Origin of the sequence: Exiguobacterium sp. LL15, assembly GCF_024436095.1 — a bacterium.
GTDB lineage: Bacteria > Bacillota > Bacilli > Exiguobacteriales > Exiguobacteriaceae > Exiguobacterium_A > Exiguobacterium_A indicum.
Genome location: NZ_JANFNX010000001.1, coordinates 606,763 through 664,433, shown reverse-complemented (window position 1 = coordinate 664,433; position 57,671 = coordinate 606,763). Strand labels below are relative to the sequence as shown.

At 47.1% G+C, this 57,671-nt stretch carries 56 protein-coding genes (2 of these 56 only partly in view); 9 read left to right on the top strand and 47 right to left on the bottom strand.

Annotated elements, in window-relative coordinates:
• The 8 genes from NOM72_RS03220 to NOM72_RS03185 form a co-directional block, all read right to left on the bottom strand.
• Positions 1–280, bottom strand: the 5' portion of a protein-coding gene (locus NOM72_RS03220; protein ID WP_023468982.1) for an XTP/dITP diphosphatase. It extends 314 nt beyond the left edge of the window; the window shows 280 of its 594 coding nt (coding positions 1–280); the start codon lies at positions 278–280; its stop codon lies off the left edge, out of view.
• Entirely contained in the window at positions 277–1,032 is a 756-nt protein-coding gene (gene rph / locus NOM72_RS03215) for a ribonuclease PH (protein ID WP_058713783.1), read from the bottom strand. The genes NOM72_RS03220 and rph overlap by 4 nt, the downstream gene beginning before the upstream one ends.
• Complete coding sequence (gene racE / locus NOM72_RS03210; RefSeq protein WP_023468984.1) at positions 1,033–1,839, bottom strand: glutamate racemase; 807 nt, start codon at positions 1,837–1,839, stop codon at positions 1,033–1,035.
• A gap of 86 nt (positions 1,840–1,925) precedes the next feature.
• Complete coding sequence (locus NOM72_RS03205; RefSeq protein ID WP_012371023.1) at positions 1,926–2,189, bottom strand: phosphocarrier protein HPr; 264 nt, start codon at positions 2,187–2,189, stop codon at positions 1,926–1,928.
• Between the two features lie 65 nt (positions 2,190–2,254).
• The gene (locus tag NOM72_RS03200; RefSeq protein ID WP_023468985.1) at positions 2,255–2,710 is read right to left on the bottom strand and encodes an acyl-CoA thioesterase; all 456 of its coding nucleotides are present in this window, start codon (positions 2,708–2,710) and stop codon (positions 2,255–2,257) included.
• A gap of 56 nt (positions 2,711–2,766) precedes the next feature.
• A complete protein-coding gene (sdhB, locus tag NOM72_RS03195) occupies positions 2,767–3,573 on the bottom strand; it encodes a succinate dehydrogenase iron-sulfur subunit (protein ID WP_023468986.1) in 807 nt (268 codons plus the stop codon).
• Positions 3,573–5,336 carry a succinate dehydrogenase flavoprotein subunit gene (sdhA, locus tag NOM72_RS03190; RefSeq protein WP_255997766.1) on the bottom strand — a complete coding sequence of 588 codons (1,764 nt, stop codon included), beginning with the start codon at positions 5,334–5,336 and terminating at the stop codon, positions 3,573–3,575. Before sdhA ends, sdhB begins: the two co-directional genes overlap by 1 nt.
• A gap of 19 nt (positions 5,337–5,355) precedes the next feature.
• A complete protein-coding gene (locus tag NOM72_RS03185; RefSeq protein ID WP_029342294.1) occupies positions 5,356–5,973 on the bottom strand; it encodes a succinate dehydrogenase cytochrome b558 subunit in 618 nt (205 codons plus the stop codon).
• Positions 5,974–6,186: 213 nt separating this feature from the next.
• Between NOM72_RS03185 and NOM72_RS03180 the strand changes: the two genes are divergently transcribed.
• Together NOM72_RS03180 and NOM72_RS03175 are read left to right on the top strand one after the other, a co-directional pair.
• Positions 6,187–6,606, top strand: coding sequence for a YslB family protein (locus tag NOM72_RS03180; protein WP_023468989.1), 420 nt, complete (start codon positions 6,187–6,189; stop codon positions 6,604–6,606).
• Between the two features lie 117 nt (positions 6,607–6,723).
• Positions 6,724–7,338: a PH domain-containing protein gene (locus NOM72_RS03175; RefSeq protein WP_023468990.1), complete on the top strand. Its 615-nt coding sequence runs from the start codon at positions 6,724–6,726 to the stop codon at positions 7,336–7,338.
• A 39-nt stretch (positions 7,339–7,377) separates the two neighbouring features.
• On the opposite strand, the gene uvrC is transcribed toward NOM72_RS03175, so the two are convergent.
• Positions 7,378–9,162 (bottom strand): excinuclease ABC subunit UvrC, encoded by a 1,785-nt coding sequence (gene uvrC / locus NOM72_RS03170; protein ID WP_255997763.1) that lies wholly within the window; start codon positions 9,160–9,162, stop codon positions 7,378–7,380.
• Positions 9,163–9,244: 82 nt separating this feature from the next.
• On the opposite strand from uvrC, the gene NOM72_RS03165 reads away from it, so the two are divergent.
• Both NOM72_RS03165 and NOM72_RS03160 read left to right on the top strand, forming a co-directional pair.
• Entirely contained in the window at positions 9,245–10,567 is a 1,323-nt protein-coding gene (locus NOM72_RS03165; RefSeq protein ID WP_023468992.1) for a dihydrolipoyl dehydrogenase family protein, read from the top strand.
• A 14-nt stretch (positions 10,568–10,581) separates the two neighbouring features.
• Positions 10,582–10,959 carry a VOC family protein gene (locus tag NOM72_RS03160; protein WP_023468993.1) on the top strand — a complete coding sequence of 126 codons (378 nt, stop codon included), beginning with the start codon at positions 10,582–10,584 and terminating at the stop codon, positions 10,957–10,959.
• Between the two features lie 60 nt (positions 10,960–11,019).
• Here NOM72_RS03160 and trxA read toward each other — a convergent pair whose 3' ends face one another.
• The 11 genes from trxA to zapA form a co-directional block, all read right to left on the bottom strand.
• Positions 11,020–11,331: a thioredoxin gene (gene trxA, locus NOM72_RS03155; RefSeq protein WP_023468994.1), complete on the bottom strand. Its 312-nt coding sequence runs from the start codon at positions 11,329–11,331 to the stop codon at positions 11,020–11,022.
• A 161-nt stretch (positions 11,332–11,492) separates the two neighbouring features.
• Positions 11,493–12,458: an electron transfer flavoprotein subunit alpha/FixB family protein gene (locus NOM72_RS03150; protein WP_035396582.1), complete on the bottom strand. Its 966-nt coding sequence runs from the start codon at positions 12,456–12,458 to the stop codon at positions 11,493–11,495.
• A gap of 13 nt (positions 12,459–12,471) precedes the next feature.
• The gene (locus tag NOM72_RS03145; protein WP_023468996.1) at positions 12,472–13,245 is read right to left on the bottom strand and encodes an electron transfer flavoprotein subunit beta/FixA family protein; all 774 of its coding nucleotides are present in this window, start codon (positions 13,243–13,245) and stop codon (positions 12,472–12,474) included.
• Between the two features lie 74 nt (positions 13,246–13,319).
• Positions 13,320–13,898 (bottom strand): fatty acid metabolism transcriptional regulator FadR, encoded by a 579-nt coding sequence (locus tag NOM72_RS03140; protein WP_023468997.1) that lies wholly within the window; start codon positions 13,896–13,898, stop codon positions 13,320–13,322.
• A 71-nt stretch (positions 13,899–13,969) separates the two neighbouring features.
• Complete coding sequence (locus NOM72_RS03135) at positions 13,970–15,643, bottom strand: AMP-binding protein (RefSeq protein WP_035396576.1); 1,674 nt, start codon at positions 15,641–15,643, stop codon at positions 13,970–13,972.
• Between the two features lie 197 nt (positions 15,644–15,840).
• Positions 15,841–16,734, bottom strand: coding sequence for a YitT family protein (locus NOM72_RS03130; protein ID WP_023469000.1), 894 nt, complete (start codon positions 16,732–16,734; stop codon positions 15,841–15,843).
• 185 nt (positions 16,735–16,919) lie between these two features.
• A complete protein-coding gene (locus NOM72_RS03125; protein ID WP_023469001.1) occupies positions 16,920–17,327 on the bottom strand; it encodes a DUF350 domain-containing protein in 408 nt (135 codons plus the stop codon).
• Between the two features lie 10 nt (positions 17,328–17,337).
• The gene (locus NOM72_RS03120; RefSeq protein WP_055968740.1) at positions 17,338–19,704 is read right to left on the bottom strand and encodes an endonuclease MutS2; all 2,367 of its coding nucleotides are present in this window, start codon (positions 19,702–19,704) and stop codon (positions 17,338–17,340) included.
• Positions 19,705–21,420 carry a DNA polymerase/3'-5' exonuclease PolX gene (gene polX / locus NOM72_RS03115; protein ID WP_255997759.1) on the bottom strand — a complete coding sequence of 572 codons (1,716 nt, stop codon included), beginning with the start codon at positions 21,418–21,420 and terminating at the stop codon, positions 19,705–19,707.
• Between the two features lie 46 nt (positions 21,421–21,466).
• A complete protein-coding gene (locus tag NOM72_RS03110) occupies positions 21,467–22,015 on the bottom strand; it encodes a CvpA family protein (protein WP_023469004.1) in 549 nt (182 codons plus the stop codon).
• A 3-nt stretch (positions 22,016–22,018) separates the two neighbouring features.
• Positions 22,019–22,255 carry a cell division protein ZapA gene (gene zapA / locus NOM72_RS03105; RefSeq protein WP_029342308.1) on the bottom strand — a complete coding sequence of 79 codons (237 nt, stop codon included), beginning with the start codon at positions 22,253–22,255 and terminating at the stop codon, positions 22,019–22,021.
• 120 nt (positions 22,256–22,375) lie between these two features.
• Here zapA and rnhC point away from each other — a divergent pair, with 120 nt between their 5' ends.
• Positions 22,376–23,296 (top strand): ribonuclease HIII, encoded by a 921-nt coding sequence (gene rnhC / locus NOM72_RS03100; RefSeq protein ID WP_023469006.1) that lies wholly within the window; start codon positions 22,376–22,378, stop codon positions 23,294–23,296.
• Positions 23,297–23,318: 22 nt separating this feature from the next.
• Here rnhC and NOM72_RS03095 read toward each other — a convergent pair whose 3' ends face one another.
• Positions 23,319–24,785 carry a UDP-N-acetylmuramoyl-L-alanyl-D-glutamate--2,6-diaminopimelate ligase gene (locus tag NOM72_RS03095; protein ID WP_023469007.1) on the bottom strand — a complete coding sequence of 489 codons (1,467 nt, stop codon included), beginning with the start codon at positions 24,783–24,785 and terminating at the stop codon, positions 23,319–23,321.
• Between the two features lie 257 nt (positions 24,786–25,042).
• On the opposite strand from NOM72_RS03095, the gene NOM72_RS03090 reads away from it, so the two are divergent.
• A complete protein-coding gene (locus tag NOM72_RS03090; protein ID WP_023469008.1) occupies positions 25,043–25,471 on the top strand; it encodes a MarR family winged helix-turn-helix transcriptional regulator in 429 nt (142 codons plus the stop codon).
• Positions 25,468–26,655 carry an MFS transporter gene (locus NOM72_RS03085; protein ID WP_255997758.1) on the top strand — a complete coding sequence of 396 codons (1,188 nt, stop codon included), beginning with the start codon at positions 25,468–25,470 and terminating at the stop codon, positions 26,653–26,655. Before NOM72_RS03090 ends, NOM72_RS03085 begins: the two co-directional genes overlap by 4 nt.
• 64 nt (positions 26,656–26,719) lie before the next feature.
• Here NOM72_RS03085 and pheT read toward each other — a convergent pair whose 3' ends face one another.
• From pheT to infC, 8 genes are all read right to left on the bottom strand, one after another.
• Positions 26,720–29,116 carry a phenylalanine--tRNA ligase subunit beta gene (gene pheT / locus NOM72_RS03080; protein WP_255997757.1) on the bottom strand — a complete coding sequence of 799 codons (2,397 nt, stop codon included), beginning with the start codon at positions 29,114–29,116 and terminating at the stop codon, positions 26,720–26,722.
• Positions 29,117–29,128: 12 nt separating this feature from the next.
• Positions 29,129–30,151 carry a phenylalanine--tRNA ligase subunit alpha gene (gene pheS / locus NOM72_RS03075; RefSeq protein WP_035396564.1) on the bottom strand — a complete coding sequence of 341 codons (1,023 nt, stop codon included), beginning with the start codon at positions 30,149–30,151 and terminating at the stop codon, positions 29,129–29,131.
• Between the two features lie 308 nt (positions 30,152–30,459).
• Entirely contained in the window at positions 30,460–31,245 is a 786-nt protein-coding gene (locus tag NOM72_RS03070) for a TrmH family RNA methyltransferase (protein WP_369792088.1), read from the bottom strand.
• Positions 31,220–32,302: a M42 family metallopeptidase gene (locus NOM72_RS03065; RefSeq protein WP_023469013.1), complete on the bottom strand. Its 1,083-nt coding sequence runs from the start codon at positions 32,300–32,302 to the stop codon at positions 31,220–31,222. Before NOM72_RS03065 ends, NOM72_RS03070 begins: the two co-directional genes overlap by 26 nt.
• 12 nt (positions 32,303–32,314) lie before the next feature.
• Positions 32,315–32,797: a dUTP diphosphatase gene (locus NOM72_RS03060; RefSeq protein WP_023469014.1), complete on the bottom strand. Its 483-nt coding sequence runs from the start codon at positions 32,795–32,797 to the stop codon at positions 32,315–32,317.
• A gap of 118 nt (positions 32,798–32,915) precedes the next feature.
• The gene (gene rplT, locus NOM72_RS03055; protein WP_012371057.1) at positions 32,916–33,275 is read right to left on the bottom strand and encodes a 50S ribosomal protein L20; all 360 of its coding nucleotides are present in this window, start codon (positions 33,273–33,275) and stop codon (positions 32,916–32,918) included.
• A 37-nt stretch (positions 33,276–33,312) separates the two neighbouring features.
• Entirely contained in the window at positions 33,313–33,507 is a 195-nt protein-coding gene (gene rpmI, locus NOM72_RS03050; RefSeq protein WP_023469015.1) for a 50S ribosomal protein L35, read from the bottom strand.
• 27 nt (positions 33,508–33,534) lie between these two features.
• Positions 33,535–34,065 carry a translation initiation factor IF-3 gene (gene infC / locus NOM72_RS03045; RefSeq protein WP_029342318.1) on the bottom strand — a complete coding sequence of 177 codons (531 nt, stop codon included), beginning with the start codon at positions 34,063–34,065 and terminating at the stop codon, positions 33,535–33,537.
• A 434-nt stretch (positions 34,066–34,499) separates the two neighbouring features.
• Between infC and NOM72_RS03040 the strand changes: the two genes are divergently transcribed.
• Entirely contained in the window at positions 34,500–35,969 is a 1,470-nt protein-coding gene (locus NOM72_RS03040; RefSeq protein ID WP_023469017.1) for a catalase, read from the top strand.
• A 47-nt stretch (positions 35,970–36,016) separates the two neighbouring features.
• On the opposite strand, the gene NOM72_RS03035 is transcribed toward NOM72_RS03040, so the two are convergent.
• From NOM72_RS03035 to NOM72_RS02975, 13 genes are all read right to left on the bottom strand, one after another.
• A complete protein-coding gene (locus NOM72_RS03035; protein ID WP_023469018.1) occupies positions 36,017–37,228 on the bottom strand; it encodes a glycoside hydrolase family protein in 1,212 nt (403 codons plus the stop codon).
• Between the two features lie 192 nt (positions 37,229–37,420).
• A complete protein-coding gene (gene thrS / locus NOM72_RS03030) occupies positions 37,421–39,361 on the bottom strand; it encodes a threonine--tRNA ligase (RefSeq protein ID WP_058264728.1) in 1,941 nt (646 codons plus the stop codon).
• A 311-nt stretch (positions 39,362–39,672) separates the two neighbouring features.
• Positions 39,673–40,590, bottom strand: a complete 918-nt coding sequence (gene dnaI / locus NOM72_RS03025) for a primosomal protein DnaI (protein WP_023469020.1) — start codon at positions 40,588–40,590, stop codon at positions 39,673–39,675.
• A gap of 12 nt (positions 40,591–40,602) precedes the next feature.
• The gene (locus NOM72_RS03020) at positions 40,603–41,964 is read right to left on the bottom strand and encodes a replication initiation and membrane attachment family protein (protein ID WP_023469021.1); all 1,362 of its coding nucleotides are present in this window, start codon (positions 41,962–41,964) and stop codon (positions 40,603–40,605) included.
• 72 nt (positions 41,965–42,036) lie between these two features.
• Positions 42,037–42,513, bottom strand: a complete 477-nt coding sequence (gene nrdR / locus NOM72_RS03015) for a transcriptional regulator NrdR (RefSeq protein WP_023469022.1) — start codon at positions 42,511–42,513, stop codon at positions 42,037–42,039.
• A gap of 13 nt (positions 42,514–42,526) precedes the next feature.
• Positions 42,527–42,895: a hypothetical protein gene (locus NOM72_RS03010; RefSeq protein WP_023469023.1), complete on the bottom strand. Its 369-nt coding sequence runs from the start codon at positions 42,893–42,895 to the stop codon at positions 42,527–42,529.
• Between the two features lie 107 nt (positions 42,896–43,002).
• Positions 43,003–43,389, bottom strand: a complete 387-nt coding sequence (gene speD, locus NOM72_RS03005; RefSeq protein ID WP_023469024.1) for an adenosylmethionine decarboxylase — start codon at positions 43,387–43,389, stop codon at positions 43,003–43,005.
• Between the two features lie 258 nt (positions 43,390–43,647).
• The gene (locus NOM72_RS03000) at positions 43,648–44,691 is read right to left on the bottom strand and encodes a glyceraldehyde-3-phosphate dehydrogenase (RefSeq protein WP_023469025.1); all 1,044 of its coding nucleotides are present in this window, start codon (positions 44,689–44,691) and stop codon (positions 43,648–43,650) included.
• 132 nt (positions 44,692–44,823) lie between these two features.
• Complete coding sequence (gene coaE / locus NOM72_RS02995) at positions 44,824–45,447, bottom strand: dephospho-CoA kinase (RefSeq protein ID WP_255997751.1); 624 nt, start codon at positions 45,445–45,447, stop codon at positions 44,824–44,826.
• Positions 45,426–46,256 carry a DNA-formamidopyrimidine glycosylase gene (mutM, locus tag NOM72_RS02990; protein ID WP_035396555.1) on the bottom strand — a complete coding sequence of 277 codons (831 nt, stop codon included), beginning with the start codon at positions 46,254–46,256 and terminating at the stop codon, positions 45,426–45,428. The genes coaE and mutM overlap by 22 nt, the downstream gene beginning before the upstream one ends.
• A gap of 16 nt (positions 46,257–46,272) precedes the next feature.
• A complete protein-coding gene (polA, locus tag NOM72_RS02985) occupies positions 46,273–48,870 on the bottom strand; it encodes a DNA polymerase I (RefSeq protein ID WP_035396554.1) in 2,598 nt (865 codons plus the stop codon).
• A gap of 212 nt (positions 48,871–49,082) precedes the next feature.
• Complete coding sequence (gene pnpS, locus NOM72_RS02980) at positions 49,083–50,816, bottom strand: two-component system histidine kinase PnpS (RefSeq protein WP_023469029.1); 1,734 nt, start codon at positions 50,814–50,816, stop codon at positions 49,083–49,085.
• A complete protein-coding gene (locus NOM72_RS02975) occupies positions 50,813–51,532 on the bottom strand; it encodes a response regulator (protein ID WP_370448377.1) in 720 nt (239 codons plus the stop codon). Before NOM72_RS02975 ends, pnpS begins: the two co-directional genes overlap by 4 nt.
• A 212-nt stretch (positions 51,533–51,744) precedes the next feature.
• On the opposite strand from NOM72_RS02975, the gene NOM72_RS02970 reads away from it, so the two are divergent.
• Positions 51,745–52,170 carry a divergent PAP2 family protein gene (locus NOM72_RS02970; RefSeq protein ID WP_023469031.1) on the top strand — a complete coding sequence of 142 codons (426 nt, stop codon included), beginning with the start codon at positions 51,745–51,747 and terminating at the stop codon, positions 52,168–52,170.
• 59 nt (positions 52,171–52,229) lie between these two features.
• On the opposite strand, the gene NOM72_RS02965 is transcribed toward NOM72_RS02970, so the two are convergent.
• The 5 genes from NOM72_RS02965 to NOM72_RS02945 form a co-directional block, all read right to left on the bottom strand.
• Positions 52,230–53,369: a zinc-dependent alcohol dehydrogenase gene (locus tag NOM72_RS02965; RefSeq protein WP_255997748.1), complete on the bottom strand. Its 1,140-nt coding sequence runs from the start codon at positions 53,367–53,369 to the stop codon at positions 52,230–52,232.
• A 455-nt stretch (positions 53,370–53,824) separates the two neighbouring features.
• Positions 53,825–54,763, bottom strand: a complete 939-nt coding sequence (gene mdh / locus NOM72_RS02960; RefSeq protein WP_058713773.1) for a malate dehydrogenase — start codon at positions 54,761–54,763, stop codon at positions 53,825–53,827.
• Positions 54,764–54,785: 22 nt separating this feature from the next.
• The gene (gene icd, locus NOM72_RS02955) at positions 54,786–56,060 is read right to left on the bottom strand and encodes an NADP-dependent isocitrate dehydrogenase (protein WP_050677651.1); all 1,275 of its coding nucleotides are present in this window, start codon (positions 56,058–56,060) and stop codon (positions 54,786–54,788) included.
• A gap of 71 nt (positions 56,061–56,131) precedes the next feature.
• On the bottom strand, positions 56,132–57,244 hold the full coding sequence (citZ, locus tag NOM72_RS02950) for a citrate synthase (RefSeq protein ID WP_255997745.1): 1,113 nt from the start codon (positions 57,242–57,244) through the stop codon (positions 56,132–56,134).
• A gap of 218 nt (positions 57,245–57,462) precedes the next feature.
• Positions 57,463–57,671: the end of a DUF441 domain-containing protein gene (locus tag NOM72_RS02945; RefSeq protein ID WP_023469036.1), read on the bottom strand. It continues 262 nt past the right edge of the window; only the last 209 of its 471 coding nucleotides appear in the window; its start codon lies beyond the right edge, outside the window — the gene reads right to left on this strand; it ends in the stop codon at positions 57,463–57,465.

Genomic DNA, 57,671 nt, shown 5'->3' with positions numbered 1-57,671 from the left:
ACTTTTCAAGTCCCGCGAAGCGTGCTGAGTAGACGCCGGGAGCGCCATCTAAAGCATCGACTTCAAGACCTGAATCATCAGCAAGTACCGCGTGGCCAAAGTAGGCTGCTGCCTCTGTTGCTTTTAAAAGTGCATTCTCCTCGAATGTCTCACCTGTTTCATCCGTTTCCGGAGCATCGGCGTGATCGAGTAACGACTCGACCGTATAACCGAGACGACCCAGCATGCTTTCAAGTTCCTTCACTTTACCTGCATTGTGTGTTGCGACGATGACCTTCATCTATGTTCCCCCACTTCTTCTCCTACATACCACCAAGAGACACCGAGTGCCTCACGGCCAGCCTCAATCAGTTCCTTAATACCTTTTTCCCCAAGTTCGAGCATTTCGAGCATCTCTTGACGGGAAAATGTCGACTCTTCTCCTGTTGCTTGCATCTCGACGATTTTACCCGATGAGGTCATGACGAGATTGAAGTCGACTTCCGCCGCAGCGTCCTCTTCATAGCATAGATCGAGCAAGACATTCGACTCGACGATTCCAACCGAGATGGCTGCGATGCCCTCTTTGATCGGTGTATCTGTCAGTTTTCCCGCTTGAATCAATTGATCGACTGCTCGGACGAGTGCCAAAAAACCACCAGTGATCGATGCCGTTCGTGTACCGCCATCTGCCTGAATAACGTCACAATCGATCCAAATCGTTCGTTCCCCGAGCTTCTCTAAATCAACGACGGCCCGAAGCGAGCGGCTGATCAGACGTTGGATTTCCATCGTCCGTCCCGTCTGTTTGCCGCGGACGGCTTCTCGTGCGGTCCGCTGAGCCGTCGCACGCGGCAACATCGAATATTCCGCATTGATCCAGCCCTGGCGTTTACCGCGAAGGAACGGTGGCACCTTCTCCTCGACGGTCGCCGTACAGAGGACTTTCGTATCTCCCAGTTCAATCAAGACAGAACCTTCTGCGTGTTTATTGACATCAATCGATAATTGAATAGGACGGAGATGATCCGCCGTTCGTTGGTCTATCCGCATTTAATCTTCCTCCGTTCCAAGCACGATGCGCTCCGCATGGATGGTCTGATCGAGCCAGTCCGTCGCAATCTGATCAAATGAGCGGATATCGCCTGTCGCGTAATAACGATGTTCCGGAATTTGTGTCACATCTGCTGAAATCGTATTGTAATCAAGTAGTGCTGCCACCTCGAGCGCTGTCTCGTCTCCTGAAGAGATTAGCTGGACGCCTGGTCCGATGACCCGTCCAATCACATCTGCTAGAAGCGGGTAATGGGTGCACCCGAGGATCAATGTATCCATATCGTAATTCATCAATGGTCGTAATGTATTGGCAACGACACGTTCGACGTACGCACCATCTGTCTGCATCGACTCGACGAGCGGAACGAATGGCGGGCACGCTAACGATTCGACGACGACTTGCCCTTCGACGTGGCGTAACGCCTTCTCGTAGGAATTACTTGTAATCGTCATCTTCGTTCCAATGACACCGATTCGTTTCGTACGCGTCACCTTAACTGCCGCGCGGGCTCCCGGATCAATGACACCGATGACAGGTATATTTAAACGTTCTCGCGCTTCTTTTAAGACGACAGCCGTGGCTGTGTTACAGGCGATCACGATCAATTTCACATCTTGTTGCACGAGATAATCAATCATCTCCCACGTAAACTCACGAATCTCTTCTTCTGGACGAGGACCATACGGACACCGCAATGTATCCCCGACATAGATGATTCGCTCATGGGGCAACTGTCGCATCAATTCACGTGCGACCGTCAACCCACCGACTCCGGAATCCAGTACTCCAATCGCTCGATTCACTCTTCTCCACCTCTTTCTCTCTTTCCTATGGTAACAAAAAAGGACGACGGTGCAAGACCGGCGTCCGAGAATGTACGATTACAGGATTACTGAGCAAGACCTTCGCTAGTCAGCATATCTGAAAGAGTCGTGATTGCTTCAGAAGCATCGTCACCGTTTGCAACGATTTTGATATCTGAATCTTTCGCGATTCCGAGTGAAAGAACACCCATGATTGACTTCAAGTTGACAGTCTTCCCGTTGTATTCCAAGTTGATGTCTGATTGGAATTTAGAAGCTGTGTTGACGAGCTGAGTAGCCGGACGAGCGTGAATGCCTGAATCCGCGATGACTTTGAATGTTTTTTCCATGATTAAGAAATCTCCCTTCACTAATAACGTACTAGTGAGTCGTTTTCGAATATGTGAACTCATTATCAAATGATAACGGATTCGAATCGATTCTGCAAGGAATTTTTATACGCTTCACTCCATGGGAATGCTTTCCCCGAACGATCGATTTGTACCATAGATGTCCGTCCCGTGAACATCAATTCACCTTGCTCATCAAATGCCGCATAGTGGACGTCACACGATGCACTACCGACATGTACCGGATACGCATAGACAGCGAGACGCGCCCGTGGATAGACTTGGCGAATATAGTTACACTGAGCATCGGCGACGACGATAATGCCGTCTTCTGCAAGCGAATATCCTGTTTCCTCTAACATCAATGTCCGAACGTCTTCAAAATAGACGAACGGTACTCGGTTATTCATATGACCATAGGCATCCGTCTCCGCAAAACGAACAGCGACGTCGAGTCGTGTGCCATGTTTCATCTGTTCAAGCCATGACTCAAGTTCTGGAATATAAGCTGGTACGCGCACAATGAGTTCCTCCTGTCTGAATGAAAAAAGAAGGAGCAAGCTCCTTCTTTGATAAATCATGAACTAACGGCTTCACCTGTTCGTCCTTCGTCACTACCGAAGAACTTTTTGAATGAATGAAGTGTCGTCTGACGGTTCATCGCCGCGATTGAAGTCGTCAGCGGAATCCCTTTCGGACAAACCTCAACACAGTTTTGAGCGTTACCGCACTGCATGATCCCGCCATCTTCCATTAACGCTTCAAGGCGTTCTTCCTTGTGGAAGGCACCTGTCGGATGCGAGTTGAATAGACGAACTTGTGAGATCGATGCTGGTCCGATGAATGTCGAACGATCGTTGACGTTCGGACATGCCTCGAGACACACACCACACGTCATACATTTCGATAACTCATATGCCCATTGACGTTTGTTCTCTGGCATCCGTGGTCCTGGACCTAAGTCGTACGTTCCATCGATCGGGACCCATGCTTTGACTTTCTTCAGCGCATCGAACATGCGTTGACGGTCGACTTGAAGGTCACGAACGATCGGGAACGTCTGCATAGGTTGAAGGCGGATCGGTTGTTCGAGTTTATCAACGAGTGCCGTACACGACTGACGTGGTGTACCGTTGATGACCATCGAACAAGCGCCACAGACTTCTTCTAGACAACCCATGTCCCAGTTGATCGGTGTCGTTTTTTCACCGGCTGCATTCACAGGGTTCCGGCGAATCTCCATTAAAGCAGAGATGACGTTCATGTTCGGACGGTACGGAATTTCAAACGCTTCATCATACGGTTTACCATCAGGTCCATCTTGACGTTGAACGATGAATTGAACCGATTTTTGCGTAGTAGATGATTCGAGTGGTGTCGCCATTATGCTTTCACCTCTTTCTTCGACTTCTTGCTGTAATCGCGTTTCCGTGGTGGAATCAACGACGTGTCGACGTCTTCATAGAAGATTTCCGGATGACCGTTCGTGTAACGTGCCATCGTCGTCTTCAAGAACTGTTCATCATTACGTTCCGGGAAGTCCGGTTTATAGTGCGCTCCGCGACTCTCGTCACGTTTTAAAGCACCGAGCGTGATTGCTTCAGCTAGGTCGAGCATGTGATCGAGCTGACGGATGAACGATGCCCCTTGGTTACTCCAACGTGCTGTATCCGTTGCCGAGATGCGTGTGAAGCGATCGCGGAGTTCCTTGATTTTTGTCAGTGTCTCTTCGAGCTTATCGTTGTACCGGACGACCGTGACGTTATCCGTCATGATTTCTCCAAGCTCACGGTGTATTTGATACGCGTTTTCCGTACCTTCCATTGATAGGATATCGTTGAAGCGGTTGATTTCTTCGATTTTATGCGCTTCGACCACGTCCTCACTCATCTCATGAACCGATGTCTCGAGTTCATTCATATAAGCAATGGCTGATGGTCCAGCGACCATTCCGCCGTATACCGCAGAGAGAAGTGAGTTCGCTCCGAGACGGTTACCACCATGCATCGAATAATCACATTCACCAGCTGCGAACAATCCAGGGATGTTCGTCATTTGATCGTAGTCGACCCATAGTCCACCCATTGAGTAGTGAACAGCAGGGAATATCTTCATTGGTAATTTTCGTGGATCGTCACCGACGAACTTCTCGTAGATTTCAAGGATCCCACCGAGTTTGACGTCAAGTTCTTTTGCGTCTTTATGCGATAGATCCAGATAGACCATGTTCTCCCCGTTGACGCCGAGTTTTTGATTGACACAGACGTCGAAAATCTCACGTGTCGCGATATCCCGTGGAACAAGGTTTCCGTATGCCGGATATTTCTCTTCGAGGAAATACCAAGGCTTACCGTCTTTATACGTCCAGACGCGACCACCCTCACCTCGTGCTGATTCACTCATGAGACGTAACTTATCGTCTCCAGGAATCGCTGTCGGGTGAATTTGGATGAATTCACCGTTCGCATAGATCGCACCTTGACGATAGACAGCAGCTGCAGCTTGTCCTGTGTTGATGACCGAGTTCGTCGATTTTCCGAAGATGACCCCAGGACCACCCGTCGCGAGGATGACAGAATCCGCGGCAAATGCCTCGATTTCCATCGTCCGGAGGTTTTGACAAACTGCTCCACGACAGATGCCATTGTCATCGATGATGGCACGAAGGAATTCCCATCCTTCATATTTTTCTACCAAACCTTGCGCTTCGAACTTACGAACCTGTTCATCTAATGCGTACAACAGTTGTTGTCCTGTCGTCGCTCCAGCGTATGCCGTCCGGTGATGCAACGTTCCGCCGAAACGTCGGAAGTCGAGTAAGCCTTCCGGTGTCCGGTTGAACATGACGCCCATCCGGTCGAACATATGAATGATTTTCGGCGCTGCTTCCGCCATTTTTTGAACAGGTGGTTGATTTGCGAGGAAGTCCCCACCGTATACCGTGTCATCGAAATGCTGGTATGGTGAATCGCCTTCCCCTTTTGTATTGACCGCTCCGTTGATGCCACCTTGTGCACAAACAGAGTGTGAGCGTTTGACGGGTACGAGTGAGAATAACTTAACTGGTACGCCTTGCTCCGCTGCTTTTATCGTAGCCATCAGACCGGCAAGCCCTCCGCCGATGATGACAAGATTCTTGTTCGCCATGTTGTCAGTTCCCCTTTCCTTACAACACGCCTGCAAACGTTAAGATCGAGCGTACGCCTACAAACGATAAACCGATGAATACGAGTGCTGCCACGTAAGACATCGCCCGTTGAGATGCTGGTGACTGCGTGATTCCCCATGTGATGCAGAACGTCCAAAGTCCGTTCGCAAGGTGGAATGTCGTCGCCAAGATCCCGACGATATAGAACGCGAGCATGAATCCGTTATCGACGATGTTCTGCATCATGCTTGCATCGACTGGTGTTCCCATCGCAGCGGCAATCCGTGTTTCCCAAACGTGCCACGTGATGAACACGACAAGGAATACACCGCTGAACCGTTGCAGTACATACATCCAGTTCCGGAAGTATGTATAACGCCCTGTGTTCGCAGATCCGGTGAATGCGATGTACACACCGTAGACGCCATGCAAGATGATTGGAATGAAGATGACAAAGATCTCTAAGAACAATCGATACGGAACGTTCCCCACGAATTCCGCGGCCTTATTGAAGTCTTCCTCACCACGTACGATGAAGTAGTTCGTCGTTAAGTGCGAAAGTAAAAATAACCCGATTGGAATGACGCCGAGCAGTGAGTGTATTTTACGACTCACGAAATCACGATGATTCGCCATCCAAATCCCCCCTTTTGTTTGCCAATCAACCGTTGGCGCATTTTGGTAGAAAAGCGCTTTCATAAGGAAATTCGTCTTTTCATCACTTATTCTACTCCTGTCCTTTTTAGAAGACAACCCGAGCCGTTGCATTTAACTGCAAATTTTTTTAGGAAAACAATGACCGACAAGAATCATCTCGGTATAATGGTTCACAGATAGGAGTGAATCATGATGGATGCTACACCAAAACAAACACCACTTTTCGGTATCGAATTGATCCGAGATTATGTGCTGACCGATCTTCTCGGATCGGATTATCGGCAAGTCATCTACTGGGCAGGTAAACGTCTAGCGCGTCAATTCCCTGTCGTAGATGAATCTGAATTAGCCTCATTTTTTGAACAAGCAGGTTGGGGAACGCTCGAAATCAAGAAACGTAAAGGCACGGTCGTCTTGTTCGTGCTGTCTCCTCCTGATACGACGAGAGATGAACGACCACATGGATACTTCCAACTCGAAGCCGGTTTCCTCGCTGAACAGTTCTCCCGTTTTAACGGATGTGTCGCGGAAGGATATGCCGAGTTAACTAAAGAGCTCGTTCAAATCACGGTCCAAATCGATCCTAAAGATCCACTTGAACCGCTCAAGTGAAATTTACATAAAACGTGACAGGAATCTTGATTTTCAACATCGAAGTAGATTCATGAAACTTTTTGCAGTAAGTGCTCGTAAAGTCATTCGTACACAAATCGCGAGGAGGAACTTCACATGTTCAAAAAACTAGCAGCAGATTTAACGGGATTCAGTGATATCGGACAAGTCATTCATCCTGATGATTTCGACAAAGCAGCCGCTGACGATTATGTCTTACATGAAGACGGCGAGAAAATCTACTTCTTGATCAAATCTAAATCTGACGAGTATTGCTTTACGAATCTGGCTTTGATTCACCTCGATGGAGAAAGTGCCGTCAGTTCAAAACGTGTACTCTACCGCTATCCGTATGCACATTATCCGATTCGCCACGTCATGTTCGAAACGGCGGGAACGGTCGATCTTGATGTCGAGATCAAATTCGAGATCGGTGGCAAACATTATTCGATCGACGTCGATAAAAAACAACTCGAACATGTGAAAGATCTTTACAAAACACTTCTTGCCATCGCTGAAAAACAGTATGAAGGACAAAAGATGCTCGAGTTCGCGAACAGCTCATTGAATCATTCGGTCACGATTCTCGGCGGACTTCGTCAAGGTGATATGAACGTACCGCAAACATTCAAGGAGTTGTCTGAACAATCCTTCGAGTGGCTACAAGGTCACTACCATCAGTGGAACCAGCGTGACTTTGGTTCATACTACGAAAAGTACATCAACAACTAATCACTAAAAAAGCCGCCCTCTTCAAGAGGACGGCTTTTTTCATTCTTCATTCGCTTGACTTAAATATTCAGCGACGGTTTCCGCTAACTTGACAGGTAATCCTGCTTCCGCCAACTGTTCGATCGTTGCGCGTCGCAAGCTGCGCATCGATCCGAAATGACGAATCAACTGCTGGCGTCGTTTCGGTCCAACTCCTGGAATCTCGTCGAGCAAGGAACGGGTCATCCCTTTCGAGCGGAGCGCGCGGTGGAACGTGATTGCAAACCGGTGGACTTCATCTTGCATGCGTTGGAGCAAATAAAACGCACTCGAACGCGGACTTAGTTCAATTAACTGTGCTCCTTCTCCAAACAACAATTGACTCGTTCGGTGTTTGTCATCCTTTTTTAATGACCCGACTGGAAGGGATAAGCCGAGTTCATCTTGAATGACTTCTAAAGCAGCATTCAACTGTCCAACTCCTCCGTCAATCAGGACGAGGTCCGGAAGGCGCGCTCCTTCAAGTAACAATCGTCGATAACGCCGACGCACGATTTCTCGCATCGATTCATAGTCGTCCGGTCCTTGGACTGTTCGAATCTTGAATTTTCGGTATTCCTTTTTAAGTGGCTTACCGTCTTCAAAGACGACGAGTGCCGAAACGGCGTCTGCTCCTTGAATGTTCGCATTATCGATGATCTCGATCCGGGACAATGGATGAACGTCAATCGCATCGGCGAGTTCTTCAACTGCTTGAACGGTCCGTTTCTCGTCTTTCGCTAACAACTCGAAGCGTTCCGAGATCGCATTTTCAGCATTCTTCGTCGCTAAATCAAGTAATTTCCGTTTTGATCCTCGGACCGGAACGTGAATTTTAATCGATAGCGCCTCTTTGAGTAACAACTGATTGACGAGTGGCGGTACATAGACTTCACTTGGCTTGATGTTCTTTTCGTAGAACTGGACGATGAAGCTCTCGAGCTCTTCTGCCGGCGTACCATAGATCGGGAAGAGCGAGACATCGCGCTCGATCATCTTTCCTCCACGGAGGAAGAACACTTGGACACACATCCAGCCTTTATCGACATGAATCCCGAATACATCACGCGACGTCAAATCTGCTGTAATCATATTCTGTTTGTTCATGATCGATTCAATCGCTCGCACTTGGTCGCGCAATTCTCCGGCACGTTCGAATTCCATCGTCTCGGCTGCTTCCGCCATCTTGTGCTTCAAGCTTTCAACGAGTTCCTTCGTGTCGCCCGACAAGAACCGTCGGATTTCCGATACGAGTGCTTTTTGTTCCGATTCAAGATTCGGGATTTCACATGGGCCGAGACATTGTCCAATATGATAATACAGACAGAGTTTCTTCGGCATCGGCTGACATTTACGTAACGGATATAAACGATCTAACAGACGTTTTGTTTCGTTCGCTGCATACGCATTCGGATACGGACCGAAGTAATGACCGCCGTCCTTTTTTAACTTACGTGTCGTAATCAATCGTGGATAGGTCTCATTCGTAATTTTCAAGTACGGGTAAGATTTATCATCCTTCAGCATGATATTGTATTTCGGATCATGTTTCTTAATTAGTGTCATCTCAAGCAGCAACGCTTCGAGTTCACTGGCTGTGATGATGTATTCGAAATCACGGACTTCCGCGACGAGACGTTCCGTCTTAATATCATGTGCTCCCGTGAAATAAGAGCGGACTCGGTTTTTGAGATTTTTTGCTTTTCCGACATAGATGACTTCGCCGAATTCGTTTTTGTGTAGATAACATCCCGGCTCATCCGGCAAAAGGGATAGTTTCGCTTTGATATGTTCTTGATGTCCCAAATAAATGTCTCCTTTCACCGTTTTTAGTTTTATTCGTTCGGGTAAATACCATACATTGATTATGACATACGGAGGATGAAAAATGCGTACATATGATTGCATTGTGATTGGAACAGGTTCTGCTGGAAATCAAGCGGCTTATAAATTCATCGAAAAAGGACTACGTGTTGCCATCGTTGAGAATTTCACTCCAGGAGGTACATGCGCACAGCGTGGATGTGACGCAAAAAAAATCTTACTGACAGGTAGTGAGACGAAAGATGCGGTCGAGCGATTGCTCGGATACGGTGTAAAGGGTCTGATTTCGATTGATTGGCGCCAATTGATGGAGCGAAAGAATGAATACACACGCGCCATCCCGGAGCAAACTCGAAAACGGTACGCGGAAACGGACATCGACTATTTCCATGGAGAACCGCATTTCGTGTCTTCACATCGTCTTCGAATTGGTGAAGAAGAAATCGAAGGGAAACAGTTTTTAATCGCAACCGGTTTACGACCTCGCGAATTATCTGTACCCGGTAGTGAGCGTTTCATAACAAGTAATGAGTTTCTTGAACTGAAAGAACTTCCACGCCGACTCGTCTGCATCGGTGGCGGTTATATCTCGTTCGAGTTCGCCCATCTCGCTCGTATTGCTGGCGCAGACGTCACGATCGTCTTACGTTCTAACGCCTTAAAACAATTCGAGAGCGAATTGGTCGATGTGCTATTAGAAGCCACACGGGCACTTGGTATCTCGATCATCAAAGAAGCAGAAGTCGTCGCTTACGAAGAGGAATCCCTTTATTTATCGAACGGCGACGTCTTGAAGACAGATATCGTCTTGAATGCGACTGGACGTGTCGCAAGTATCGACCAGCTTGGTCTCGAAGCCATTGGCGTTGCGCATAACGAAAAAGGAATCCATGTCAATGCGTACCTTCAGTCTTCCGTCGAACATATCTATGCTGCAGGAGACGTCGCTGTCAGCGGGAATCCTGCCTTGACACCGTTCGCTGGAACCGAAGGACGACTCGCTGCTGATAACATGCTCGAAGGGAACAATCGGAAACTAGAGCTGCTTCCTGTACCTAGCGTCGTATTCACCGCGCCGAACCTCGCCCTCGTTGGTGAGACGGAAGCTGCTTTGAAAAAAGCAGGTATTCCTTATCGTGGTCGCTTGATTGATACGTCCGCTTGGCAAACGAACGCACGGATCAAGGACAGTTTCGCTCGGGCGAAAGTGCTCGTCGGGGAAGATGATCAAGTCCTTGGCGCACACTTCATCGGTGTCAATGCAGCGGAACTAGCAAACTATTTCTCGTTTGCGATGCAGCACCGGATTCCAAGTACTTCGATGCAACAGACTGGATTCGCTTACCCGACACCTGCTTCAGACATCGCTTCGTTATTCGAGGATTGACAGGAGGCTTTTGGATGATCCAATACGGCTATACAATTTTATACGTTGAAGACACGGCACGGACGCTGGCATTCTATCGAGACGTTCTTGGACTACCCGTCAAGGCGGAGCACGGGAGCTACATCGAGTTCGAGACCGGTCAGACGACACTCGCCTTCAATACGCGTGAAGACGTGCAACAGTTGATTCCGGATTACCCGATACCAAGTGGAAAAACACAACAGACGTTAGAGATTGGTTTCATCACGGATGACGTCCCGACTCTTTTTCAGAAGGTGGTGGAGGCAGGATATGAGACCATCCTCGCTCCTACTCAAAAACCATGGGGGCAAGTCGTCGCCTATGTCCTCGACCCCGATGGTCACCTGATTGAACTTTGTACGCCAATGTAATCTAAAAAAACAGACCGTTCTGCCTGTGCAGAACGGTCTGTTTTGATATGCAGGAAAGAATTAGTTAGATGTTTCAACAAATTCTTTAAGTGCGTCTTTTGGCATGAAGCCCATTGTTTTGTTGACAGGTTGTCCATCTTTGAAGAGAACGAGTGTCGGAATACTTTGAACTTGGAATGCTCCAGCTACTTCTGGGTTTGCATCTACGTCGACTTTGACGATTTTTACATCTTGCATGTCAGCATCGAGTTCTTCAAGAACAGGTGCGAGCATACGACATGGTCCACACCATGTTGCCCAAAAATCAACAAGGACGAGTCCTTCTTGTGTTTCTTCTTTAAATGATTGGCTAGTTGCGTGTACGATTGCCATTGATCATAACCTCCTAATGAGTAGATCGACCCGGTAAAAAAATGGGTGATCTCTTTATTGATTCGAGTATATCATAGCAGTCTCTTCCAACAAACGAAACTGCTCACGCGAAAAATCCGCAAAAACAACCGGTACCATGATAATGGTACCGGCCTTCAAACTTATCCGTGAACGAGCATTTTTTTGAATTCTGCTGTCAATAATGGCACGACGTCGAACAAATCTCCGACGATGCCATAGTCCGCGACAGAGAAGATGTTCGCTTCCGGGTCTTTATTGATCGCAACGATGACTTTCGCATTTGACATCCCTGCTAAGTGTTGGATCGCACCTGAGATCCCGCACGCGATATAAAGGTCCGGTGTAACGACTTTCCCCGTCTGACCGATTTGAAGGGCATAATCGCAGTAATCCGCATCACAAGCACCACGCGAAGCACCGACTGCTCCTCCGAGGACATCTGCTAGTTCTTGTAACGGTGCGAAGCCGTCCGAGCTCTTGACACCGCGTCCACCTGCGACGATGACTTTTGCCTCTGATAAGTCAACGCCGCCAGTTGCTTTGCGTACGATGTCTGCGACGATCGTCCGTAAATCCTTCAGTTCGACTGTGACCGACTCGACCGTCCCTTGTGAACTACCTGCTTCGAGTGGATCGATGTTGTTCGGGCGGACCGTAAAGAGCGTCTTGCCTTCTGCGACTTTGACTTTTTCAAATGCTTTCCCCGAGTAGATCGGGCGAACGAATGACGCATCCGCGCCTTCCCCTTCAATCGCCGTCACGTCACTGATCAAACCGGCTTGCAATTTTGCCGCGATTTTCGGTGATAGATCCTTGCCGAGCGACGTATGTCCGAAGACGAGCACGTCGGGTGACGTCCGGTTCATCAACTCGAGGAAGACTTGTCCGTAACCGTCTGGCGTGTAGTGTAGAAGACGCTCATCCTCGACGACGAGCACCTGGTCCGCTCCGCGTGATGCTAGTGCATCCGCATCCTTTGCAACATCGTGTCCAATCAGGACTGCGATGACTTCGTCAGCGACACGTCGCGCTGCTGCGATTGCCTCAAACGACACATTCCGTAAACTGCCATCCCGTGATTCTGCGAGTACTAATGCTTTTGTCATTCGTTTCTCCCCCTTAGACCACTTTTGCTTCGTTGCGTAATAATGATGCGAGCTGTGCGACTTGCTCGTTTAGTTCACCTTCAAGGATCTTACCGGCTGCTTTGTTCGGTGGTAAGAAACGCTCGATCGTCTCTAGACGTGGTGTGAGTTCGTCTTCATCCAGTTCGAGATCATCAAGTTCGAGTTCTTCTAGCGGCTTTTTCTTCGCTTTCATGATCCCCGGAAGACTTGGGTAACGTGGTTCGTTCAACCCTTGTTGCGCAGTCACGAGTAACGGAAGTGTTGTTTCGATTGTCTCCGTATCCCCTTCAGCGTCGCGTGTTACGACAGCTTTCGTACCGTCGAGCTCTAGTTTCGTGATCGTCGTCACATAAGGGATGTCGAGTAATTCTGCGACGCGTGGTGCTACTTGACCACTTCCGCCATCAACTGCGACGTTTCCGGCGATGACGAGATCAACCGTTTGTTCCTTCAAATAACCAGCGAGCACTTCAGAAATCGTGAAATGATCTGCCTCTTCGATATCATCTTCAATCGAGATGCGAACTGCTTGGTCCGCTCCCATTGCGAGTGCTGTTCGTAATTCCTTGTCCGCATCTTCCGGTCCGACCGTCACGACCGTCACCGTTCCCCCTTGTGCATCACGGACACGAATCGCTTCTTCTACCGCATACTCATCGTACGGGTTAATGATGAACTCAGCGCCATCCTCATCGATTTGACCATTCTCGAGTTGGATTGCTTCTTCCGTATCAAACGTGCGTTTCAACAGTACATAGATTTCCATCTCATGCTCCCCCTTGTCGTCTATTCACCATCATTCTTTGTATCCGCTTACATGATTGTTGTCATGAAAAGGGCTTAACTCAGCCCTTTGATCAACATCCGATGAATCCCGTCACGTGTCTCAAGCAACTCATATTTGAATCCACTTGCCATCCAGCTCGTCACGACCTCATCGATCGTTCCGAAAATCATCTGACGTGCTAATCGATAATCGAGTTCGTTTGAAAACTCACCTGTCGTCATCCCGTGCTTGACGACTCGGTCAATCAGATGCAAGTACGGTTTCAAGACGGCAGCGATGTTTTGACGCATGTCTTGGTTCGATTGACGCAATTCGATCTGCGTGACGACCGCTAAATCATAGTCGACGGATAATTGCTCGAGGTGCGCCTCGATCAATGCTGCCAATTGTTCCGTCGCTGACGTATGGCTCGCGATTTGTCCTTCGGAATATTCGATGAAACTTCCCATTTTCGCTTGGAAGAGCGAAATCAAGAGATGTTCTTTATTCTTGAAGTACAGATAAATCGTTCCATCCGCAACTCCGGCTTCCTTTGCAATGGCAGTCACTTTCGCTCCATGGTAGCCGTTCTTAGCGATGACTTTTACGGCGGCATCAATGATGCGGTCACTCTTTGACATTGTTCGTTTCATTCCACTATCTCCTAACGCATAAAATGAATGATGGTTCATTCATATTTATTCTATCATGCCATTTTATCCTGTCAACTGCTTTCTTCGAGTTGTTTGGCACGTTCTTCTTCAACGAGAACACGGCGGAGAATCTTACCAACGAACGTCTTCGGTAACTCTTGCCGGAATTCGTACTGCTTCGGTACTTTGAACGATGCTAACTGTTTACGACAGAATTGATCGAGTTCTTCTTCCGTGACCGTCATCTCATCCTTGACGACGATGAACGCCTTGACGGTCTCTCCGCGGTAGACATCTGGAACACCGATGACGACCGCTTCTTTGACGGCTGGGTGTTCATATAGGATTTCTTCGACTTCACGTGGATAAATGTTGAATCCAGAAGCAATGATTAAATCTTTTTTCCGATCGACGATTCGGAAGTAATGATCCTCACCGATATATCCAAGGTCTCCCGTATGCAACCAACCGTTTCGCAGAACCGCTTGCGTGTCTTCTGGTCGTTTCCAGTATCCTTTCATGACTTGCGGACCTGTGACGATGATCTCACCAATCTCACCTGGAGCAGCTGGTGTCTCTCCGTCTGCTTGGACGATTTTCGCTTGCGTATCGGGCACCGGAATACCGACCGTTCCAGGAATCCGACGATCCCAGATACAGTTCGTATGCGTCACCGGACTCGTTTCAGACAGACCGTATCCTTCAACGATCCGCCCACCCGTCAGCGCTTCGAATTTTTCCTGCACTTCGACAGGTAGTGGAGCTGAACCAGAAATACAGGCTTCAATCGAAGAGAGATCATACTTCTTCAGCTTCGGATGATTCAATAGACCGACATACATCGTCGGAGCACCTGGGAACAGATTCGGTTTTTCCTTATGAATCGTCTTGAGTACCTGTTCAATATCGAATTTTGGAACGATGATTTGTTCATAGGCATTAAATATGCCGAAATTGAGGTTACACGTCATGCCATAGACATGGAAATAAGGAACGACTGCTAACAGCTTCCGTCCATCTCCTCGATTATATTTATAGAACCACTTGTCAATCTGTTCGACGTTTGCACTCAAATTGAAGTGTGTCAACATGACACCTTTGGGTGCGCCTGTCGTTCCACCCGTATATTGGAGAACTGCGACGTCCTCCTTCGGTTGAATCGCGACTGGTGTAATCGGCTCATACCCCCGCAAAGATAAAAACGGAATCGAACCTGTCGTATCAATGATGATGTTGTTATCTTTCCGTGCTTTAATCGGATACAGTTTATTTTTAGGGAAGGGAAGGTAATCCGCGATACTTGTCGTCACGACCGTCTTAAGTGTCGTCGCCGCTTTGACACGAGACGCTTTCGGATAAAGTAGATCAAGCGTCACGAGTAGATGTGCTCCCGAATCGACGAGAATCTGTTCAAGTTCACGGTCTGTATAGAGTGGATTCACTTGGACGACGATACCACCTGCATAGAGAACCGCATAATAACTGATCATATACTGGGGACAGTTCGGTAACATCAGTCCGACGCGATCCCCTTTTTTTAGTCCGTGCTCTTGTAACAGGCTCCCAAGTGCGCGGGCCTCGTCACGTACTTCACGAAACGTCATACGTTTTCCTAAGAAACTCAAGGCACGTTGTTCTGGAAAATCGGTCGCTGCCTCATCGAGTGCCTGATAAAGAGGTAATTCTCGATAATCAATCGATGCGGGTACTTGCTCGGGATAATCAGATAACCAAACGGATTCCATACGTTTCCCTCCCAGATAATGAATTACTATTCATTTTTATTATACGTTGATTCCAATTCGACATGCCAGTAAAATCCAAAAAAAGAAATCGAATCTGCTTGTTTTTTTTTCGATTCTTTCAATCGAGAATCATACAAAAAAGCAGTACTTCCCTTTCTCGTTTCCGAAAAAGAAGCAGCACTGCTTTTTAATAGACATCACCGGGATGGATACGTGAATCCTTCTCCAATGACTTCGCGCACTTTATGAATGACGACGAAGGCGCGGGGATCCGCTGCTTCGACGATCTGTTTCAACGGTGCCAGTTGTCGTTTATCGACGATCATATACAACATATCATTTTTTTGTTTCGTGAAATGACCGTGACTGTGAATGACCGTTGCACTACGGCCGAGCGTCTCTGTCAGGATTGTCGCGATTTCCTCTTGGCGATGACTGATGATCGTGACCGCTTCGCGGACATTCAATCCTTCGCTGACGAGATCAATCAAGTACGAACCGATGATGATCGCAATCAACGTATACAGCATCGTCTCTTCTCCGAATAGGAACCCTGATGCGCCGACGACTGCGACGTCGATGATGAACATCGAAACTGCGATACTGAGATTGAGATACTTATTCATCAATCGAGCGATGATCACACCCCCACCCGTCGTTCCTCCAGCACGAATAACAAGTCCGATTCCGACACCAATCAGAATACCCGCATAGACCGTACCAATTAAACGGCTATCCGATGATGTCGCTAGATTTGCTGTCGAAGAGAGGACAAACGATGTGACGGCGACCGAGATGACGGAGTAAAGCATCGTCTTCCGGCTAAGGAATCGATAACCGACGACGAACAGCAAAGCGTTCGCAATCAGGGAAACAAGTCCCGTATCCCAGCCATAGAGGTAGTAGAAGATGACCGTGATCCCGATCAATCCACCTTCTGATAAATCGTTTGGAATCGTAAAGTAATTGATGCCAAAGGCAAGAATGGCTGATCCAATGATGACCCAAAAAATATCCTTCCAAGAAATTAATTGCATTGCTTCAAAAGCACGGCGTCTTGTTTCTGCCGTTGTTGTTTTTCGTACGTTCATATGCGTTCCTCCTTTTTTGATTAGGCGTGGCTTCCAATAAAAATTCCGTACTGAAACGATGTCAGTACGGAATGATCACACGGTAAGACCGGTTCTTTTAATTAAATACAATCCAAAGGATACCGACGACCAAAAAGGCGATCGAAACCCCGAACATGATTTTCGCTAAACGTTCTAACACGGATTCACCCCACTAACGCTGATCCGATGACGTAGGACATGCCGATCGATAAGGCACATGAAATAATACCGACAGCAATGTTGCCGTTCTCGATTTCACGGTCTACCGGCAAATTCGGTGTCAGGAATTCAAAGATCCAGTATGTCGATATCAACAGTAAGAAGCCAAAAGCACTTTCAAGAAATATCGACCCGACCCGTTCTTCCCCTTGAACAGCGAAATGAACGATATTGGCGAGTCCGATGATTTTTCCACCTGTTGCTAACGCAACGGCGATGTTGCCACTCTTGATATGTTCCCAGTTTTTATACCGGGTTGTCAACTCAAAAAGTGCAAGTCCTAAAATGATCAGTAATCCCGCGACCGAATAGAGCGCTGTCGTATAGACATAGACGTTCTCAAAAATGTTCATCCTGCTTTCCTCATTTCAGTTCGATGATCGTCACACCGTGTCCGCCTTCACCTTGACCACCTAAGCGGTGACCTTTGACGTGACGATGACCTTTCAAGAATTCTTGGACACCTTGACGCATCGCTCCCGTACCCAGACCATGGATAACACGAATATGGTCGTAGTTCGATAACAAAGCTTGGTCCATGAAGCGTTCGAGCTTCGATAATCCTTCTTCAACACGGACGCCACGTAAATCCAGTTCAGCTGAAGGCGCCGATTGTTTCGTCACACTCGTACCACCAGAACGCCCTTTTGTTTGAGGACGTTTTGGAGTACTGCCGATCTTCGCGAGATCTTCCGGTTTGACGTTCACTTTCATGATGCCGACTTGAACGGTGTACTCGCCGTTCGCCTGTTGGTTGATGATATAGCCTTTTTGATTGAAGGTCGTGACTTTGACTTCTTCCCCTTTATCAAAACGTGGTGTTTGATCGTATTTCGCTTTAACTTTAGCGATCCGTTTTTCTTGCAGACTCGGCTTCGCATCTTCAAGTTTTTTACGTGCCTCGATCAATTCATGCTCTTTGACGGCACCAGCGTCTCGTAATTCCTTCAAACGTTTAATGACGCCTTCCGCTTCTTTTTGGGCACGTTCGACTGCACGTGCTGCTTTTTCTTCCGCTTTTGCCAGAATCTCATTTTTCTCTTCCTGGATCTCGGCTTGTTCTTGCTCGAATTGCTCACGCTCTGCAACGAGTCGTTTCTTCTCTTCTAGCAACTGAGCCTCTAACGTTTCAGCACGCTGTTTCGCCTCTTCCAGTCGTTCGATCATCGTCTCGACAGACTGTGCGTCGCTACCGATTTGACCACGTGCCGCATCGATGATCCGGTCTTCGAGTCCGAGACGTTTTGAAATCTCGAACGCGTTCGAACGTCCCGGTACACCAATGAGTAAGCGATACGTCGGACTGAGGGATTCAACATCAAATTCCATCGACGCGTTAACGACTCCTTCTCGGTTATAGCCGTACGCTTTTAACTCCGAATAGTGCGTCGTCGCTGCAACACGTGCTCCGCGCCGTTTCACTTCATCAAGAATCGCGATCGCCAGGGCAGCTCCTTCTGTCGGATCCGTTCCCGCTCCTAATTCATCAAACAGCACCAAACTCATGAAATCGATTTTCTCCATCATCGAGACGATGTTCGTCATATGCGAACTGAACGTCGACAAGTTTTGTTCAATCGACTGTTCATCCCCGATATCGGCATAAATCGCATCGAAGACACTGAGCTCCGTCTCATCTGCTGCCGGTACGTATAGTCCTGATTGAACCATCAATTGCAGAAGACCGATCGTCTTTAAGGTAACTGTCTTACCACCGGTGTTCGGACCGGTGATGACGAGTGATGTAAAATCGCCACCTAGCGAGACAGTGATCGGCACGACTTCATCTTTCGGGATGAACGGGTGTCGAGCTTCCTTCAAGATGATATGGCGATTTTCATTCAAGCGTGGTTCAACCGCTCCGATCTGATGACCATACAACGCTTTCGCCATGATGAAATCAAGTTCTGCTAATACATCAAGATTGATGCGCAGCGAGTCACCGACACTCCCGACAAGTGCTGATAATTGGGCGAGGATTCGTTCGATTTCCGCCCGTTCTTTCAAACGTGCTTCTTGAATCTCGTTGTTCGCAGAAACGACGGCTTGTGGTTCGATGAATAACGTCGCTCCAGAAGCTGACTGGTCGTGGACGATCCCACCGAACGCTTGACGATATTCTTGTTTGACCGGGACACAGTAGCGATCATTTCGCATCGTCACGATGGCGTCAGACAGCATCTTCGCTTTACTACGTAAGACACTATCGATTTTTGAACGAACTTGTCCTTCGAGCGAACGCAACTGACTACGTAACGCTCGTAATTTATCACTTGCCGAATCTTGAACAGTTCCTTGGTCGTCAATGGCATGACGAATCCCCTGTTCGATCTCAACGAGCTTCGTGATCTGTTCGATTCGACTATCGAGTCGTGGTAATCGTAGATCCGGGTGATCCTCATGCAATCGTTCTTGGAACGCCTTCACTTGACGTCCTGAATAAACGACGTCTGCGACGGATAAAAGTTCACTCGTCGAGAGGACCGAACCAATTTCTGCTCGTTTCACTTCACTGCGGACATCTGTCAATCCACCGAACGGATAACGGTCACGCAACCGGTAAACCGTCGTTGCTTCCGTCGTGACGGCTAATAATTCCTTGACCTGCTCGAACTCTTCCGCCGGACGCATCGCTCGAACGAACTGTGCTCCAAGTGAGCTTGCCGTGAACGATAACATGTTTTCTTTTAACTTCTCATATTCTAAGACGCGTAATGCGTTGGCATTCATTTAATCCACTCCTAAACGTTTTCGACCGAAGAAAGCAAGTGCTGCTTCGGCACTCCACGTATTGATGACATCAGACGCCTCCAAATAGGCTTTACGTGCATGGAGGACTCCAAGTTTCATATCTTCTAACATTTCTGGTCGGTGTGTATCTGTATTGATCAAAATTTTCACACCAGCAACCTTCGCTTTTGCTAGGGAACTTGCCGTCAAATCGAATCGTGCCGGGTTTGCATTCATCTCAAGCGCTGTTCCTGTCTCGGCTGCTAGTTCGATCAAGCGATCAACGTTAACGGCATAGCCCTCTCGTCTACCGATGATTCGTCCTGTCGGATGGGCAATCAGAGAAACGTAAGGATTACGACACGCATTCTCAAGCCGTTGCATGATCTCTTCTTCCGTCTGATCGAATTTCGAGTGAATCGAGGCAATGACGTAATCCATCTCTTTTAAGAAATCATCTTCATAATCGAGCGACCCATCAGGCAAGATATCCATCTCGACGCCACATAAAATCGTCATCTCAGGATGTTTCTTGCGTGCTGCTTCGATTTCGACACGTTGCGCACGTAGACGCTCTTCCGTCAATCCATTGACGAACTTCATATACTTACTATGGTCGGTGATCGCCATCCATGTATACCCTCGTGCAGCACACGCATCGACTAATTCTTCAACAGATAATGTTCCATCTGACCATGTCGTATGCATGTGTACATCTGCTTGGATATCCTGTTCCGTCAAAAGGCGTGACAAATCCTGCTCGAACTCTTGACGCCCTGCTCGTAATTCAGGTGCGATGAACGGTAAGTCGTACCGCGCAAACAATTCTTCTTCCGTCTTCGGCTGCACTAATCCTCGCTCGGTCTCAACGCCATATTCAGAAATGCTCTCTCCCCGTTCTTTGGCAAGTTGACGCATCCGGACATTGTGACCCTTCGAACCCGTGAAGTGATGTAACGTTGACGCGTACGCCGCGTCATCGACGATTCGGAAATCAACCGCGATATAATGGACGTCTCGTTTTAAGACGAGTGATACTTTCGTACTGCCGGCAGCAATGACTTCATCGATGAGCGACAGTTCCAATAGTTGCTCCTTGATCCGATCCGGTTCGTTCGTCGAGAGGATGAAATCAAGGTCCTTGCACGTCTCTTCTGCTCGGCGGAAGCTCCCACCAACTTCGAAGCGAATGATTTCATCGAACGACGCAAGGGTCTGATTTAATTCCGCAACGACCTTCCGCATGACACCATACGGTAGTCGTTCCGGTCGTGTTTCAAACGTTTCGAGCGCTTTGACGTACTTTTCGACCGTCTTCTTACCGAATCCAGGCATCGTTTCGACTGTACCATCCGCTAATTTCTCTGCAAAGGAATCCGCATCAATGACGCCGACTTCATGCAATTTAGCAAGTTTCTTCCCACCAAGACCTGGGATCTTTAGTAAAGCGATCAGTCCTTCCGGTACTTCTTGTTCGAGTTCCGTCAGTGCCGTACTCGTTCCCGTTTCCCGGTACTCCTCAAGAACAGCGGCCGTTCCTTTACCAATCCCCTTCATCGCCGTGAAATCCTCGATTGCCATGAAGTCAGCATCGGATGCTTCGAGGATACTTGCTGCTTTTCGGAAAGCATTGATCTTAAACGGATTTTCCCCTTTAACCTCTAGATAGACTGAGATTCGTTCCAAGTGACGCATTGCATCTTGAATCGTACGCATGTGCAATTCTCCCCTCAAAAAAAGCTCCCATTTAACGGGAGCATGTTTATTTTATCAATCCAACTTTGTCCATCAGCCAATTCGCAAGGAGCGGTGTATGTTGGATGATGAAGCTTGCCAAACTAGAGTCTGCGATCGCATCCTGTATCGACTGAATCGGAACGAATGCCGCTAAGAACAAGAGCAAGAAGATGAAGATATACATCTCGATGAAGCCGAAGACGCCACCTAATAATCCTTTGACTTGTTTTAAGATCGGGACATTCGTCAACGAATCAAACATCGACAATAAGATCGCTAAGATGATTTTTGTACCGAAGAACAGGACGACGAACCAAAAGGCTTTATAGAACACTTCATCGAGTCGTGCTGAACTTGGAATTGCGAACATCGTCAAATCGATTCCCGCATCATCCAGCGTCGACGGATATGGAACCCACAAACGGAATTTCGTCGCCAGTTCCTCATAGAACGACAAGGCGACGATGAAGGAAATGATCAGGCTGAGCAAATGCCCGGCCTGCAATACGACTCCCCGTCGGACACCTGTCATGATGCCTAAGGCGAGAAGTAATAAGATAACGAAAGAAATCATAGTTTATAGTTCACCCAAATTCTTTTTTATTTTTACGTAATCACTACCAATATTAAGCGCCGCTAGGACGGCGATTTGACGAACGTCGAGTTGTGGTGCTTGTTCTCGGATTTCTCGAATTTTCGTATCGACGAGGAGACCCACTTCGCGTACGTGTTCTGGCGACTCCGTTCCGACAATCGTATAATCATTGCCTGCGATATGAATCGTCGTCCGGTTCAACCCTTCTGAATCAGCCATTTTTCTGTCCTCCTCATACTTTGCTTCTTTCATATAGTACCATCATTTTCGTTTTAGGAAAAGAAGTCCCCCATCGGTCTTAAGGATGGTATGCTTAATCCCGGAAAGGGAGGTTATCTCGTGGGAACTATCGTTTTACGCTTATCTAAAGAAAAGCAAGATCTCGTCATACAAGAGTTTAAACAAGGACAGACGAAGAGTCCACCGTATGCTCGTTTCGCCGCTAAAGTACCCGGATGTGTCATCACGATTTACAATTCTGGAAAAGTGATGTTTCAAGGAACAGAAGCCGAAACGATCGCTTCACGCTTCGGCACGGCTACACCGACTAAATCGAAGGAACCACTTGTTTCAACGTTACCAAATGGTTTTGCAGAATGGTCAGTCGCTGGCAGTGACGAAGTTGGAAAAGGCGATTTCTTCGGTCCACTCGTCGTCGTCGCTTCCTTCGTTGATCGAAAGCAGATTGCACTCCTTCGAGAACTGGGTGTACGTGACTCCAAGCACTTGAATGACACGGAGATTCGAAAGATCGCCCGTGATCTTCATGCCGTCATTCCGTACACATATCGTATCCTACACAATCCAGAATACAATCAAATGCAACGCACGATGACACAAGGAAAGATGACTGCCCTGATGCATAATGATGTCCTGCAGCGACTTCTTGACAAACTGGAGACGAAACCAGAAGCGATCTTGATAGATCAGTTTGCTGAAAAGACCGTTTACTATAAACACTTGTCTGGTGTCATCAATCCCGTTCGAGAAAATGTCTACTTCTCGACCAAGGCGGAACAACTCCATGTCGCCGTCGCTGCCTCCTCGATCATTGCTCGCGCCATCTTTTTGAAGGAGATGGACAAGTTGAGTGAAACAACAGGTGTCGTCATTCCGAAAGGTGCTGGTGCTAAAGTGGATCAAGTCGCTGCCTCACTGATTTTACGTTATGGAGCTGACAAACTTCGTGACTGGACGAAAGCCCATTTTGCGAATACGAAAAAGGCACAACAACTAGCTGCGAAACGAAACCGACCATGACCTTAACGGAATGGTCGGTTTTTTAAATGACGGACTTCCCTTCAGACAGTCGTTCTAATTCCGCAAGCAGTATGTGTTTTTCATTAAAAGGAATCGTTTTTGTACCGATTCGTTCTACCTCATCATGACCTTTCCCGACAATGACGATTCGTTTCCCTTCGTGCGCCAAATGCGCTGCTTGTACAATCGCTTCGTGACGGGATGTATGACACCCTACTAAATGTTCACGTGAAATATCGACGATTAACTCTTCGATGATTCGATCCGGATTCTCTGTCCTCGCATCATGGACCGTTGCGATGATGTGTTCACAATATTTACTTGCGATTCGCCCCATCTCCGCTCGTTTCGTTCGATCACGCTCTCCAGCTGCACTTAAGACGACCGATAGCGACTCTCCGGAAGAAGTGAGTGCCTGCAAACATTTTTCTAGACCATCCGGTGTATGGGCATAATCGATATAAATCTCACAAGGTGCCCAGTCCAGTCGTTCGAGTCGTCCTTTCGGCAATTCCAGTTCTGGAATATGACGAATCAACGTATAGAGGTTGGCATCGCCTGCCCGCAACAATCCCATCGCTGCCGCTAAATTCGCTGCATTGAACTCACCTAGTAAAGCTGTCGGCACACGTGTTGTCGTCTCGTCAATCCGCACATTGACGGTATCCGTCAGCCATTCGACCGCAATCTGTGACGTTCGGTGGGGTTTCGTCGTATACCAGATAACGGGTTGCAAAGGCGCAGCTTCTCGCATGACGCGACTCCAACCATCTTCTCGATTCAAGACGATGGTCCGACCATTTGACGCAGCGACTTGTTGAAACAACAACGCTTTCGTCTTGGCGTAATCTTCCATTGAATGATGATAATCCAGATGATCATGCGTCAGGTTCGTAAATGCTGCCGAGTGGAAAGACACTCCCTCGACTCGACCTTCGGCTAGTGCGTGAGAAGACACTTCAATGATGCAATCCGTCACGCCTTTTTCAACCATTTCATATAACAGTCGATGTAAGATGATGGCTTCAGGCGTCGTATTCGGCGTCTCAATGAGTTCCTCGTCAATTCGTGCACCGACCGTGCTGATCATGCCGGCTTTCACACCTGTTGCTCGAAAGAGATCATACGCCAATTTCGTCGTCGTCGTTTTTCCGTTTGTTCCGGTTACACCGTAGACACGCATCTTTTGACTCGGTTGATCGTAAAAGCGATTCGCGACTTGACCCGCAAGTCGTTTCGTATCCGGCACGGTAATGACGGGAATCGGGCAATCCGGAAACGATCGTTCAGCTAAAATCGCCACAGCCCCGTTCTCGATTGCCTGATTGATATAATCGTGACCATCAACCGTGTAGCCGTTGATACAGATGAATAATCCGCCAGGTGTGATTTGTCGCGAATCGGTTGCGATATTCGTAATGAGTGGATTGATTGCTTCCTTTATAGTGAGTGGTAATAGTTCATTCAGAAGCTTCGCTAGTCGATTCATGATGTACTCTTCCCTTCTTGTCTCTTCTCTATGTCAAGATGAATTAGTGAACCAATCACATAAACAGTCGTATCCATTGTTTCAAGTAAATCAAATACTCTTTTACGGAACATACCCGCTTTAAGACCTGCTTAATCTTTTATCATGCTAGAAAATTATTCTCTTCAATGCTCGAAATGAGCGTTTCTTCCCTTGCACCTATTAATCAGCTTTGATACACTCTTAAAGTTAACTAGTTAACTAAAAGGAGAAATAGGATGCTTTACACACAAGAAGATGTACTCGGACAACTATCAAAAGTCTCACGTCTCGTAAAACGAGAGATTGATGCTACCTTGCTTCCCTACTCGTTACATACGGGTCAATGGGCACTAATAAAAGCAGTTGCATTACTACAACCTGTCTCACAAGTCCAACTGGCCGATTACTTAATCATTGAAAAACCAGCTGTGACGAAAACCGTCTCACGTCTTGAGACGCTTGGTTTCATCACTCGGATAAAAGAAGGACGAACACACTTTGTCTCATTGACACCTTTAGCCATTGAACGGTTCGACCAAATCGATGCTGCGGTCCAAGAGACCCACCAACGCTTACTCGCCTCCTTCTCCCTCACCGATCAGCAACAGCTTGGTGAGTGGATGACGCACCTACTTACTCTACATCGACAGGAGGAATCTTCATGACCACTCGGTTATTCTCGCGTCATTACGTCATGACGCTGATCATTAACCTATTGCTCTTCATCACGTTTTATCTACTTAATGCCTCACTTCCTTTACTCGCTGCTAAACAGTTTCCAGTCTCCGCTTCAGCACTCGGGTGGATCGTGACGAGTTTCATCCTGGCAACCGTCTGTTCTCGTCCACTGATCGGTCACTGGTTAGATCGTTATGATTTAAAGCGTGTCTTAATGGTCTCTGCAAGTCTCTTTACATTAATGAGCCTCTGCTACTTGCTTGTCCTACCACTGGAATCATTCTTCTATTTAATCGTTATTCGTATCATCCACGGGTTTAGTTTCGGAATGTTATCTTCTTCGATCAGTCTCGCCGTTACGACATTGATTCCAAAAACACGTCAAGGTGAAGGGATGGGCTATTTCGTCCTATCGATGAACTTGGCATCCGTCCTCGGTCCTGTCATTGGTCTAACCTTTGTTCAAGAAAAAGCATTCGTTCTGTACTTCGTGACAGTTGCTGCCCTAGCAGTCATCGCCTTGTTGTTAATGATGCGTCTACCGCTGACGAGTCAACATATTCCAAGCACGTCCGCGTTTCGTTTAAGTCAGTCCCTCTTCTTATCACGTCCGCTTTTGTTGATAGCAACTCTGTTGGCAGGCGTTGCGATTTCTAGTACATCAGCGTTTATCTCACTGTATACGGACTCGATCGGACATGTCGCATATGCTTCTTATTTTTATGCATTAGTCGCTCTCGGGATGGTCGGGATTCGACCGATTGCAGGAAAATTGTTTGATCAGCGAGGAGCTGCATTCGTGTTGTTGCCATCGTATGTTCTTTATATGATAGGCTTTGTCATTCTCGGCATGTATCCTTCGTTTGCCGGTTTATTGCTTGCAGCCGTCATTATTGGAGTCGGTTCTGCTTCCATCTTCCCGGGCCTTCAAACCGTCCTCTTGAATTTCGCACCTCCTGCACAGAAAGGGAAAGCCATCTCGACCTTTTTCCTTGCTTACGACACAGGTTTTGGAATCGGTGCCTTGATTCTTGCTTCTGTCGCAAGCGGTATCGGCTATTCCAATATGTTCTTGTCCTGTAGTCTGATCGTTCTCGTAAGTGGTCTACTGTATTTCACCTTTACGAAACGACAAGCTGCGTCATCTGAAACAGAAGAACTTGCTTCTTGAATCTGTCGTCAAACGAAAACAGCCGCCTTCCTCTGAAAGGAAAGCGGCTGTTTGTTTATCCTGGTTATGCGCGAAGTTCCGCATTGAACGTTTCTTTCACTGCATCTACGACTCGCTGTTGCGCTGTCGTGATTTCTTCATCGACTAACGTCCGTTCTTTGTTTTGATAACGGAGGGAGAAAGCGAATGATTTTTCATTCTCTCCAACGTTCTCACCCGTGTAGACATCGAACAATTCGATCGTCTGAAGAAGTGGACCGGCTGCTTCCGTCATGACATCGACGATGGATTGCGCCGTCACTGATCGCTCGACGACGATTGCTAAGTCGCGTGTCATTGATGGGAAACGTGAAATTTCCGAGTAGACCTGCTCTTCTTTCGAACGTAGTGCCATCGCCTCTAATTCAAAGACGTACACTTCTTTTAGACCATACTGTTCTTTTGACAGACCAGGATGCACTTGACCGACGAATCCGATCGCTTCTCCGTCAAGCAAAATGCGCGCCGTCCGTCCTGGGTGCATCGATGGAATGCTCGCTGCCTCGAACGTCAACGTAACACCAACTGCAGAAGCGAGTGTCTCGACGATTCCTTTCATGACGAAGAAATCTGTTTTGACGAGCGTTCCGTGCGCACGGTGTTGTTCTGACACACCGACTGCGACGCCACCGATCATTTCTTGTTCAATCGGGAGTGTCTCAAGTGACGCATCCCGTTGCAGATAAACACTGCCGAGTTCATAAAACGCGACATCGGCATGCTGTCGTGCGACGTTATGCTGCGCGACTTCAAGGAGTCCCGGAATGAGTGACGTCCGCAGTGTCGAACGTGCTTCACTGATTGGCATCGCCAATTTGACCGGATGCAAATCTTCTCGTTCATTGAATTGCATCGCGCGTTGTTCGCTCGTCAATGAATACGTGATGGCTTGCGAAAGACCTGCTCCCTGCAATGTCCGGCGTAAATGACGACGGTGAATGTTCCGTTTTGGTAAGAAACCACGGCTCGCTTCAGACGGTAAGCTTGAAGTCAGTGCATCATATCCGTAGAGACGAGCGACTTCTTCCGCTAAATCAGCTGGAATTTTCAAGTCTTGGCGGCGAGTTGGTACGCTAACTGTCAAGGCATCACCCGATAATTCAACACCGAGACCAAGACGTTCGAGTAACGTTTGCATGACCGTTCCTTCAATCTCCATACCAAGACGGTGATTGATGTACGAGACACTCGCTTCAATCAAGTGATCGTTAAGCTCGAGCGTTCCTGCTTGAGCGACACCAGCCTGAACCGTTCCACCCGAGAGTTCAGCAATCAAAGTTGCAGCCCGATCGAGTGCTAACAAGACACGACGTGGATCAACGCCTTTTTCGAAGCGCGCGCTTGAATCCGAACGGAGTCCAAGAACACGGCTCGTCTTCCGGACAGAAATCGGTGCGAAATAAGCAGACTCTAAAATGATCGATGTCGTGTTTTCATCGACTTCGGTATTCGCTCCGCCCATGACACCAGCAAGCGCGACCGGGTGTTCACCGTCAGTGATGACGAGCATCGAAGAATCGAGCGGACGCTCGACTTCGTCGAGCGTCGTAAACGACTCTCCTGCGTGCGCTTGACGCACGACGATCCGTTTTCCGAGTTTTTCAGCATCAAATGAATGAAGCGGTTGACCTGTCTCGAGTAAGACGAAGTTCGTAACGTCGACGACGTTGTTGATCGGACGAATCCCGTTCGCGATCAAGCGGTTTTTTAACCAAGTCGGTGATTCTTGAATCGTGACGCCTTGAATTTCTCGTGCCGCGTAGAACGGGCAGTCCTCTGAATCAAGCGTCACGTCGACTGCCGTCGTAGTTTCTGCTTCGTTGACTTCAACGACCGGGAAAGTCGGTGTCGTATCGTAAAGCGCCGCCACTTCGTATGCGACACCATACATGCTGAGGCAGTCCGACCGGTTCGGCGTTAATCCAAGTTCGAGGATTTCATCACGTAGACCGAGTAACTCCAAAACGTCTTGTCCTGGTGTGACTGGTTCACGGAACGTATGGATCCCGTCCTGCTCATCTTCTCGGATATATTTCTTTTCGAATCCGAGTTCTTCGAGTGAACAGATCATCCCTTCTGAGACGACACCTCGTAATTTAGCACGTTTGATTTTAATACCTGGCAGGCGAGCTCCGACGCGTGCGACGATGACATCTTGTCCGGCTTCGACGTTGGGTGCACCACACACGATTTGGACCGGTTCGTCTTGCCCGATGTCGACCGTCGTGACATTCAATTTATCTGCTTCTGGATGTTTTTCTTTCGTTAATACACGTCCGACGACGATGTTGTTCAACGCCTCATCCCGGACATCTACGCCTTCGACTTCGATTCCGCTCTTTGTAATCAAATCAGCCAAATCTTGTCCTGATGTATGACTGACATCCACATATTCGTTCAACCATTGTTTTGAGACTAACATCTGCGTTCCCCCTTAAAACTGTTCGCTGAAGCGAACGTCATTCGTATAGAAGTGGCGAATATCATCGACACCGTATTTCAACATGGCAATCCGTTCGATACCCATCCCGAATGCGAAACCTGACATTTTCGTGCTATCATATTCGGCCATTTCGAGCACGTGAGGATGAACCATTCCAGCGCCCAGAATTTCAATCCATCCCGTCTGTTTACAGATGTTGCATCCTTTACCGCCACATTTGAAGCACGAGACGTCGACTTCGACGGACGGCTCCGTGAACGGGAAGAAACTTGGGCGTAAGCGGACTTCACGTGCTTCACCGAACATCTGCTTCGCGAAGGCTTCAAGCGTTCCTTTTAAGTCTGCCATCGAAATCGATTCTCCGACGACGAGTCCTTCGACTTGCATGAATTGGTGCGAATGCGTCGCATCATCTTCGTCTCGACGATAGACTTTACCTGGGCAGAGAATGCGGATCGGTTCACCTTTAGAAGCGAGCATCGTCCGTGCTTGGACCGGTGACGTATGCGTTCGCATCAAAATTTCTTCCGTGATGTAGAACGAGTCTTGCATATCACGTGCCGGGTGATCCTTCGGTAAATTCAACATCTCGAAGTTGAACAGATCTTGCTCGACTTCTGGACCTTCCGCAATCGTATAACCGAGTCCGACGAAGATGTCTTCGATCTCATCCGTCACCTGTTGCAAGAGGTGCGCATGACCGACCTTTTTCGGACGTCCTGGTAACGTAACGTCAATTGCTTCCGCTGCCAGTTTCGCATCCATTTCTTGTTGTTTGACAGCTGTCAGACGTTGTTCCAATTGCTCCTGGATTGCTTGACGAACCGTATTTGCGATCTCACCGACAACTGGTCGTTCTTCCGCTGATAACTTTCCCATTCCTCGTAATACTTCTGTGATTGGTCCCTTTTTCCCGAGATACTTGACTCGGACGTCATTGAGATCTTTTTGTGTTGTTGCCTGATCGACTAATGTCAACGCTTCATCGCGTAATGCTTCTAATTGCTCGCGCATCTTTCCCACTCCTTTAGTTGAAGATATAAAAAAACGTCCCTCCGGCAAATGCCGAAGGGACGATGTAAACACCGTGGTACCACCCTTGTTTGACTTTTCAATCGAAAAGTCCTCCAATTGCGCGATAACGGGCGCATCCCGTCACGATCTCTCGTGCGACTCCGGAGTGAATTCGGTTAGCAGATTCATGAAGCAGTTTTCAGTCTACGACCGCTTCTCCCTGATTGAATCGTTCCCTAACGTACTCTGTTCCATCAACGTCCATGATGTATTCCTGATGTTCACTTTAGCATGAACGCTTACCGGTTTCAATCCACGCTTGCAAAATGATAGAGCAAAATGCCAGCCGCTACTGCCGCATTCAATGACTCCGCTTTACCACGAATCGGGATGTAAGCACGCTCATCACAGTAAGAGAGCAATTCTGGCGCAACGCCTTGTGCTTCGTTTCCGATGATTAAACCGAGTGCATCCATCGGTGCGATTGTTTGATAAGACGTCGCTCCTTCTAACGCCGTGCCGATTACCGCAATTCCTTGTTCGTGCAGGGCATTGACTGCCTCTTCGAGTGGCATGGAGATGACCGGTAGGTGGAACAGCGATCCTTGCGTCGCACGGATGACTTTTCCGTTATAGACGTCAACTGTTCCCGGTCCGACGACGACCCCATCGAATCCAGCTGCGTCAGCTGTCCGAATCATCGTCCCAACGTTCCCTGGATCTTGCAGACGATCGAGCAACAAGTAGCGTCCTCGCTCTAATTGTGCCGAAGCTTGTTTCATCTCACAGACAGCGAAGATGCCTTGCGACGTTTCCGTCTCAGCCAGTACTTTGATGACGGCATCATCAATCGTAAAGACATCGGCATTTCGTTTCCAAGAACCGGGTACTTGATACGATTCACGCACAATCAATTCCTTGACGATTCCAGCGCGAACAGCTTCTTCAATCAAGTGTTCTCCTTCAATTAAGAAACGGTTCGTCTGCAGACGTCCTTTTTTCGTTAAGAGTTTTTTCCATTGTTTAACGATTTCGTTCTTTGCTGATGCGATGTGCTTCATTGTTTTATTACCCCTCGTAGATCGCTTGGACAGTCTCCGCATCCAGACGTTTTGTCACAGCAACGACTAAATCGACGGCTGCTTCGAAATCGGCTTTATGCATGATTGAGACATTCGTGTGCAGGTAACGAATCGGTACAGTCAATGCAAGTGATGGAACACCTGTATTCGATAAGTGGAACTTCGCTGCATCCGTTCCGCCACCTGGTGTTAAGTCCAGTTGATACTTGATATTTTCTTCTGTTGCGACTTTCGTCACGAAATCGATCAATCCACGATGTGCGATCATCGTTGCATCGAACATGATGACTTGAACGCCTTCACCTAATTTCGACAATGCTTCACGATCGGTCATTCCTGGCGTGTCACCCGGGATACCTGTATCGACAGCAAAGGCGATTGATGGTTTGAGCAGGTGTGCGACAGTTTGAGCCCCACGTAATCCGACTTCTTCCTGAACAGTCGCTCCTGCGAAAATCGTGTTCGGATGTCCGTCTGCTTTTAAGCGTTTGATTGCTTCGATTGCGATGGCACAACCAATCCGGTTGTCCCACGCTTTTGCCATCAAGAAGTTCTCATTTTTCATCACAGTAAATTCGCAATGTGGAACGACCGTATCACCCGGACGAATTCCCCAACCGTCGACTTCTTCTTTTGATGAAGCACCGATATCGATGAACATGTCTTTAATGTCGACCGGCTTATTGCGCGCTTCCGGTGGTAAAACATGAGGTGGTTTTGCACCAATTACACCTGGAATGACTTCACCAGATGACGTCACAATATTCATACGCTGTGCCAAGAGGACCTGACCCCACCAACCGCCGAGTGGTTGGAAACGAAGGAATCCTTTTTCATCAATCTTCGTGACCATGAATCCGACTTCATCCATGTGACCCGCAATCAATACACGTGGCGCATCTTCGCCTGCACCTTTATGTTCAGCAAAGAGGCTACCGAGACCATCCTGGTGGAATGCTTCTGCATGAGGTTCTAAATATTCACGCATGAGGTTCCGGACTTCTTTTTCGTTTCCCGGTACACCTGTTGCGTCCGTGAGACGTTTTAGCATATGTAATTGTTCGTTCATCTGATTTCCTCCTTAGTAACCGTTGTCTTGTCGCACATGGTTTGCTTCATTTTTAGAAATGTAAGCCTTGAAAATCATATCCTGTGTAAAGCCTAGTGTAGCACCTAATGCAAGGTATGCACCAATTAGAACATCATAACTTTGTTCCGTCCGCGAAATCGCAAAGACGTTCGTTTTGTTATAGACGTCTAAAAAAGCATCTGTTGCTGTCAAATAGAAGTCACCTTCTGTAAAATGACTTTTCTTGTAATCAAGTGCTAAACCTAGTGAGAGTAGAAAATGGACGCCATCGACATATTCCTCAAGAATTGTGACTTGAGCGGATGGTCCCTTCTTCGACCAGAACTTAAAGCAACGTGTCTCGTTCGCAAGTTCACCGAGTTCGACCAATAAGGCGAGCAGACGCTCGTCGAATTGATTGCCTGTCAATTGATGTTCTGACTGAATCCGTTTATCCAACTGTTCTTGCATCTCAAAAAGTGTCAACCAATCCATCTTTAATTCTCCTTCTATCTAAAAAAATCATATGACCGTCTCATCGACGTGCCTTCTTATTTTATCATTAAATCGAAAAAAACGTCGGAGAATTAAATTCCCCGACGAATTGTAGAACTTAAGCGTTCAATTTTGCTTTTGCTGTGTCAGCAAGTGAAGCAAATGCAGTTGCATCTGTAACTGCGAGGTCAGCGAGCATCTTACGGTTAACGTCGATACCTGCTAATTTAAGACCATGCATCATGCGGCTGTAAGAAAGACCGTTGATACGTGCTGCCGCATTGATCCGAGTGATCCAGAGGCGACGGAAGTCACGTTTCTTTTGACGACGGTCACGGTAAGCGTACATGAGAGATTTCATGACTTGCTGTTTCGCAACCTTGAAGAGTGTATGTTTCGAGCCGTAGTAGCCCTTAGCTAATTTGAGTTGTTTTTTACGACGTTGACGAGTCGTATATCCGCCTTTTACGCGTGGCATATAAATTCCCTCCTAAATCTGTATACGATTGGATAAATTACTTCGCGATCATGTGACGGATGCGTTTGAAGTCACCCGTAGATACCATGCTAGCTTTACGTAATTTACGTTTCGCTTTTGTTGATTTGTTACCGAACAAGTGGCTTGTGTAAGCACGACCACGTTTCAATTTGCCAGAAGCAGTACGTTTGAAACGTTTAGAAGCACCGCGGTGCGATTTCATTTTAGGCATGAGAGATTCCCTCCTACTTCGATTCGATTAGTCTTCTTTCTTAGGAGCAAGCACGAGGAACATGCTGCGTCCTTCCATCTTCGGTCTCTGTTCCACAACACCGAACTCACTTAAATCCGTTGCGAGGCGTTCGAGAACGCGTTTACCGATTTCCGAGTGAGTGATGGCACGACCGCGGAAACGAATGCTCGCTTTCACTTTGTTACCATTCTCCAAGAATTTCTTCGCATTACGGAATTTCGTTTGGAAGTCGTTCTCCTCGATCGTCGGGCTAAGACGAACTTCTTTCATCTGAATCACTTTCTGATTCTTCCGAGTTTCTTTGTCCTTCTTTTGCATCTCGAAACGGTATTTACCGTAGTCCATGATCTTACAAACTGGCGGCGTCGCTTGTGGAGCGACCATGACGAGGTCAAGTTCCGCTTCCTCTGCGAGACGTAGCGCTTCGTTGCGTGATTGGACACCTAGTTGAGCACCATCCGCTCCGATAAGACGAACTTCCCGGGCACGGATGCTTTCATTGATTAACAGATCTTTGCTAATGGTTAGCACCTCCATCGTGCATTGCACGAAAAATGAATGATAGAAAACGCTATAAAAAAAGCGTCGGCAGTTCTTCCCGCCCACACTCATAAGGAACGTCAAAGCATAGCAGTCGCTACACATTGCGTATCTTCATGATGAACCAGTACGAGTCGTCATACATGGTGAGAAGCGGGATGCTTCTGCTTTGTTGTCATTTCACTTTGCTATCATAGCACTTGTTTTCCCGTGATGTCAAGCCGCTTTCTATGTTCTTACAGAACGTTGCTCACATACTTGATTATAATAGCAATCCTTTGACGGATAAGCAAGAAGTTTCTAACCTGTTTTTCACGGGTACACTCTTAACATGGAAAAAAAGATTCAGAACATTCGCAAGCAAAATTGTTTATTTAGAATGATTATTGTTTTATAATCAATTTAATCTTACATAAGGGGGAGAATAACAGATGACTGAAAAACGATTAACGACCAATCAAGGTGTACCAATCGGAGACAACCAGAATTCACGTACGGCTGGACGTCGCGGACCAACGTTATTAGAAGACTATCAATTAATTGAAAAGATGGCCCATTTCGACCGGGAACGTGTACCTGAGCGTGTCGTACACGCTCGTGGATTCGGTGCTCACGGTGTCTTCACTGTCAAAAACTCAATGAAAAAGTACACGAAAGCTGCGTTTTTACAAGAAGAAGGGACAGAAGTTCCTGTTTTCGCCCGTTTCTCGACTGTTATTCACGGCACGCATTCTCCAGAGACACTCCGCGATCCACGTGGATTCTCTGTCAAGTTCTATACAGAAGAAGGAAACTGGGATTTCGTCGGGAACAACCTTCCTGTCTTCTTCATTCGTGACGCTATGAAGTTCCCGGATATGGTCCATTCACTTAAACCAGATCCACGCACGAATATTCAAGATCCCGACCGTTACTGGGACTTCATGACACTTCGTCCGGAATCGACGAACATGCTCATGCATCTCTTTACGGATGAAGGGATTCCTGCAAGTTACCGTAAAATGCGTGGTTCTTCCGTCCATTCATTCAAATGGGTGAACGCTCATGGCAATACGGTTTACGTCAAACTACGCTGGGTACCGAAAGCTGGCATTCATAATCTCTCAGCAGAAGAAGCGACAGAGATTCAAGGAAAAGACTTCAACCATGCTTCAAACGATACGTTCCAAGCGATTGAAGACGGAGATTATCCGGAATGGGATCTGTTCGTACAGGTGCTCGATCCGGCTGACGTCGATCAGTTCGATTTCGATCCGCTCGACGCAACAAAGGATTGGTTTGAAGATGTCATCCCGTTCCAACACGTTGGTACGATGACACTGAACAAAAACGTCGATAACTACTTCGCTGAAACAGAATCTGTCGGATTCAACCCAGGTGTCTTGATTCCAGGGATGTTACCATCTGAAGATAAGTTGTTACAAGGTCGTCTATTCTCTTACTCAGACACACAACGCTACCGTATCGGAACGAACTACCAACAACTTCCGATCAACTGTCCGTTCGCACAAGTGAACAACTATCAACGTGATGGTGCAATGCCAGTTGGTCAGCAAACGAGTCCGGTGAACTACGAACCAAACCGATATCAAGAAGAACCAAAAGAAACACCAGAGTATACGGAAGAAAACCAGCCGTTACTTGATGATAAACACGGTCGTCTCGAAATCGAGAAGACGAACAACTTCGGTCAAGCCGGCGAAGTATACCGTCGTCTGACAGAAGACGAGCAAGCAGCTCTTCTGAAGAACCTCGTCAATGATCTCGAGCAGGTTCGCCATGAGAACACAGTCTTGCTCGCAATCTGTAACTTCTACCGTGCTGATGCTTCACTCGGTCAGAAACTATCAGAAGCGCTTCAAGTCGATATCGAACCGTTCTTGCAACAAATGCGTTCATAACGTAAAACAAGCACCCTCGACGCTAGTCTTGGGTGCTTTTGCTTGGTTTAGTACGGAACAAAGTCATATCGTTCAGCTGTTGCATACGTATATTCGTTTAGTTTCGTAAATAAGACGATTCTATTTAATTGAACATCTTTGGCAGTATTTTGTTGCATGTACTGTTTTTCTGTTTCCGTAAATGAGTTATAAATTGGTGCATATCCATCGCTTTGAAACGGTTGCATTTGAATCGCACGATCGGCGTTTTCGAATGTATTATAGCGAATCGTCCCACCGATGATGCCTCGCCCTAAAATCGTCATTGCTTTTCCGTCTGCCCGGTGTACATCTCGAATCGTATTGTTGATGACGGTCGGATTTTTCCAGTTCATCATCGAAATGGCATAGTCCTTCGTCTTTTCGATCAAGTTATTTTCAATCCGGATATTCGTGTGTAAACGATTCTCTGTATATTGATGTGTGCCAATGGCGACGTTGATGTTAGAAAAAACATTGTTTCGAATCGTGATATCCGAATTTGGTGTACCATCTTGAGCAGACCACTTCCACGGAAAACCTTTCGTGATTGGATCCGGTGTATCTAAGTTAATCGATTCATTTGGTCCTGTATTCGCTATCATTGTCGCATCCACGAACTTCATATTTTCAATCGTCGCGTTTTTCGTCGCGTCTAACTCCATCGCATGTGATCCTTTTTGATTACGCACTGTGATGCCACCGATATATAAATTTTGGTTGTGTGCAATCGCAAAGGCAGATCCTCGCGAAAAGCCGTTTAAGTCGATTTGTGCGTTTCCTTTTCCGATGATCCGTGCGTTTTTCGTACCGTTGTATTTCGACATTTTTTTATTCAGACGTAACACAGACGGTGCTACTAAATCAAAGACACTCGTCGTCGCACTAATTTTCGACGTCCCTGTTTCAGATGTCTTTTTGATGATGACTCCGTCTTCTAAAATGACCGTCGTGTTCGATGGAATTCCGACACGCAGTGGAGATAGATATGTTCCTTTCGTTAAAACTAGTGTACCCCCACCCTCTTTTTCAAGTCTTTCTAAATAAGAACGCATCGTATAATGATTTCGTGTTTTCGCATTGTAGGTCGTGTATTTTCGAATCAAGGGATCGATTGCTTCTGTTTTTGGTGTGATGCGATATGTCTTTTTAGTTGTTGCTGCTTTTGGCTGTTCAGCTGAAGTTCCTATGAACAAGAGGGAGGCAGCAAGTGTTATTGTCAGTGTTCGTTTCAATGTCATACGTCCTTTCTACTCATAAAACAAATTTATCCATTTCCCATTACATTCTAATACTTTCCCAAATAAAAATAAATATTTCCATCTTCTTTTTTCAAAACTAACTCTCTTGTTTATCGGATCTACTTCATTTGTTTTAAAGGATATACAAAAAAACCGATCATCCCGTAAAACGGAACAATCGGTAATACGCCATTATTTTGAACGGTTTGCGATTTCTGTTTCTAAATCGGATACGAATTGTTCAAGTGATGCATTGCTTGAGTCTTTTGAGCCGTAGCGACGAATGTTGACTTCGCGTGATTCGACTTCTTTATCACCTAAAACGAGCATGACTGGTACTTTGTTGACTTGTGCTTCACGAATCCGGTATCCGAGTTTTTCGTCACGGAAATCTGTTTCGACACGAATTCCTTTTTTCAGCAAGATCGCTTTGATTTCACGAGCATAGTCTTCATGCACTTTAGAAACCGGAATCAATTTCACCTGAACCGGTGCAAGCCATGTTGGGAACGCGCCTTTGTATTCTTCGATCAAGTATGCAACGAATCGTTCCATCGTCGAAACGACACCTCGGTGTAAGACGACCGGACGGTGATCTTGTCCGTCATTTCCTTTGTACGTCAATTCGAATCGCTCTGGTAAGAGGAAGTCGAGTTGGACTGTCGAAAGCGTCTCATCTTTACCAAGTGCTGTCCGAACTTGAACGTCAAGCTTCGGTCCGTAGAAGGCAGCTTCGCCTTCTGCTTCGAAGTATTCCAGTTCGAGCTCATCCATTGTTTCTTTTAACTCACGTTGCGCCATTTCCCAAATTGCATCGTTATCGAAGTACTTCTCTTTATCCGCTGGGTCACGGTACGAAAGACGGAATTTGTAATCCGTGATTCCGAAGTCAGCATAGACTTCTTGAATGAGGTGAACGATGGCTTTGAACTCATCTTTCATTTGGTCAGGACGGACGAACGTATGGCCATCGTTTAGGACCATGTAACGAACGCGTTGGAGTCCAGTTAATGCACCAGACATCTCATACCGGTGCATGCCACCAAGCTCCGCGACACGAAGCGGTAAGTCACGGTACGAACGTGGTTCGTTTTTGTAGACCATCATGTGGTGTGGACAGTTCATCGGACGAAGAACGAGTTCTTCATTGTCCATCTCCATTTTCGGGAACATGTCATCTTGATAGTGATCCCAGTGACCCGATGTCTTGTATAGATCGACTGAACCGAGGACCGGTGTATAGACGTGCTCATATCCAAGTTCGAGTTCTTTGTCGACGATATAACGCTCGACTGTCCGACGGATCGCTGCTCCTTTTGGTAGCCACATCGGAAGTCCTTGACCGACTTCTTGAGAAGTGAAGAACAATCCAAGTTCCTTCCCGAGTTTACGGTGATCCCGCTCTTTCGCTTCAGCAAGGAAGTGGAGATGTTGTTTCAACTGGTCTTTTGTTGCCCATGCTGTACCGTAAATCCGTTGAAGCATTTTATTTTTTGAATCGCCCCGCCAGTAAGCACCAGCAATGCTCATCAATTTGAAGACTTGTAACTTCGCTGTTGCTGGAACGTGTGGTCCACGGCAGAGATCGAAGAATTCGCCTTGACGGTAAATCGTCAAATCCTGATCAGCAGGAATCGATTCGATCAATTCAACTTTCAACGGATCATTGAGTTCTTTATAAATCGCGAGTGCTTCGTCACGTGAGACGACTTCGCGTTCGATCGACAAGTTCTCACCCGCGATTTTATTCATCATCTTCTCGATTTCCGGAAGATCTTCTTCAGTTAGGCGACGTTCCATATCGATATCATAGTAGAAACCATTCTCGATTGTCGGTCCGATCCCGAGATGAATCGTTTCATCTGGGTATAAACGTTTAATAGCTTGTGCCATCAAGTGAGCCGATGAGTGACGAATCAAGTCGAGACCTTCTTCTGAATCCGGCATAATCAATTCGATTGTGCCATCCTCTTCGATTGGACGACGGTAATCGATGGCGTGTCCATTTAGTTTTGCAGCAAATGCTTTTTTACGAAGTCCTGGGCTGATTGAAGCCGCAACCTCTTCAGCTGTCGTGCCGGCTGCGAATTCTTTTACGGCGCCGTCTGGAAATGTAAGTGCGATGTTTGACATGACTGTTTCCCCCTTTAACAAAATAAAAAAGACTCATCCCTAAAAAGGGACGAGTCTTAATCTCGTGGTACCACCCTCGTTCCCGGACCATGTACTGGTTCGGCTCGAACACGCGTTAACGGGCGTGAGGCGCAAACGGATTAGCCCCGTTCGTGCTATGAGGGAGTAAAGACATGAATGATGCCATGAGAAGCTTCCACCATTCTTCTCTCGCTAGTTTGGTTCATTTCATACTTCTTATCCTCAATCGTTGCATCGTCTATTGACGTGTCATTAGTATAACGAATCGGTCGCTTCCTTGACAAGGAAAATTAGTAGCGACGTCGATTTTCACCGAGGAACTCGATCGGTTGTGTCGTCGTCCGGATCCGTTCCATTAGTCGTGCGGCCTTTAACTTATCACCTTGATCGTTCGTAATCCCGAAATGAAGCTCGAGTTCGTCATACGATAAGTTCGAGCTGAATAATGTCGGCAGACGATGCATCATGCGGTATTGCAAAATGATCCCGAACAATTCATCCCGTACCCACGGACTGATCGATTCTGCACCGATATCGTCAATCAGCAAGACTGGAATCGTTTGGAATCCTTCGAGGAACGTATCGAACGAGTCCGACCGGATTCGTCGTTTCGCTTCAGCGACGAAACCAGGAGCATGGACGAGAATTGTTGCAATCCGTTCTTTCTTCAGTGCATTCCCGATCGCAGCCAAGAGATACGTTTTCCCGACACCAAAGCTACCGTGCAGATACAATCCCTTTACATGCTCTTTTGAGCGCAGATGATTGAGGAACTGCGAAGCCGCGCGCAAGGCAAGCTTCCGGTCCGTAGTCGACAAGTCGAAATCACTGAAGTTCGCATCGCGGACTTCGTCCGGAAGGAATAGGCTCTTGAATTTTTTCTCAAGTGCGCGTTCATCCTCTCGATCTTTGAGCGCTTGTGACTTCTCATACGAAACGACAATCTGTCCTTTTTCGACATGCAGGATCGGCTGATAACCTTCAATGACGGCCTTACTTTCAATCAGTCGATTCCCGTCCATCTGTTCCGCGTATTCATTCAGCTTGAGCATGCCCCGCTCGATCATTCGTTGATCGATTTCCGGATGGGTCCGTAAGAACATGACGACCCCCGGATGAGACAACACCCGTTGTTGAATCGCTCGAACCGATTCTGCGACGTCCGGTCGACTTAATATTTTTTCGATAGATGATTGGATATGTTCCATGTCCCGACTCCTTTAGTTCCCCTTCAGTTCTCGTAAGATTCGTTCCATCTCTTCATCGTCTGGAACATCCGCTTCGAAACTCGCTTTTTTAGAGGCTTCATACTGTTGCTGTTTCGCCTTCTCTTCTTGCAACCATTTCGGATTCGGACCGCCGTTCGTATTGCTTGTCCGTCCCCGACGTCCACCAACGGTCTGACGCGCGCGTTCTTGTTTTTGCTCCTGCTTCTTCGCGATCAAGTCATCCTGCTCCTGCGTCTTCGCCAGTGCCTCGGATGCTGTCACGTACCCCTTCTGTTTCCAATCATCGACGATCGATAAGAGGAAGTTCTTACTGAAGCGATTATCCTTTTTAACGACGAGCGCATAATAGTAGGCGGCATTGACGATCCCAGACGACATTTCATAATCGATGATCAATTGCTGGATCAGCTCTTCATCTCGTTCTGACAGCGCTTTGACCTTCCGCAACTTCGCGACATAATGCTTCGGATGGGTGCTTTCCATCGTCTCCGTTGCTTCGACGTCTCCGACCTCGATCGTGTCGAGTGAGGCGACCTTCGCTTTTTTCTCTCGGCTGAGTTTTTGTTTCGCTGACAACATCATCTGTTTGCAACGTTCTTGTTTCTCAGCATCGGTCATCGGCAAGTATGCTTCGTGACGGAAACGGGCATTCAACAGTTCCGCCATCAATGCTTCATTCGACTGCGTGACGTAAGCAAGCTTCACGAGCAGATGATCGATCGCCTTTGAGTAAAAGGTCCGTGGTAAAAAGCGATCGGTTTGACGTTTCATCTCTTCTAAATCAAACGAATAATCGAATTCATATACTGCTCGTTCCTGTTTGGCATAGGCCTTCGGCTGATGCGCAGAAGCAAGACCAGCTTTCACATCGAACACTTGATCAAATCGGACCGTCCGATCAACGATGTTCTTCGGAAGCGGCTCCGTCCGGAAACGATGCTGTAACGACCGGAACCGGATTTCACCGACGCGGTAGAATAGCAGACTCGATAACACCCCGTCATTCAAGAAAGTGTTCGGCGCAAGCGGCACCCGGATTTGATAGATGTAGCGATACGCGGCTTGGCGCGCTTCGAACGTCCGGATCAAACCGATTCCTTCTAGCTTGAATAATTCTTCCTTGAACTCATCGACGGAAAAACCGAGTAGCGTTCCGAGTTCTGCATGGGAGATGTATTGGGATTTTGTTTTTCCCGGAATCATCTCGCTCCAAAACGTTTGATAGAGTCCAAGTGCTTTGACACCAATGATCGGCTGGTACAAATAATATAAAGATTGATAAGCCTCACGGTCAACGACACCATTGCTCATCACTAAGCAAAGATCGGTACCGGAAAGTTCACGTTCTACCATCTGACTCGTCCTTTCTTTAGGGAGAAAAAGAGAGGTGCGCTGACCGGACAGACGACCTCTCTTATATCACGTTCAATTTTCACGGTCATTTTCTTGATGTCGCTCCATCAGCTCAGAGAGCTCTTGGAAAAAGACATTGATGTCCTTGAATTGTTTATAGACACTCGCAAAGCGGACGTATGCTACTTCATCGACGGAAGCTAATTCATTTAACACGAGACGTCCGACCTGCTCACTTGGAATCTCATGCTGAGCTGTCGCCCGCAATGCCTTTTCGACCCGACTGACGACTGTTTCTAGCTGTTCAATCGAAATTGGTCGTTTTTCACAGGCACGCACTAGTCCCCGCAAAATTTTATCACGATTGAACTCGTCGCGCGTTCCGTCTTTCTTTACGATGATTAAAGGGGTCTGTTCGACCATTTCGAAAGTCGTAAAGCGATAGCCGCAAGACTCACATTCACGTCTCCTCCGAATCGAACCGAAATCCTGGACCGGTCTTGAGTCCAGTACTTTTGTTCCGTTAAAATTACAGGCTGGACAGCGCATGCCGTACCTCCGTTCACGTGATTTCTTTTGTTCCAATCATTTTTAATCGATATCCCGCATCAAGTGATGCATAGATTCGCTCGATGTGTTTTTCGAGATCAGGTCCGAGAAGACTTTCACGATGTAAGAATAGATCGACGGCCGTACGTCCGCCCGCCACCATAATGACGGTCGCGAGTCCGTCGACTTCTTTTAATGTAAAAGCGAGTTCTCCACGTTCCGCGTCAACACGACGAACCGTTCCGCCCTCTTGCTTTAAGATATTTTCTAAACCAGCAAACAACATCTCGACTGTTGCCGCATAGTAGTGTGTGCGTAAATTTTCGTTTTTATGTGTATCGGATGTCTCTAGCTGTTTTTGCAAGCGTTCCTTCAGTCCCATGGTCATCCTCTTTTCTTTGTTTCTTCTACTATTAAGAATAACAGACGTCAGACATATTAAAAAGCCCTCGTCTGAACGACGAGGGCTTGACGAATTCGTGTGTGTTGTCAGTTGACGTGCTGGACAGTAGCCGCTGGAACTTGAACTGGTCCCATACCACGTGGAATTTCGACATTTTCACGGATTTTCGCATCGAGCTTTTCAGCAATGTAGTTCGCTGCGATGGCTGGATCGATCCGATCCCCACAAGTAAAGACATCAACCGATGCATACCCGTGCTCTGGGAAACTGTGAATCGTCAAGTGCGATTCAGAGATAATGACGACGCCACTGACGCCGTGTGGTGCAAACTTGTGGAATGCTACTTCTCGTACTTCTGCACCTGCTTGAAGTGCTGCGTCAACGAAAAGTCGTTCAACGAATTCCATGTCGTTCAATTTTTCAGGATTACAATCCCAAAGTTCTGCAATAATGTGTCTTCCCATAGTATCCATTTGTGGATCCCCCCTACATTCAATGGTCTTCAAAGTAGTTGATCACTTACTTTGCGCCTGAGTCGTTCGCACCCACGGGGGAAAGTTAGTCCAGAGAGGTCCTAACCCTTTAAGCTGCGATTGCCAGACCGATTGAAGTTCACGATTTGAATTATAGCGAGTATCAAAAAGATACACAAGGATAAATTTCAAAAATTAATACATTTCTAGAAAAAAAACGGGACAGGTCCCGTCGTTACTGGGATCTGCCCGTTGTCATTAATTCAATTCAAGTTCTTTTTCAACCGTTCCCATCGCCTCTAAGTGCGCCGAAACAAGGTGTACGAGGTCGACGACGCGGCAGGAGTAACCCCACTCATTATCGTACCAAGCGAGGACCTTCACCTGACGACCACCCATGACCATCGTCGAGAGTCCATCGACGACCGTCGAACGCTCTTCTCCGTTGAAGTCGATCGAAACGAGCGGTTCCATCGTCATTCCGAGAATGCCTTCAAGCGCACCGTCCGCTGCTTTCGTGAACGCTTCGTTCACTTCAGCAACCGTCGTATCGCGACTGACTTCGACGACGAGATCGACGAGTGAGACGTTCGGTGTCGGAACACGAAGCGCGAGTCCATTCAATTTTCCTTCCAAGTGTGGCAAGACGAGAGAAATCGCCTTTGCCGCACCTGTCGATGTTGGAATGATGGATGAGCCACATGCACGGGCGCGTCGTAAATCCTTATGTGGATTATCAATATTATTTTGATCGTTCGTAAACGCGTGAACCGTCGTCACGAGACCCGATTCGATTCCGAATGCCCGGTCGATGACTTGCACGACAGGTGCGAGACAGTTCGTCGTACACGATGCGTTCGAGACGATAGCATCTGTTTCATGATCATACATGTCGTCATTGACACCCATGACGATCGTCCGGACATCCCCTTTAGCAGGTGCCGTGATGACGACCTTTTTTGCGCCTGCCACTAAATGCTTCGCAGCACCCGTATCTGAGTTGAACTTTCCTGTCGCTTCGACGACGATATCGATGCCGAGTTCCCCCCACGGCAATAGTTCAGGATTGCGTTCACTGACGATTTGAATTTGTCTTCCGTCAACCATCAACGCCCCATCGATGATGTCGACCGGATAATTGAATTTCCCATGTACCGTATCGTACTTGATTAAATGTGCGAGTGTTTCGACTGGATAGCTTGCATTGATTGCTACGACTTCGCTTTTCCCCTCAGCGATCAGACGTCGAAAGACCATTCGACCAATTCGACCAAAACCATTGACTGCCACCTTGACTCCCATGTGCGGATCCCCCTTCAATGTGACGGATGTAGCTCCGTTTACAGATAGAACTATATCATGAAATGTAAGCGATTTCATTATGTTCTCTAAAAAAAGTGAGAGAAGATGGAAACTTCTCTCACTTCACACTTTTCATGTACCACTCTCATGCTTATCGGTGTCATATAATACTAACCATTTATCGATTTGTTGATATAACGAATCAAGACTCCCATCATTGAAGAACACATCATCCGCAAGCTCTTTTTTCTGTTCAATGCTAAGTTGCGAATGAATACGTGCATATGCTTCTTCTTCCGATAGATCATTACGTTGCATCAATCGTCTTAACTGCATGTTTTCCGGACAATAAACGACTACGACACGGTCGAACAGCGTCCGCCAATCGCCTTCAAGTAATAACGGAATATCAAATACGACGAGCGAATGTCCTGAACGTTCATAGGCATCTGCTTCATCAAGCATCTGTTGTCGAATACTTGGGTGCATCAACTGATTCAGCTGTTGTCGTTTTTCGCTATCCTGAAAAATGATTTGTCCGAGTTTTGGACGAACGAGACGTCCTTCTTCGAATGCTTCCGGGAAGGCCATCTTGACCCCATCATAGGCTCGCCCTCCTGATTCAATGACTTCTCGCGCAACAAGATCCGCATCGATGACCGCTATTCCTTTTTGCTTCAGATAGCTAGAGACCGTACTTTTACCGGTGGCGATACTGCCCGTCAGACCAACCCTCATAAGGCGACCTGTTGGCACGTCGGACAGAAGTGCGTTCCTCGTCCACCGACTTTGATTTTTTCAATGGCAGTGCCGCAACGGGGACATGGTTCGCCCTTTTGACCGTATACCGCGAGTTGAAGCTGGAACTCACCTTTTCCGGAAGGTGAGACATAACTTCGGATCGTACTTCCCCCTGCTTCTACCGCTTGTCGTAAGACGTCGACACCGGCTTGATGGATGCGTGAAATATCATCAAGCGTCAAGGCACCAGCCTTCGTCAACGGATGGACACGTGCCGCATGAAGGGTCTCATCGACATAGATGTTACCGAGACCAAGGAAGATCGATTGGTCGAGCAATGCCGTTTTGATTGGACTTCTTTTTTTACGAATTAAATTCTCCGCTAACACTTCTGCTGTGAACTCTGGATCAAATGGTTCACGCTCCAGCTGTGCCAGTGGAGCAGTTTGCATCGCTGTTTCCTTATCTCGTAATTCCATCGTTCCGAACTTCCGGACGTCATTGTAATGCAGCTCCGAACCATCCGTGAAACGGAAGACGACATGAGTATGTTTATCCCGCTCGACCGGTTGCGGATACGGGAAGTACTTCCCTTCCATCCGCAAATGGCTGACGAGATAAAAACGATCAAAATCAAAGAGTAGGAACTTACCGCGACGTTCGACGCGTTCGATCCGTTCTTGATGTAAGGCATCTGCAAATGGTGCCACTTCCATCCCCCGAATCATTTTCGGGTGGTAGACTTTGACGGAAGAGACTGTTTTTCCAGAGACCGAACGTTCTAAACTGCGACGAACGGTCTCGACTTCAGGTAATTCAGGCACGTCTATTCCTCCTTGCTTACTTCGTTTCGTACCACGTATGTCCTGCGCCCCCATCAACGCGTAGCGGTACGGATAATTCGACGGTCTGCTCCATCGCTTGTTTGACAAGCGCTTGTAAAGCGTCGAGTTCCTCGTCTGGTGCTTCAAAAATCAACTCATCGTGTACTTGTAATAACAAACGCGCTTTCAGATCAGATGCCTGTAAAGCAGCATGGACATCAAGCATCGCTTTTTTTATGATATCCGCAGCGGAACCTTGAATCGGCGTATTGATTGCCGTACGTTCCGCAAAACCACGTAAGTTGAAGTTTTTCGAATTGATATCCGGGATGTTACGGCGCCGGTTCATCAACGTTTCGACGAATCCATTCGCTCGTGCCGTCTCGATTGCCGTGTCCATGAACTGTTTGATTTGCGGGAACAGCTCGAAATAACGATCGATGAACGATTGTGCTTCCTTCCGCGTGATGTTCAAGTTTTGTGACAGTCCATAATCGCTGATTCCATAAATGATGCCGAAGTTGACAGCTTTCGCCTGACGCCGCATATTTCCTGTGACATCCTCCGGTTCAACACCAAAGACACTACTTGCCGTTTGAGTATGGATATCCTCATCATGTAAGAACGCATCGACAAGCGTCTGATCCTGCGACATATCGGCCATGACACGTAATTCGATTTGTGAATAATCGGCAGCGTACAGTGACCAGCCTGCTTCACTTGGAACGAAGGCTTTTCGAATCTTCCGTCCTTCTTCAATCCGAATCGGGATATTCTGAAGGTTCGGATTGACCGAACTTAAACGGCCTGTCTGGGCAATCGTCTGAGCAAAACGGGTATGAATCTTTCCGTCTTCCTTGATGACTTTTTGTAAGCCTTCGACATACGTCGACTGTAATTTTTGGAGCTCCCGGTATAACATGATGTGATCGATGACCGGATGCAACGGACGCAGTTTTTCAAGGACGTCCGCGGCAGTCGAATAGCCGGTCTTTGTTTTCTTGAAGGCGGGCAGTTCGAGTTTTTCAAACAGAATCACACCAAGTTGTTTCGGTGAATTGATATTGAACGACTCACCTGCCGCTTCAAAGACCAACGTCTCAAGTTCCGTTAAACGTCCGGCAAGATCTGCTTGCATCGATTGGAGGGTCGCGACGTCGACACGAATCCCGGTCCACTCCATCTCAGCGAGGACACCTGACAATGGACGCTCTAGTGTTTCATACAGCTCATATTGCTGATTCGCCTTCAACTCTTCCCGGACTTTCGGGAACAATAATTCGATCATCCGTGCCTTCTCTGCAAGATAAGGGTGTAATACGTCATCCGCTGGGGCTAGACGTTTGGCTCCCTTACCGAGGACCGCTTCTTCGTTCGGTGCCATCAATGCATAATGACCAGCAATTGAAGCGAGCGTCGTGCCGCCACTTAAATTCAATAAGTAACCCGCTAATAACAAATCCTCATAACCGTTTAAGGTTAAGCCATGCTTACGCAACGCGAATGCGACTTGTTTGGCATCGAGACAAATCTTCCGATGTTCCGACTCGATCCATTGGCGGAATGCCGGATCCTCGACGAGCGTTGGAGCAGCAACATAGATCGTGTCAGGCGTCGCGATCGCAAACCCGATGATGTCTTCTTCCATGTAATCCTCTCGTAGCTGTTCAGCAAGCAACACCGCATCGGTGACGTCTTCAGGAAGTGAAGTGATCGTCACGACGTTCAACTGCTCTTTATCCTCTTCTTTGACGACAGGAGCAAATCGATTCGTCAACGACTTGAAGCCAAGCGACTGGAACAACGAATACGGCACTTGGGTATCAACGTCGCGAATTTGCAAATCCTCTAGCGTCGTCTCGAGCGGGACATCAACTTTAATCGTCGCAAGTTCTTTCGATAGTCGTGCGAGTTCTTCGTTCGCGATGACTTTTTCCTTCTGCTTCCCTTTTAAGTCTTCAACATGTTCATACAGTCCTTCGACAGAACCGTATGCCGAAATCAATTTTACCGCCGTCTTTTCACCAATCCCAGGAATCCCTGGAATGTTATCCGACTTATCCCCCATTAACCCCTTCAGGTCAATCATTTGAATCGGCTTTAGACCACCATACGTCTCAGCGAACAGTTCCTCCGTCATGCACTGGACGTCCGTGATCCCACGCTTCGTGATCAAGACTTCGACCTTATCCGTGACAAGTTGAAGTAAATCTTTATCACCTGTGACGATCCGCGTCCGATCCGTCGACATCGTTCGTGCGAGCGTACCAATCAAATCATCTGCCTCATAGCGATGGAGTTCCATCATTTGAATACCGAGCGCTTCACAGATATCCCGGACGATCGGGAATTGCTCACGTAGTTCGGACGGTGTCTTTTCCCGACTTCCCTTATACTCCTGATATACATCATGACGGAACGTTTCACTCGAAGCATCGAAGGCAACGAGCATATGTGTCGGTTGTTCTTCCTCGAGCAACTTCAATAACATCATCGTAAAGCCATAAGCTGCGTTCGTATTTCGTCCTTGCGCATCCGTCATTGGTGGTAAGGCGAAAAACGCCCGATAGGTCAACGAGTTCCCATCAATCAATAGCAATTTATTTTCCATCATCTACGCCCCTTTAATCGATTTTCTGTTCCTATTGTATCACTCTACACACATTTGTTCGCTAAAAATGACCAAAAAAAGACGATTGACTCACGGAGAGTCAACCGCCAAGGGCATGACGACATGGGAGCTGATCCAGTCGCCATACAGATGATGAAGAAGGTACTTTCATCATAAGATACATCTATTAAGGAAATGTGAATCCACTGTGAAATTCAGCCATGTTTTGGTAAACGAATCGTAAATGTCGTGCCTTTGTGCTCTTCCGATGCGATTTCGATCTCACCGTGATGGAGGTCGACAATGTGTTTGACGATGGCTAGTCCAAGACCCGTTCCCCCAGAATTACGGCTTCGTGCCTTATCGACACGATAGAAACGTTCGAAGATTCGTTGGGTTTCTTTCGGATGAATACCAATTCCATCATCTTTGATGATGAGTTGGACAGACTCTTCTCCATCCTCGAGCTGAATCCAGACGTTGCCGCCGTTCGGCGTATAATTCAACGCATTCGCAACCAAGTTAACGACGACCTGTTTCAGACGATTCAGATCTGCTCGGATGAAGACTTCCTCTTCCATTTCGATATGAATCGTCATCTCTTTTTCTGTTGCTCGTCGATGCAGGAGTGCTGCTGTCTCCCGAACGAGACTTGTCACGTCAACGATTGCAGTCTCGAGCTGATAGTTATCTTGTTCTAAACGAGACAGCTCAAGCAAATCTTCCACCAATGTTTGCATTCGTTCCGATTCATCGTGGATGATCCGTAAGAACTGCTCCCGGATTTCCGGAACCTCTTGCGCACCATCGAGTAACGTTTCCGCAAATCCTTTAATGGACGTCAATGGTGTCTTCAATTCGTGACTGACATTCGCGACGAAGTCTTTACGCATCTGCTCTAGCTTCTTGATTTCCGTGATGTCGTTAAAGACGACGGTCGTTCCCTGCACCCGACCGTTCTTATCGAAAATCGGAGCGGCACTGACCATGAACGTCCGGCTATTGATGCCAAATCGAACACTCGACTGCTTTCGATTCGGTTTTTCCGTCAGATAGACATCTTCAATCACCTGACTCATTTTTTCGTTCGGAAGTACACGATAGTACAGCTTCCCACTAGACGGTTCATGAATGTTGAACATTTCCCGATACGTCCGGTTGACGAGCAGGACGTAGCCCTTCTCATCAATCAACATAAGACCGGCGCCCATGTATTCGATCAAAGATTCGAGACGTGCTCGTTGCATTGCTTCACCAGACGATGCGTTTTCGAGATTTCGCGCTAATAGATTGATAGAGCGCCCTAAATCGCGTGATTCATCCGGTGCCGCTAATTCATACACACGCGACTTGTAGTTCCCGTGCGACAGTTCATGTAAAACATCTGTTGCTTCTGCGATTGGACGTAGGAATCGTTTCGTCGACCGATAGATCGTCAAGAATATGATCACTAACGAGGCGAGTAGGGACAGAATGATGACCGTCCAAATCCGTGAATAGATGACATTCAAGTCTTGGGCGTAACGAATGAAACTGACGTAGACTTCTCCCCCATCCGCTGTCGGAACAGGTTTTGTAAATTGGACGACACTATCATCAGTTTTCGATTCAAATGTGCCCTCGTCAGGAATGGCTGAAAAATTGAGGGTCGCTACTTTTAATTTCGTCACATCAACAGGTGTTCCAGCAATGATTTCTCCACGGCTGTTGAATAAAATCATATCGAAATTCGATTCAGCATATAGTTCATTTACATACCGAGACATGTCTGGTACTTCTCGATCTCTCAAAATCGTCTCAACTAGCGCTGTTTCATCCATCAATTTTTCTTTTTCATTTTGGACATAGAATTCTTTGAAGGATTGACCTAATAAAAATCCAAGTGCTACAAGGACGAGACTGATGAACGAAATCATTTTAAAGATAAACCGTTTGCGATACTTACTCATTCCGCCTTCGGCTCTTCCATCTTGTAACCTAAACCGCGAATCGTTTTAATGTAAATCGGTTTTTTCGTATTCGGCTCGATTTTCTCTCGGACATGACTAATATGGACATCTACGATACGGGTATCGCCAACAAAATCATAATTCCAGATGGCAGATAACAACTGGTCGCGAGTCAACACACGTCCTTTATTTTTTGCAAGGTAAACAAGTAACTCAAATTCTTTTGGCGTGAGCTCTAACCGCTCTTCGGCTTTAAATGCTTCGTAATTGTCAGGAACGATTTTGACATCTCCGATAATGATTGTTCCATCCGTCACTTCTTCCGACGAAGTCGTTTGATGACTCATGCGACGTAAAATTGCTTTTACGCGCGCAACGACTTCACGTGGACTGAATGGTTTCGTCAAATAATCATCCGCTCCAAGTTCTAATCCGAGAACTTTATCAAATTCGTCATCTTTTGCCGTCAACATCAAAATCGGTGTATTGATTTTTTGCTGGCGGAGACGTTTACATACTTCAAGACCATCAAGCTCCGGTAACATCAAATCTAAGACGATCAATGCCGCATCTTGTTTTTCTGCTAATTTTAAACCAGACATCCCATCATGAGCTGTTTCAACGATGAAGCCGGCTTGTTCTAAGTTGAACTTCAACAACGTTGCAATCGACAACTCATCATCTACCACGATAATTTTATCTTTCAAACCTTGCATCCCCCTCAAGTTTCCTTCTTTTCGAATGAGGAATTCCGTGGAATCCGCTTCGTCTGTCTTCATCTTACCGACTTTTAATGGAAAACCACAAATCTTTCTGCAGTTTCTTTACATAATCTTTAAAGGAGATGCCGAATCCAACTAGATCGTTCGTGTAAAAGCTAATAAAACGGGGAAACAATACATATCGTTAATTGTAGGAGGTAGAATGTATGGAATGGAACCATCCCCTTTTTGCAGCCATCACGGCGTGGTTCATCGCTCAAGCAGCGAAGCTTGTCACGAGTTTGGTTCGGACACGAAAGTTCGACCTGGAAATCATGTTTGCTTCCGGTGGTATGCCTAGTTCACATAGTTCGACTGTCGTCGCCTTAGCCGTTGTCATCGGTTTTCAGGAGGGCTTCTCGTCTTCGATTTTCGCACTGGCTGTCATCTTTGCGACAATCATCATGTATGATGCGACCGGTGTCAGACAAGCAGTCGGTGTTCAGGCAAAACTACTCAATGATTATTTCAAAGGAATTCGCCATGAGACTCCTCTCCTGAATGAGCTCGTCGGTCATACCGAGTTTCAGGTGTTCGTCGGTCTGTTACTCGGACTAGTCGTCGGTCTTCTATGGCCCGTCTTCTTCTTTTAATCCTATGATGTACAACAGCCCATCCAATAATCGGATGGGCTGTTTGAGTATGATATAGCTTATGGTTTCAAGACGACCTTGATGCATCCATCTGTCCGATCATTAAATGTCTGATAGGCAGAAGCAGCATCATCAAGTGCCACTCGGTGTGTCACGATATCCGTCGGATCAAATTCTTGATTGATGATTTTCTGGAACAGTTCCGACATCAAATGAACGACTGGTGCTTGTCCCATTTTCAGCGTAATATTTCGGGTAAAGAAATCGCCAAGCGGAAACTGATTATATTTTTTAGCGTAGACTCCTGTCAACTGCACAGTACCAAATTTCCGGACAGCGTCCTTTGCAATGTCAATGGCACTCAACGTTCCACCTTGTAGACCAATCTTTTGTTCAATTTTTTCTACAGGGGACATCTTCCCATCAAAACCGACGCAATCAATTACGACGTCTGCTCCACCTTGTGTCAGCTCTTTAATATACGCACCACTTTCTGCGTGATCCGAGAAATTTACTGTCTCGACTTTATTCGTGACTTTAGCATGATTTAATCGATACACTTGATCATCCACCGCAATGACTCGCTTTGCTCCTTGCATCCATGCAAATTTTTGTGTCATTAGTCCAACTGGTCCTGATCCGAGTACGACGACCGTATCTCCTTTTTTCACACCCGCATGCAGGACACTCCAATACGCCGTAGGTAAAACGTCAGATAAGAACAATAATGCCTCATCTTCTAATTCGCATGATTCAGGAATCACGAGTGGCATGAAATTCCCGAACGGAACTTTTAAATATTCCGCCTGACCACCGGGATGTCCACCAAACTCTTCTGTAAAACCGAAGTACCCACCTGTATCGACATGGGGATTTCCGTTCGAGTTATCACATTGACTCTCCATATCATGTTCACAAAAGAAACAGTGACCACAAGCAACATTAAACGGTAACACGACGCGGTCGCCACGCTTGACCTTCGTCACACCTGGTCCAACCTCTTCAACGATGCCCATCGGTTCATGACCAATGACATAATCTTTGTGAGCCGGCATATTTCCTTGATAGATGTGTAAATCTGATCCACAAATGGCAGTCGATGTGATTTTGACGATGATATCATCGTTTTTATCAATCGATGGATCCTGGACTTGTTTGACTTGAACATCTTTTGCTCCTTGGTATGTTACGGCGCGCATATGGCATCCCCCTTAGTGGAATAAAATGACGTACCTTTGTCCTTACCCTAATACAATCTTTTTTTCTACATGTTTATTGAAATTGGAACTTTTCTCCTATGTGTATCGTATGTTGTGAAAAACACACTTTACACAATTAACCTATGAATGAAAGGAGGCACTCGCGTGGCACGATGCACCGTTTGTCGTCAATCCTGGTCTGCTCGAACAATCTATCGTTTAATGTGGTCTGCTCACGGACTGCCCTGTCCGCATTGTCAAAACTCACAACACCTCCATATGGAACATCAAGGTCACTTCCTTCGAATCGGATATTTGATTCCGTGGCTGACATTTCTTCTTATACTGGTCTGCCCTTGGTATGCCAAGTTATCGCACTATGCTTCTCCTCATCGATTATGACGAGATGAAAAAAGACGAACTTGTCGAAAGTGACAAGTTCGTCTTTTTTTGAATCAAGATTTTAATAAGTCGAGTACAGAACGGACTGTAGAGGCAGAGCGATTCAAAGCCTCTTGCTCCTCAGTCGTCAGTTCGAGTTCATAGACATGCTCGACACCGTTTCCGCCAAGAATGACCGGTACACCGAAATACATATCGTCATATCCATATTCGCCTTCGAGATAAGCAATGGCAGGTAGAATACGTCGCTGGTCCTTCAAGATCGCCTCGACCATCTCAGCAATTGCTGCTGCCGGTGCGTAGTAAGCGGAACCGTTTCCGAGTAACTGAACGATTTCACCGCCGCCTTTACGCGTTCGGTCAACGATCGCCTCTAACCGCTCCTTGGATATCAGTTTCTCGATTGGAATGCCTCCCGCCTGAGAATAGCGCAGTAGTGGCACCATGTCATCCCCGTGTCCGCCGAGTACGAATCCCGATACATCCTTTACAGAAACGTTCAGTTCCTCTGCTAAGAATGTCCGGAAACGTGCCGTGTCGAGGACACCGGATTGACCGATGACACGCTCTTTCGGAAAACCAGATGCTTGATAGACTGTATACGTCATCGCATCGACCGGATTCGTCAAAACGATGATGATCGATTCCGGTGCATGCGCGACGATTTCCTTCGTCACAGCCGTCATGACGGCAGCATTCGTACTCACGAGGTCCTCGCGGCTCATCCCTGGCTTCCGAGCGATACCGGCAGTGATGACGACGATATCCGCACCGTTGATGTCGGCATAATTCGATGTCCCTTTTACTGAAGCATCAAACCCGAGGATCGGCGCTGCCTCTTGCATATCGAGCGCCTTTCCTTTCGTCGGATTCTCTTGCTCGGGTCGGTCGACGAGGACGACATCTCCTAGCTCTCGCTGAGCAAGATAGAGTGCTGTCGTTGCGCCCGTAAAGCCACTTCCTATGACTGCGATCTTCTTCCGTCTGTTCATCGACTCATTCCTCCTGATCGGATTACATGTTTTTGATGAGTTCGTCCGCGAATTCAGAACACTTCACTTCAGTCGCACCATCCATGAGACGTGCGAAGTCGTATGTGACGACTTTCGATTCAATCGATGTTTCCATCGATTTGATGATGAGATCTGCTGCTTCGTTCCAGCCGAGGTGACGGAACATCATTTCGCCTGACAAGATGACAGACGATGGGTTTACTTTATCAAGTCCAGCGTATTTCGGTGCTGTACCGTGAGTGGCTTCAAAGATCGCATGACCTGTCATGTAGTTGATGTTTGCTCCAGGTGCGATTCCGATACCACCGACTTGAGCAGCAAGTGCATCTGAGATGTAGTCACCGTTCAAGTTCATTGTCGCAACGACATCGAACTCTTTTGGACGAGTCAAGATTTGTTGTAAGAAGATATCAGCGATTGAGTCTTTCACGATCAACTTACCAGCAGCTTCTGCGTCTGCTTGTGCTTTATTCGCAGCATCTGTCCCTTCTTCTTCCTTGATGCGATCATATTGGTTCCAAGTGAAGACGTGCTCTGCGTATTCACGCTCAGCAAGCTCATAGCCCCAGTTTTTGAAAGCACCCTCAGTGAACTTCATGATGTTTCCTTTATGAACGAGCGTCAACGAAGCGCGTTTGTTCTCGAGTGCATATTCGATTGCTGCACGAACGAGGCGTTCTGTTCCCTCTTTTGAAATCGGTTTGATTCCAAGACCAGATGTCTCAGGGAAGCGGATTTTATTGACACCCATTTCGTTTTGAAGGAACTCAAGCAGTTTTGCAGCACCTTCGCTACCTTCTGCGTATTCGATTCCGGCGTAAATGTCTTCAGTATTTTCACGGAAGATGACCATGTCTGTATCTTCTGGGCGTTTAACCGGTGAAGGCACACCTGTGAAGTAACGGACTGGACGAAGACATGTGTACAAATCAAGCTCTTGACGTAGAGCAACGTTCAACGAACGGATTCCGCCGCCGACTGGTGTCGTCAGTGGTCCTTTGATTGCGATGATGTGCTCACGGATGAGATCAAGTGTCTCTTCTGGTAACCAGTTGCCTGTTTTGTTGAATGCTTTTTCACCAGCGTAGACTTCTTTCCATTCGATTTTCTTCTCACCGTTGTATGCTTTTTCAACTGCTGCATCAAACACACGTACCGCTGCGTTCCAGATGTCAGGTCCTGTTCCGTCACCAATGATGAACGGAATGATTGGAGCGTTTGGAACTTGAAGTGTACCGTTAGTTACTGTGATGTTTTCGCCTTGAAGTGTAGCCATGTCTAAAAATCCCCCTTAAGTAATTGTAATCTACATCAAAAATCAGGAGAGGATTGCTCCTCCCCGTCCTTTTAACGTTCTTCGATGGACACGTATGTCCGGTGCGTTTCACCCGTGTAGTCTGCACGCGGGCGAATCAGACGGTTATCGCTATACTGCTCTAAAATGTGCGCCAACCAACCTGACATCCGACTTACTGCAAAGATTGGAGTGAATAGTTCTGTATCAAGTCCAAGTGCATGGTACGTAGAAGCGGAATAGAAATCAACATTTGGTTTCAATCCTTTTTCCGATTGGACGATTTCGTCGATCTTAACTGACATCTCATACCATTTCGGCTCCCCGATTTGAGCAGTCAGCTGACGACTCATTTCTTGAAGGTGCTTCGCACGTGGGTCGCCGTCCTTGTAGACACGGTGACCGAAGCCCATGATTTTTTGCTTGTTCTCAAGTTTATTATGAACATACTCGTCAACCTTTTCAACCGAATCAATTTCTAACAACATCTTCATGACGGCTTCGTTCGCGCCACCGTGAAGTGGTCCTTTTAATGCGCCCATCGCTGCCGTCACACCTGAGTAGACGTCAGAGAGTGTCGCGACACACACGCGTGCTGTGAACGTCGAAGCGTTCAACTCGTGGTCAGCGTGAAGAACGAGCGCTTGGTTGAAAGCTTTTTCTGCAACTTCCGTTGGCTCTTCACCCGTCAACATGAACAAGAAGTTTCCTGCGTATGAAAGACCCGTTTTAGGTGCGATCGGCTCTTGTCCTTTTTTAATACGGGCGTAAGCTGTGACGAGTGTTGCGATTTGTGCCTGTAATTTGATGGCTTTAGCGTAATTCGCCTCAGTCGACATATTTTCCGATGTCTCATCGTAAAGCGCGAGTTGAGAGAGCGCTGTTCGAATCGTCGCCATCGCATTCGCCGACTTCGGTGCTGCCTTCATTGTTTCAAGAACGGCAGTCGCAACCGTTGCTTCGGAAATGAGTGCTTCCGATAGTTGCTTCAATTCCTCTTCTTTTGGTAGACGGTCGTTCCACAACAAGAAGACGACTTCCTCAAATGAGGCGTGCTCCGCCAAATCATCAATCGTATAACCGCCATACGTCAATTGACCATCGATGATCGAACTGATTTTCGATGAAGTCGCGACGATTCCTTCTAAACCTTTAGTTTGCGTCATGACAATAATCCCCCTTTTTTTCCCCAGAAATTTAAAACGCTTTCATTTCCGTATTGAAAAAAAGACGTCCACTCAAGAGTCGTTCCCCATGCTTGTAGCGCTGTACTCTTGAATAGACCATCTTGTTTCTGTTCTTAGTATAAACAAAAATACCCAAAAAGTGAATGAACTTGCATACTATTATCAAAAAATTAATTCAGTTACTTTGCTGATTCGGCTCATCCTGTGAACGCTTTTGCGATGACATCCCACATTCCAATGACGAGCGCCGCGATTCCAGCACCAATCAATGGTCCAACCGGTACACCTCTAAAGAGTCCGACTGCAAGAATCGTTCCAGCTAGCAAGGCTGTCGTCACGAGTGGATCTTCTTTCATCAGTCCAACACCGTGTGCTGCGACGATTGCAACAAAGATTCCTGATAAAA

What these genes read in the sequence shown, in the direction of transcription:
- rph (WP_058713783.1), bottom strand. Translation starts at nt 1,032, where the DNA reads ATGCGGATAGACCAACGAACGGCGGATCATCTCCGTCCTATTCAATTA.
- NOM72_RS03205 (WP_012371023.1), bottom strand. Translation starts at nt 2,189, where the DNA reads ATGGAAAAAACATTCAAAGTCATCGCGGATTCAGGCATTCACGCTCGT.
- sdhB (WP_023468986.1), bottom strand. Translation starts at nt 3,573, where the DNA reads ATGGCGACACCACTCGAATCATCTACTACGCAAAAATCGGTTCAATTC.
- sdhA (WP_255997766.1), bottom strand. Translation starts at nt 5,336, where the DNA reads ATGGCGAACAAGAATCTTGTCATCATCGGCGGAGGGCTTGCCGGTCTG.
- NOM72_RS03185 (WP_029342294.1), bottom strand. Translation starts at nt 5,973, where the DNA reads ATGGCGAATCATCGTGATTTCGTGAGTCGTAAAATACACTCACTGCTC.
- NOM72_RS03180 (WP_023468989.1), top strand. Translation starts at nt 6,187, where the DNA reads ATGGATGCTACACCAAAACAAACACCACTTTTCGGTATCGAATTGATC.
- NOM72_RS03175 (WP_023468990.1), top strand. Translation starts at nt 6,724, where the DNA reads ATGTTCAAAAAACTAGCAGCAGATTTAACGGGATTCAGTGATATCGGA.
- NOM72_RS03165 (WP_023468992.1), top strand. Translation starts at nt 9,245, where the DNA reads ATGCGTACATATGATTGCATTGTGATTGGAACAGGTTCTGCTGGAAAT.
- NOM72_RS03160 (WP_023468993.1), top strand. Translation starts at nt 10,582, where the DNA reads ATGATCCAATACGGCTATACAATTTTATACGTTGAAGACACGGCACGG.
- trxA (WP_023468994.1), bottom strand. Translation starts at nt 11,331, where the DNA reads ATGGCAATCGTACACGCAACTAGCCAATCATTTAAAGAAGAAACACAA.
- NOM72_RS03150 (WP_035396582.1), bottom strand. Translation starts at nt 12,458, where the DNA reads ATGACAAAAGCATTAGTACTCGCAGAATCACGGGATGGCAGTTTACGG.
- NOM72_RS03145 (WP_023468996.1), bottom strand. Translation starts at nt 13,245, where the DNA reads ATGGAAATCTATGTACTGTTGAAACGCACGTTTGATACGGAAGAAGCA.
- NOM72_RS03140 (WP_023468997.1), bottom strand. Translation starts at nt 13,898, where the DNA reads ATGAAACGAACAATGTCAAAGAGTGACCGCATCATTGATGCCGCCGTA.
- NOM72_RS03135 (WP_035396576.1), bottom strand. Translation starts at nt 15,643, where the DNA reads ATGGAATCCGTTTGGTTATCTGATTATCCCGAGCAAGTACCCGCATCG.
- NOM72_RS03130 (WP_023469000.1), bottom strand. Translation starts at nt 16,734, where the DNA reads ATGAACGTACGAAAAACAACAACGGCAGAAACAAGACGCCGTGCTTTT.
- NOM72_RS03125 (WP_023469001.1), bottom strand. Translation starts at nt 17,327, where the DNA reads ATGAACATTTTTGAGAACGTCTATGTCTATACGACAGCGCTCTATTCG.
- NOM72_RS03120 (WP_055968740.1), bottom strand. Translation starts at nt 19,704, where the DNA reads ATGAATGCCAACGCATTACGCGTCTTAGAATATGAGAAGTTAAAAGAA.
- polX (WP_255997759.1), bottom strand. Translation starts at nt 21,420, where the DNA reads ATGCGTACGATTCAAGATGCAATGCGTCACTTGGAACGAATCTCAGTC.
- NOM72_RS03110 (WP_023469004.1), bottom strand. Translation starts at nt 22,015, where the DNA reads ATGATTTCTTTCGTTATCTTATTACTTCTCGCCTTAGGCATCATGACA.
- zapA (WP_029342308.1), bottom strand. Translation starts at nt 22,255, where the DNA reads ATGGCTGATTCAGAAGGGTTGAACCGGACGACGATTCATATCGCAGGC.
- NOM72_RS03095 (WP_023469007.1), bottom strand. Translation starts at nt 24,785, where the DNA reads ATGAATCGACTAGCGAAGCTTCTGAATGAACTATTACCACTCACTATA.
- NOM72_RS03090 (WP_023469008.1), top strand. Translation starts at nt 25,043, where the DNA reads ATGCTTTACACACAAGAAGATGTACTCGGACAACTATCAAAAGTCTCA.
- NOM72_RS03085 (WP_255997758.1), top strand. Translation starts at nt 25,468, where the DNA reads ATGACCACTCGGTTATTCTCGCGTCATTACGTCATGACGCTGATCATT.
- pheT (WP_255997757.1), bottom strand. Translation starts at nt 29,116, where the DNA reads ATGTTAGTCTCAAAACAATGGTTGAACGAATATGTGGATGTCAGTCAT.
- pheS (WP_035396564.1), bottom strand. Translation starts at nt 30,151, where the DNA reads ATGCGCGAGCAATTAGAAGCATTACGCGATGAAGCGTTGACATTAGTC.
- NOM72_RS03065 (WP_023469013.1), bottom strand. Translation starts at nt 32,302, where the DNA reads ATGAACGAACAATTACATATGCTAAAACGTCTCACGGACGCAACAGGT.
- NOM72_RS03060 (WP_023469014.1), bottom strand. Translation starts at nt 32,797, where the DNA reads ATGGATTGGTTGACACTTTTTGAGATGCAAGAACAGTTGGATAAACGG.
- rplT (WP_012371057.1), bottom strand. Translation starts at nt 33,275, where the DNA reads ATGCCACGCGTAAAAGGCGGATATACGACTCGTCAACGTCGTAAAAAA.
- rpmI (WP_023469015.1), bottom strand. Translation starts at nt 33,507, where the DNA reads ATGCCTAAAATGAAATCGCACCGCGGTGCTTCTAAACGTTTCAAACGT.
- infC (WP_029342318.1), bottom strand. Translation starts at nt 34,065, where the DNA reads ATGGAGGTGCTAACCATTAGCAAAGATCTGTTAATCAATGAAAGCATC.
- NOM72_RS03040 (WP_023469017.1), top strand. Translation starts at nt 34,500, where the DNA reads ATGACTGAAAAACGATTAACGACCAATCAAGGTGTACCAATCGGAGAC.
- NOM72_RS03035 (WP_023469018.1), bottom strand. Translation starts at nt 37,228, where the DNA reads ATGACATTGAAACGAACACTGACAATAACACTTGCTGCCTCCCTCTTG.
- thrS (WP_058264728.1), bottom strand. Translation starts at nt 39,361, where the DNA reads ATGTCAAACATCGCACTTACATTTCCAGACGGCGCCGTAAAAGAATTC.
- dnaI (WP_023469020.1), bottom strand. Translation starts at nt 40,590, where the DNA reads ATGGAACATATCCAATCATCTATCGAAAAAATATTAAGTCGACCGGAC.
- NOM72_RS03020 (WP_023469021.1), bottom strand. Translation starts at nt 41,964, where the DNA reads ATGGTAGAACGTGAACTTTCCGGTACCGATCTTTGCTTAGTGATGAGC.
- nrdR (WP_023469022.1), bottom strand. Translation starts at nt 42,513, where the DNA reads ATGCGCTGTCCAGCCTGTAATTTTAACGGAACAAAAGTACTGGACTCA.
- NOM72_RS03010 (WP_023469023.1), bottom strand. Translation starts at nt 42,895, where the DNA reads ATGGGACTGAAGGAACGCTTGCAAAAACAGCTAGAGACATCCGATACA.
- speD (WP_023469024.1), bottom strand. Translation starts at nt 43,389, where the DNA reads ATGGATACTATGGGAAGACACATTATTGCAGAACTTTGGGATTGTAAT.
- NOM72_RS03000 (WP_023469025.1), bottom strand. Translation starts at nt 44,691, where the DNA reads ATGGGAGTCAAGGTGGCAGTCAATGGTTTTGGTCGAATTGGTCGAATG.
- polA (WP_035396554.1), bottom strand. Translation starts at nt 48,870, where the DNA reads ATGATGGAAAATAAATTGCTATTGATTGATGGGAACTCGTTGACCTAT.
- pnpS (WP_023469029.1), bottom strand. Translation starts at nt 50,816, where the DNA reads ATGAGTAAGTATCGCAAACGGTTTATCTTTAAAATGATTTCGTTCATC.
- NOM72_RS02975 (WP_370448377.1), bottom strand. Translation starts at nt 51,532, where the DNA reads ATGCAAGGTTTGAAAGATAAAATTATCGTGGTAGATGATGAGTTGTCG.
- NOM72_RS02970 (WP_023469031.1), top strand. Translation starts at nt 51,745, where the DNA reads ATGGAATGGAACCATCCCCTTTTTGCAGCCATCACGGCGTGGTTCATC.
- NOM72_RS02965 (WP_255997748.1), bottom strand. Translation starts at nt 53,369, where the DNA reads ATGCGCGCCGTAACATACCAAGGAGCAAAAGATGTTCAAGTCAAACAA.
- mdh (WP_058713773.1), bottom strand. Translation starts at nt 54,763, where the DNA reads ATGAACAGACGGAAGAAGATCGCAGTCATAGGAAGTGGCTTTACGGGC.
- icd (WP_050677651.1), bottom strand. Translation starts at nt 56,060, where the DNA reads ATGGCTACACTTCAAGGCGAAAACATCACAGTAACTAACGGTACACTT.
- citZ (WP_255997745.1), bottom strand. Translation starts at nt 57,244, where the DNA reads ATGACGCAAACTAAAGGTTTAGAAGGAATCGTCGCGACTTCATCGAAA.